50 protein-coding genes and 1 tRNA gene (2 of these 51 cut by a window edge) are annotated in these 57,419 nt (G+C 71.0%); 34 read left to right on the top strand and 17 right to left on the bottom strand.

What is annotated here, in order from left to right; all coding sequences use genetic code 11:
• Together ACGFNP_RS31395 and ACGFNP_RS31390 are read right to left on the bottom strand one after the other, a co-directional pair.
• Positions 1–531: the 5' portion of a glycoside hydrolase family 25 protein gene (locus tag ACGFNP_RS31395; protein ID WP_358325776.1), read on the bottom strand. 75 nt of this gene lie to the left of the window's left edge; 531 of the gene's 606 nt are visible here — the first part of the coding sequence; the start codon lies at positions 529–531; its stop codon lies off the left edge, out of view.
• Positions 532–581: 50 nt separating this feature from the next.
• A complete protein-coding gene (locus ACGFNP_RS31390) occupies positions 582–1,475 on the bottom strand; it encodes an LLM class F420-dependent oxidoreductase (protein WP_358325774.1) in 894 nt (297 codons plus the stop codon).
• Between the two features lie 76 nt (positions 1,476–1,551).
• On the opposite strand from ACGFNP_RS31390, the gene pgm reads away from it, so the two are divergent.
• Entirely contained in the window at positions 1,552–3,189 is a 1,638-nt protein-coding gene (pgm, locus tag ACGFNP_RS31385) for a phosphoglucomutase (alpha-D-glucose-1,6-bisphosphate-dependent) (protein ID WP_393324989.1), read from the top strand.
• Between the two features lie 19 nt (positions 3,190–3,208).
• On the opposite strand, the gene ACGFNP_RS31380 is transcribed toward pgm, so the two are convergent.
• Positions 3,209–3,892 (bottom strand): DUF2786 domain-containing protein, encoded by a 684-nt coding sequence (locus tag ACGFNP_RS31380; RefSeq protein ID WP_358325770.1) that lies wholly within the window; start codon positions 3,890–3,892, stop codon positions 3,209–3,211.
• Positions 3,893–3,912: 20 nt separating this feature from the next.
• Entirely contained in the window at positions 3,913–5,154 is a 1,242-nt protein-coding gene (locus ACGFNP_RS31375; protein WP_358325767.1) for a hypothetical protein, read from the bottom strand.
• A gap of 198 nt (positions 5,155–5,352) precedes the next feature.
• On the opposite strand from ACGFNP_RS31375, the gene ACGFNP_RS31370 reads away from it, so the two are divergent.
• The 4 genes from ACGFNP_RS31370 to ACGFNP_RS31355 all read left to right on the top strand — a co-directional run bounded on the left by ACGFNP_RS31370 (position 5,353) and on the right by ACGFNP_RS31355 (position 7,924).
• Positions 5,353–5,628, top strand: coding sequence for a hypothetical protein (locus ACGFNP_RS31370; RefSeq protein ID WP_358325764.1), 276 nt, complete (start codon positions 5,353–5,355; stop codon positions 5,626–5,628).
• A 91-nt stretch (positions 5,629–5,719) separates the two neighbouring features.
• Positions 5,720–6,892 carry a cytochrome P450 gene (locus tag ACGFNP_RS31365; protein WP_358325761.1) on the top strand — a complete coding sequence of 391 codons (1,173 nt, stop codon included), beginning with the start codon at positions 5,720–5,722 and terminating at the stop codon, positions 6,890–6,892.
• 19 nt (positions 6,893–6,911) lie between these two features.
• Entirely contained in the window at positions 6,912–7,664 is a 753-nt protein-coding gene (locus ACGFNP_RS31360; RefSeq protein ID WP_358325759.1) for an HAD family hydrolase, read from the top strand.
• Positions 7,661–7,924 carry a DUF4031 domain-containing protein gene (locus ACGFNP_RS31355; RefSeq protein WP_358325756.1) on the top strand — a complete coding sequence of 88 codons (264 nt, stop codon included), beginning with the start codon at positions 7,661–7,663 and terminating at the stop codon, positions 7,922–7,924. Before ACGFNP_RS31360 ends, ACGFNP_RS31355 begins: the two co-directional genes overlap by 4 nt.
• On the opposite strand, the gene ACGFNP_RS31350 is transcribed toward ACGFNP_RS31355, so the two are convergent.
• Positions 7,874–8,509: a metal-dependent phosphohydrolase gene (locus ACGFNP_RS31350; protein ID WP_358325753.1), complete on the bottom strand. Its 636-nt coding sequence runs from the start codon at positions 8,507–8,509 to the stop codon at positions 7,874–7,876. The two genes, ACGFNP_RS31355 and ACGFNP_RS31350, sit on opposite strands and share 51 nt — an antisense overlap.
• Before the next feature lie 337 nt (positions 8,510–8,846).
• Here ACGFNP_RS31350 and ACGFNP_RS31345 point away from each other — a divergent pair, with 337 nt between their 5' ends.
• Positions 8,847–10,073 carry an alpha-hydroxy acid oxidase gene (locus ACGFNP_RS31345; RefSeq protein WP_393324984.1) on the top strand — a complete coding sequence of 409 codons (1,227 nt, stop codon included), beginning with the start codon at positions 8,847–8,849 and terminating at the stop codon, positions 10,071–10,073.
• Between the two features lie 18 nt (positions 10,074–10,091).
• Here the strand turns inward: ACGFNP_RS31345 and ACGFNP_RS31340 are convergent, their stop codons facing one another.
• The gene (locus ACGFNP_RS31340) at positions 10,092–11,282 is read right to left on the bottom strand and encodes an ROK family protein (RefSeq protein WP_393324982.1); all 1,191 of its coding nucleotides are present in this window, start codon (positions 11,280–11,282) and stop codon (positions 10,092–10,094) included.
• Positions 11,283–11,421: 139 nt separating this feature from the next.
• On the opposite strand from ACGFNP_RS31340, the gene ACGFNP_RS31335 reads away from it, so the two are divergent.
• The 12 genes from ACGFNP_RS31335 (at position 11,422) to ACGFNP_RS31280 (ending at position 30,993) form a co-directional block, all read left to right on the top strand.
• Positions 11,422–12,630: an ABC transporter substrate-binding protein gene (locus tag ACGFNP_RS31335; protein WP_358325744.1), complete on the top strand. Its 1,209-nt coding sequence runs from the start codon at positions 11,422–11,424 to the stop codon at positions 12,628–12,630.
• Position 12,631: 1 nt separating this feature from the next.
• Positions 12,632–13,588, top strand: coding sequence for a sugar ABC transporter permease (locus ACGFNP_RS31330; protein ID WP_358325741.1), 957 nt, complete (start codon positions 12,632–12,634; stop codon positions 13,586–13,588).
• Complete coding sequence (locus tag ACGFNP_RS31325; protein WP_358325739.1) at positions 13,585–14,427, top strand: carbohydrate ABC transporter permease; 843 nt, start codon at positions 13,585–13,587, stop codon at positions 14,425–14,427. Before ACGFNP_RS31330 ends, ACGFNP_RS31325 begins: the two co-directional genes overlap by 4 nt.
• Before the next feature lie 11 nt (positions 14,428–14,438).
• Entirely contained in the window at positions 14,439–16,421 is a 1,983-nt protein-coding gene (locus ACGFNP_RS31320) for a beta-galactosidase (RefSeq protein WP_393324979.1), read from the top strand.
• A 156-nt stretch (positions 16,422–16,577) separates the two neighbouring features.
• Positions 16,578–18,260 (top strand): ABC transporter substrate-binding protein, encoded by a 1,683-nt coding sequence (locus tag ACGFNP_RS31315; protein WP_393324977.1) that lies wholly within the window; start codon positions 16,578–16,580, stop codon positions 18,258–18,260.
• Between the two features lie 6 nt (positions 18,261–18,266).
• Complete coding sequence (locus tag ACGFNP_RS31310) at positions 18,267–19,202, top strand: ABC transporter permease (protein ID WP_358325730.1); 936 nt, start codon at positions 18,267–18,269, stop codon at positions 19,200–19,202.
• On the top strand, positions 19,202–20,197 hold the full coding sequence (locus tag ACGFNP_RS31305; protein ID WP_358325727.1) for an ABC transporter permease: 996 nt from the start codon (positions 19,202–19,204) through the stop codon (positions 20,195–20,197). The genes ACGFNP_RS31310 and ACGFNP_RS31305 overlap by 1 nt, the downstream gene beginning before the upstream one ends.
• Complete coding sequence (locus ACGFNP_RS31300; RefSeq protein ID WP_393324974.1) at positions 20,194–21,018, top strand: ABC transporter ATP-binding protein; 825 nt, start codon at positions 20,194–20,196, stop codon at positions 21,016–21,018. The genes ACGFNP_RS31305 and ACGFNP_RS31300 overlap by 4 nt, the downstream gene beginning before the upstream one ends.
• Positions 21,015–21,839, top strand: a complete 825-nt coding sequence (locus ACGFNP_RS31295) for an ATP-binding cassette domain-containing protein (RefSeq protein ID WP_393324972.1) — start codon at positions 21,015–21,017, stop codon at positions 21,837–21,839. Before ACGFNP_RS31300 ends, ACGFNP_RS31295 begins: the two co-directional genes overlap by 4 nt.
• Positions 21,836–23,119, top strand: a complete 1,284-nt coding sequence (locus ACGFNP_RS31290) for an alpha/beta fold hydrolase (protein WP_393324970.1) — start codon at positions 21,836–21,838, stop codon at positions 23,117–23,119. The genes ACGFNP_RS31295 and ACGFNP_RS31290 overlap by 4 nt, the downstream gene beginning before the upstream one ends.
• A complete protein-coding gene (locus ACGFNP_RS31285) occupies positions 23,112–24,437 on the top strand; it encodes an aminopeptidase P family protein (protein WP_393324968.1) in 1,326 nt (441 codons plus the stop codon). The genes ACGFNP_RS31290 and ACGFNP_RS31285 overlap by 8 nt, the downstream gene beginning before the upstream one ends.
• Positions 24,438–24,525: 88 nt before the next feature.
• The gene (locus ACGFNP_RS31280) at positions 24,526–30,993 is read left to right on the top strand and encodes a hypothetical protein (protein ID WP_393324966.1); all 6,468 of its coding nucleotides are present in this window, start codon (positions 24,526–24,528) and stop codon (positions 30,991–30,993) included.
• 21 nt (positions 30,994–31,014) lie between these two features.
• Here ACGFNP_RS31280 and ACGFNP_RS31275 read toward each other — a convergent pair whose 3' ends face one another.
• From ACGFNP_RS31275 to ACGFNP_RS31260, 4 genes are read right to left on the bottom strand one after another with little or no spacing between them, the layout of a single operon-like run.
• On the bottom strand, positions 31,015–32,652 hold the full coding sequence (locus ACGFNP_RS31275; protein ID WP_358325710.1) for a RecQ family ATP-dependent DNA helicase: 1,638 nt from the start codon (positions 32,650–32,652) through the stop codon (positions 31,015–31,017).
• Between the two features lie 51 nt (positions 32,653–32,703).
• The gene (locus ACGFNP_RS31270; RefSeq protein WP_393324963.1) at positions 32,704–33,120 is read right to left on the bottom strand and encodes a DUF6221 family protein; all 417 of its coding nucleotides are present in this window, start codon (positions 33,118–33,120) and stop codon (positions 32,704–32,706) included.
• Entirely contained in the window at positions 33,117–33,527 is a 411-nt protein-coding gene (locus tag ACGFNP_RS31265; protein WP_393324961.1) for a YchJ family protein, read from the bottom strand. The genes ACGFNP_RS31270 and ACGFNP_RS31265 overlap by 4 nt, the downstream gene beginning before the upstream one ends.
• Before the next feature lie 21 nt (positions 33,528–33,548).
• Positions 33,549–34,238: a sulfotransferase family protein gene (locus ACGFNP_RS31260; protein WP_393324959.1), complete on the bottom strand. Its 690-nt coding sequence runs from the start codon at positions 34,236–34,238 to the stop codon at positions 33,549–33,551.
• A 112-nt stretch (positions 34,239–34,350) separates the two neighbouring features.
• Here ACGFNP_RS31260 and ACGFNP_RS31255 point away from each other — a divergent pair, with 112 nt between their 5' ends.
• From ACGFNP_RS31255 to ACGFNP_RS31225, 7 genes are all read left to right on the top strand, one after another.
• Positions 34,351–35,859, top strand: coding sequence for a class I adenylate-forming enzyme family protein (locus ACGFNP_RS31255; protein ID WP_393324957.1), 1,509 nt, complete (start codon positions 34,351–34,353; stop codon positions 35,857–35,859).
• 70 nt (positions 35,860–35,929) lie between these two features.
• Positions 35,930–37,498, top strand: coding sequence for an NAD(P)-binding domain-containing protein (locus ACGFNP_RS31250; RefSeq protein WP_358325697.1), 1,569 nt, complete (start codon positions 35,930–35,932; stop codon positions 37,496–37,498).
• Positions 37,498–38,535, top strand: coding sequence for an alpha-hydroxy acid oxidase (locus ACGFNP_RS31245; RefSeq protein WP_393325099.1), 1,038 nt, complete (start codon positions 37,498–37,500; stop codon positions 38,533–38,535). Before ACGFNP_RS31250 ends, ACGFNP_RS31245 begins: the two co-directional genes overlap by 1 nt.
• Positions 38,529–39,902 (top strand): cytochrome P450, encoded by a 1,374-nt coding sequence (locus tag ACGFNP_RS31240; RefSeq protein WP_393324955.1) that lies wholly within the window; start codon positions 38,529–38,531, stop codon positions 39,900–39,902. The genes ACGFNP_RS31245 and ACGFNP_RS31240 overlap by 7 nt, the downstream gene beginning before the upstream one ends.
• Before the next feature lie 28 nt (positions 39,903–39,930).
• Complete coding sequence (locus tag ACGFNP_RS31235; RefSeq protein ID WP_393324953.1) at positions 39,931–41,253, top strand: cation:proton antiporter; 1,323 nt, start codon at positions 39,931–39,933, stop codon at positions 41,251–41,253.
• A 72-nt stretch (positions 41,254–41,325) separates the two neighbouring features.
• A complete protein-coding gene (locus tag ACGFNP_RS31230) occupies positions 41,326–42,015 on the top strand; it encodes a response regulator transcription factor (RefSeq protein ID WP_393324951.1) in 690 nt (229 codons plus the stop codon).
• On the top strand, positions 42,012–43,298 hold the full coding sequence (locus ACGFNP_RS31225; RefSeq protein ID WP_393324949.1) for a sensor histidine kinase: 1,287 nt from the start codon (positions 42,012–42,014) through the stop codon (positions 43,296–43,298). Before ACGFNP_RS31230 ends, ACGFNP_RS31225 begins: the two co-directional genes overlap by 4 nt.
• A gap of 19 nt (positions 43,299–43,317) precedes the next feature.
• Here the strand turns inward: ACGFNP_RS31225 and ACGFNP_RS31220 are convergent, their stop codons facing one another.
• The 5 genes from ACGFNP_RS31220 to ACGFNP_RS31200 form a co-directional block, all read right to left on the bottom strand.
• A complete protein-coding gene (locus ACGFNP_RS31220) occupies positions 43,318–44,982 on the bottom strand; it encodes a TROVE domain-containing protein (protein WP_393324947.1) in 1,665 nt (554 codons plus the stop codon).
• Positions 44,983–45,323: 341 nt separating this feature from the next.
• Complete coding sequence (locus tag ACGFNP_RS31215) at positions 45,324–45,764, bottom strand: hypothetical protein (protein ID WP_358325680.1); 441 nt, start codon at positions 45,762–45,764, stop codon at positions 45,324–45,326.
• A gap of 97 nt (positions 45,765–45,861) precedes the next feature.
• Entirely contained in the window at positions 45,862–46,218 is a 357-nt protein-coding gene (locus ACGFNP_RS31210; RefSeq protein ID WP_358325677.1) for a DUF6221 family protein, read from the bottom strand.
• Positions 46,219–46,454: 236 nt separating this feature from the next.
• Entirely contained in the window at positions 46,455–46,922 is a 468-nt protein-coding gene (locus tag ACGFNP_RS31205) for an AAA family ATPase (RefSeq protein ID WP_393324944.1), read from the bottom strand.
• A 182-nt stretch (positions 46,923–47,104) separates the two neighbouring features.
• Positions 47,105–47,581 carry a MarR family winged helix-turn-helix transcriptional regulator gene (locus ACGFNP_RS31200; RefSeq protein ID WP_393324942.1) on the bottom strand — a complete coding sequence of 159 codons (477 nt, stop codon included), beginning with the start codon at positions 47,579–47,581 and terminating at the stop codon, positions 47,105–47,107.
• A gap of 97 nt (positions 47,582–47,678) precedes the next feature.
• Between ACGFNP_RS31200 and ACGFNP_RS31195 the strand changes: the two genes are divergently transcribed.
• The 6 genes from ACGFNP_RS31195 (at position 47,679) to urtE (ending at position 54,049) form a co-directional block, all read left to right on the top strand.
• Positions 47,679–48,803, top strand: coding sequence for a substrate-binding domain-containing protein (locus tag ACGFNP_RS31195; RefSeq protein ID WP_393324940.1), 1,125 nt, complete (start codon positions 47,679–47,681; stop codon positions 48,801–48,803).
• Between the two features lie 389 nt (positions 48,804–49,192).
• Positions 49,193–50,440 carry an urea ABC transporter substrate-binding protein gene (gene urtA, locus ACGFNP_RS31190; protein WP_393324938.1) on the top strand — a complete coding sequence of 416 codons (1,248 nt, stop codon included), beginning with the start codon at positions 49,193–49,195 and terminating at the stop codon, positions 50,438–50,440.
• A gap of 75 nt (positions 50,441–50,515) precedes the next feature.
• Positions 50,516–51,415 (top strand): urea ABC transporter permease subunit UrtB, encoded by a 900-nt coding sequence (gene urtB, locus ACGFNP_RS31185; protein WP_358325659.1) that lies wholly within the window; start codon positions 50,516–50,518, stop codon positions 51,413–51,415.
• Complete coding sequence (gene urtC, locus ACGFNP_RS31180; protein ID WP_358325656.1) at positions 51,412–52,590, top strand: urea ABC transporter permease subunit UrtC; 1,179 nt, start codon at positions 51,412–51,414, stop codon at positions 52,588–52,590. The genes urtB and urtC overlap by 4 nt, the downstream gene beginning before the upstream one ends.
• Entirely contained in the window at positions 52,587–53,357 is a 771-nt protein-coding gene (gene urtD / locus ACGFNP_RS31175) for an urea ABC transporter ATP-binding protein UrtD (protein ID WP_358325653.1), read from the top strand. The genes urtC and urtD overlap by 4 nt, the downstream gene beginning before the upstream one ends.
• On the top strand, positions 53,357–54,049 hold the full coding sequence (gene urtE, locus ACGFNP_RS31170; protein WP_393324935.1) for an urea ABC transporter ATP-binding subunit UrtE: 693 nt from the start codon (positions 53,357–53,359) through the stop codon (positions 54,047–54,049). Before urtD ends, urtE begins: the two co-directional genes overlap by 1 nt.
• Before the next feature lie 292 nt (positions 54,050–54,341).
• Here the strand turns inward: urtE and ACGFNP_RS31165 are convergent.
• A tRNA-Val gene (locus ACGFNP_RS31165) sits at positions 54,342–54,416 on the bottom strand.
• A 425-nt stretch (positions 54,417–54,841) separates the two neighbouring features.
• Here ACGFNP_RS31165 and ACGFNP_RS31160 point away from each other — a divergent pair.
• Both ACGFNP_RS31160 and ACGFNP_RS31155 read left to right on the top strand, forming a co-directional pair.
• Entirely contained in the window at positions 54,842–55,258 is a 417-nt protein-coding gene (locus ACGFNP_RS31160) for an SsgA family sporulation/cell division regulator (protein ID WP_020547189.1), read from the top strand.
• A gap of 263 nt (positions 55,259–55,521) precedes the next feature.
• Entirely contained in the window at positions 55,522–55,713 is a 192-nt protein-coding gene (locus tag ACGFNP_RS31155; RefSeq protein ID WP_358325647.1) for a hypothetical protein, read from the top strand.
• A gap of 109 nt (positions 55,714–55,822) precedes the next feature.
• On the opposite strand, the gene ACGFNP_RS31150 is transcribed toward ACGFNP_RS31155, so the two are convergent.
• Positions 55,823–56,482: a DUF305 domain-containing protein gene (locus ACGFNP_RS31150; protein WP_358325644.1), complete on the bottom strand. Its 660-nt coding sequence runs from the start codon at positions 56,480–56,482 to the stop codon at positions 55,823–55,825.
• A gap of 37 nt (positions 56,483–56,519) precedes the next feature.
• Between ACGFNP_RS31150 and ACGFNP_RS31145 the strand changes: the two genes are divergently transcribed.
• Positions 56,520–57,419 carry the 5' portion of a hypothetical protein gene (locus ACGFNP_RS31145; protein WP_358325642.1) on the top strand. The gene runs 465 nt beyond the window's last position, so only the first 900 of its 1,365 coding nucleotides appear in the window; it begins with the start codon at positions 56,520–56,522; its stop codon lies beyond the right edge, outside the window.

Genomic DNA, 57,419 nt, shown 5'->3' with positions numbered 1-57,419 from the left:
CGCATACTGATGAATCGTCCAGTCCCGCCAGGGGCTGGGCACCAGCGGCTCGCCGCGGGGTTTCTCCGGGCTGGCGATCCACAGTGGATAGTCGCCGAGGCCCGCGCAGTTGCCCGCGCGGGCGAACGACTGGAAGGTGTAGACGAACGGGCGCACACCGCCGTGCCGCTCCACGTAGTGACACCAGCGGCGGGCGTGGTGGGCGACCTGCTCGGGCCGGAGCCCGTCGTTGTTCTCCAGGTCGAGCGCGACCAGGTCGCCACGGCGCAGCCCGCCCGCCGCCGTGATCGCGCGCAGGAAGTGGCGCGCGTGCTCGGCCGCGTCGCCCTTCGGACGCGCGAAGTGGTAGGCGCCGCAGACGATCCAGCTCTCCCGCATGCCCTGCCAGTTGCGGGCGAAGTACTGGTCGGTGTAGTCGCCGCCCTCGGTGGCCTTGGCGAAGGCGAAGCTGACCCCCGCTCCCGCGTGGTCGGTCCAGTCGACGGAGCCCTGCCAGTTGGACACGTCTATGCCATGCAGCTCGCGCTTCACCTTGCGGGAGTTTATTCGGATGCCTCCCGGTCCCTGGGCCGACGCGCCGATCAGAGAAGCGTCTTGAGGAATGCCCTGGTACGTTCCCGCTTGGCGAACTCGGAGGCCACGAACTCCGTCACCCCGGCCTTGGCCAGCGCGTCGATCTGGGCGCCCACGCTGTCCTCGTCGCCGACGATCGCCACGTCGCCCGGTCCGGCCGCGCCTTCCCGGTCGAGCATGGCCCGGTAGGAGGGCAGTTGGCCGTAGATGGAGAAGACCTCGTTGGCGCGGGCCCTGGCGGCGTCGGCGTCGTCGGTCACGCAGATCGGCAGCGAGCAGACCACGCGCGGCGCGGGCCGCCCGGCCTCGCTCGCGGCGGCGGTGATGACGGGCGTGACGTGCTCGGCGACGGTCCTGGGGCCGGTCATCCAGAGCACGGTGCCGTCGGCGACGGTGCCGGCCAGCTTGAGCATGCGCGGGCCCAGGGCCGCGATCAGCACCCGCACCCCTGCTCCGGGCGTGGTGAGCCGGGCGTGACCCCTGAGGGTTTCGCCGTCGTAGTCGACCTGCTCGCCGCGGGTGGCCGGCATCAGGATGTTCAGGTACTCCTTCATGTGGCTGGCGGGCCGTTCGAAGCTGTAGCCGAACATGTTCTCGATGACGATCTGGTGCGACAGGCCGATGCCCAGCGACAGCCGCCCGCGGACCGCCGCGTTGACCGTCATGGCCTGCTGGGCGAGCGCGAGAGGGTGGCGCGGGTAGGTCGGCACCACGGCGGTGCCGAGCTCGATGCCGGGCACCTGGCTGCCCGCCACGGCCAGCGCGGTGAGGGCGTCGAGGCCGAAGATGTGCGACAGCCAGGCGGAGGCGAAGCCGTCGTCGGCCGCCTGGGCGAGGCTGTCGCGGAGCCCGCCCAGCGGGTCCGGGTCCTTGGATTCATTCAGGAGCAGCCCGATACGCATGGCAACAGAACTCCATTCTAGTGACTGACGCGAGTCTAGCCGACGGTCTCCCTACGGCCACTCGTAAAGTGGCCCCATGAGCCACGAACGCGCCGGACAACCCGCCCAGCCCGCCGACCTGGTCGACGTCGCCAAGCTGGTCACCGCCTACTACGCCCTCCACCCCGATCCCGATGAGGTGGCGCAACGGGTGGCGTTCGGCACCTCCGGGCATCGTGGCTCGTCGCTGAACACGGCGTTCAACGAGGATCACATCCTCGCCACCAGCCAGGCGATCTGCGAGTACCGCCACGCCCAGGGCACCGACGGGCCTTTGTTCCTCGGCATCGACTCCCACGCGCTGTCGGAGCCGGCGAGGGTGTCGGCGCTGGAGGTGTTCGCGGCCAACGGGGTGCGGGTGCTCATCGACAGCCGTGACGGCTACACGCCGACGCCCGCCGTCTCGCACGCGATCCTCACCCACAACCGGGGCCGGTCCACCGGGCTGGCGGACGGGGTGGTGATCACGCCGTCGCACAACCCGCCGGCCGACGGCGGCTTCAAGTACAACCCGCCGCACGGCGGTCCGGCCGACACCGACGCCACGACCTGGATCCAGGACCGGGCCAACCGCCTGCTGGCCGGAGGCATGAAGAACATCCTCCGCATCCCGTACACGAAGGCTCTGCGGGCGGACACGACCGGGCGTTACGACTTCGTCGGCGCGTACGTGGCCGACCTGCCCTCGGTCCTCGACCTCGACGCGATCAGGTCGGCGGGGGTACGGATCGGCGCGGACCCGCTCGGCGGGGCCAGCGTGGCCTACTGGGGGGAGATCGCCGAGCGGCACCGGCTCGACCTGACCGTGGTCAACCCGCTGGTGGACCCGACATGGCGGTTCATGACGCTCGACTGGGACGGGAAGATCCGGATGGACTGCTCGTCGCCGTACGCCATGGCCTCGCTGATCGCCAGTCGCGACAAGTACCAGATCTCCACCGGGAACGACGCCGACGCCGACCGGCACGGCGTCGTCACGCCCGACGGCGGGCTGATGAACCCCAACCACTACCTGGCCGTGGCGATCTCCTACCTCTACGCGCACCGCGACGGCTGGCCCGCGAGTGCCGGGGTGGGCAAGACGATGGTCAGCAGCGGGGTCATCGACCGCGTGGCGGACTCGCTCGGGCGGCGGCTGTACGAGGTGCCCGTGGGCTTCAAGTGGTTCGTGCCGGGGCTGCTGGACGGCTCACTCGGGTTCGGCGGCGAGGAGAGCGCGGGGGCGTCGTTCCTGCGCCGCGACGGGTCGGTGTGGACGACGGACAAGGACGGCGTGATCATGGCGCTGCTGGCGTCGGAGATCCTCGCGGTCACGGGGCGCTCGCCGAGCGAGCACTACCGGGACCTCACCGCCCGCTACGGCGAGCCGGCGTACGCCCGGGTGGACGCGCCTGCGACACGGGAGGAGAAGGCGGTGCTGGGCAAGCTGTCGGCCGACCAGGTCACGGCGACGTCGCTGGCCGGCGAGCCGATCACCTCGGTGCTGACGGCGGCGCCGGGCAACGGGGCGCCGCTGGGCGGGGTGAAGGTGTCGACGGAGAGCGCCTGGTTCGCCGCCCGGCCGTCGGGGACCGAGGACGTCTACAAGATCTACGCCGAGTCGTTCAAGGGGCCTGACCACCTGGCTGAGGTCCAGGAGGCGGCCCGCTCCCTGGTCTCCGCCACCCTGGGCTGAGGCCAGATGGCGGCCGGGGTCAGGTCAGTTCGCGGCCGGACTGGGCGTCCACGCGGGTGCGGCCCAGGTCGGCGCGGCGGCCCGCTTCGACGCCGGCGCGGTAGCCGGTGCCGCTGGTGCGCGGCACGGTGAGCCGGATGCGCGGGTAGTGCGCCGCCACCACCCGCTCCACCTCCGCCCGCCGGTCCGCCAGGACGAGCGCGGTGCTCGCGGCGGGCGCCCGCTCCTCGGCCCGCGTCTCGGCCTCGCGCAGCAGCCGGTACACCTCGTCGGTGAACCCGAGCAGCCACGACCGCCGGTAGGCGCGCATCGCGGTGTCGGGCGGCCGTACCCTGGCCAGGCCCGTGGCCATCTGCAGCAGCAGCGAGGTGGCCAGCACGTCGGCCCGCTCCAGGTCGGCGGCGAAGCCGAAGACGTGCACCCGCTGCCCGCCGTCGCCGCGCCCGATGAGCAGGGGGCGGCAGCGCAGGGCCTGCGCGACCAGGCTGACCAGCCGCGCCTTCTCCCTGGCCCAGGGGTTGGGCAGGGTGACGATCCGGTCGCCCGGCGTCTGGCGGGCGTCGGCGGGGTCGAGGGAGTCGATGCCGTACTTGGCCATGAGCGAGGCCGCCGCCGCCATGAATGTGGCCCGCTCGTGCTCGTTGTCGGTGCGTTCGGCCTTGGCCAGGAGCTTCCTGACCCGTTCGAGCGTGCGCTCCCTCAACCCGCTCCCCCGAACGTGCTCTAGAACTTCGTGGTCAGCATCCGCCCGTCGTCGGCGATGGCCGGGAAGGCGCCGGTGTCCACGATGCCATGCTGCTGGTACAGAGCCTCGATGAGCGCGTGCGCCTCGGGCTCCAGCTTCCACAGGGCACGATACTGGCGGGCGGCGGGCAGTGAGAGGCCGATCTCCTGCGCGATGTCGACCGTACGCGGCACGATGCCCTTGGCGATCTGCCGGTCCCAGTAGTCGCGGGCGGAGCGCATCAGCGCGGCCCGCTGGGCGGTGTCGACGACCTGCGGCGTGGTGTCGAAGACCTGGATGTCCTCGTCGTCGTCCTGTACGAGCTCGACCAGCGCGGGCGGCAGGGCGGGGCGGGCGGGGACGGGGTGGTGGTCGGCCTCGGGCTCCCAGGGCACCCGCGGGTCGGCGTCGATGAGGGCGGAGGTGTTGTACAGGGCGGCGATCTGGGCGAGCAGCGCCTCCTGGCGACCCTGGTCGACGGCCAGCCCGGTGTGCTCGACGGCCTGGTCCATGGCCTTGTCGAGCTTGGCCAGCGCGGCGCGCATCTTGCGCTCGGAGCCGCCGCTCTCGCGCAGCGCCTTGGCCCGCTTGGCGGCCAGCGCGACGCGGGTGAGCCTGCGGTGCGCGTCGACCTCGCTCGCGGTGCGGTCGCTCACCTCGGCCAGGCCCACCCTGACCAGCAGCCGTTCGGGGGTGAGCCGCCAGTTGATGCGGCCCGTGCCCCTGATGCGGTGGCGCTCGATGGCCATGCCGCGCTCCCACAGCCAGGCGGCGACCAGCGGCGCGGCGAGCCGGAAGACGGCCTCGGGCAGGCTGCGCGCGTCCATGCTGGACAGTACGGCGGTCAGGCAGGTCAGCGCCCACACCGCGATGCCGTCGATCCCGGCGGAGAAGTTCTCGCGCATGTTGCGGCGGGCCCGCACGGCCGAAGTGATGATCGCGACCTCGATGAACGCGAACAGCAGCAGCCGCAGCGGCCCGTCGAGGCCGAGCACGTCACCGGAGAAGCGCCACATGCCCTGGGCGGAGACACCGGTCGCGATGGACGCGGCCACGACGGTCAGGACGTCCTCGATGGGACGGGGGGCGATATAGCGCGAGACCAGCCAGGACAGGGCCCGCCAGGTGACCCTGAGTATCAGGTAGGCGAGCACCAGCCCAGCCAGGCCCAGCAGCGCGATGACCGCGGTGGCGAACGGCTTTTCGGCGACGAAGGCAGCAATTTCCTCGAATGTGGGCATCAGTCACTATCCGTGAGGCTCAAACTCCGCTTATAGCGAGATCATCGCAGAACACGGCGTACCTGTACGCCAAACGGCCTCTGCTGCCCCGCTTTGCCCACGTTTACCACAAACATCCCCCATCGCAGGAGATCTCGCGTTCCTGAAGGTGGTGACGCACAATGGAGCGGGTTGGCGAAGGAGGCCGAGGAGGGCTTCGTGAGCAAGCGATCCCGCAGACGCCGTGTTCTCCCCAGTGGGGCTCCGAGCTGGCTGCCCGGCTTCGGGCCGGGCGAGCCGCACGGCCCGGACGACGACGACTTTCCCTTCGACGAACCGGGCGGAGGGCGGGGCGGGGTTCGCGAGCCGCGCCGGCCCAAACCGGCGCCGCCGTCCCTGGTGGCGGAGGCCCCGCTGCCCGAGCCGCCGTTGTGGGCGCACGACCGGTCGGTCCCACCGCCGGACGAGGTCACCAGGGTGCTGGCGCTCGACTGACCCTGGCCAGATCGCGTCCTGCCAGATGGGACCATCTATGTAGGGATTTATCCCAACATCGTGTGATGTATCCCCAGCAGGACGGATTTCGATGTCAGACACAGACGACTTCCCCCTCGTCCAGTTCATGCGCGAGGGCTTCGATCCCGTCGCCGAGCTCGCCCGCATCCGTACGGAGCAGCCGGTGTTCCCGATGCGGATCCCGGGTGACCAGACGGTGTATCTGGTCACCCGGTACGAGGACGTGCGAAGCGTGCTGGCCGACCACGAACGGTTCAGCAACGACTTCGGCAACGTGATCGGTCTGGGCACCAGCCAGGAGGACCCGGGCGGCCTGGGCTTCCGGGATCCGCCCGAGCACACCAGGCTGCGCAAGTACCTGACGCCGGAGTTCACCATGCGCCGCCTGCGCAGGCTGGTGCCGCGCATCGAGGCCATGGTCGAGGAGTACCTGGACCGGATGGCGGCCAAGGGCTCGTCCGCCGATCTGGTGGAGTCGTTCGCGCTGCCGATCCCCTCTCTGGTCGTGTGCGAGCTGCTGGGTGTGCCGTACGAGGAACGGTCCGATTTCCTGAAGATCAGCACGAACCGCTTCGACCTCACCGCCGGCCCCGAGGCGTCGCTTCAGGCGGTCAACGACGCGATGGCGTACCTGACGGACCTGGTCGCCCGCGAGCGGCAGAACCCCGGCGACGGCCTGCTCGGGCAACTGCTGCGCGACCACGGTGACGACCTCGACGACCGGACGCTGGCCAGCATGGCCGACGGCCTGCTCACCGGCGGCCACGACACCAGCACGAGCATGCTCGCGCTCGGCACGCTCTGGCTGCTGGAGAACCCCGAGCAGGCCGCCCGGGTACGCGAGGACGACGACTACATCGAGCAGGTGGTCGAGGAGCTGCTGCGGTACATGACCGTGGTGCAGGTGGCCTTCCCCCGCTTCGCCCGCGAGGACCTGGACCTGCTCGGCCACCCGGTCAAGAAGGGCGAGATGGTGCTCTGCTCGCTCACGGCGGCCAACCGCGACCCCCACCTCGGCGAGGGGATCGAGCAGGTCCGGCCGGAGCGGGCGACGGCGGGCTCGCACCTGGCCTTCGGCCACGGCATCCACCGCTGCATCGGGGCGCCCCTGGCCCAGATGGAGATGCGCATCGCCTTCCCCGCGCTGCTGCGCCGCTTCCCGGGGCTCCACGTGGCGGGTGAGGTGCCGTTCAGAAAGCTTGCCATCGTCTATGGCGTGGAGAAGCTACCCGTAGCGTGGTAGAGCGGTTACGTTCACAGGTGTGAACGAGCCTGTCATCGACCTGACCGCGATCAGCGCCGTCGTCTTCGACACCGACGGCGTGGTCACCGACACCGCTCGGGGGCACGCGGCCGCCTGGAAGCATGTCTTCGACGCGTTCCTGCGCGGACGCTCGGCGCCCTTCGACATCCGTGACGACTACCTGCGGCACGTCGACGGCCGTCCGCGGCTCGACGGCGTCCGTACGTTCCTGGCCTCCCGCGGCATCACGCTGCCGGAGGGCGCCCCCGACGACGAGGCGGGGGCGCCCACCGTGCACGGGCTCGGCCTGGCCAAGGACCGGCTGTTCATGGCGCAGGTGGACAAGTACGGGGTGGCCGCCTTCCCCTCGACCGTGGCGCTGCTGCACGAGCTGCGCCGCAGGGGGGCGCGCACCGCGGCCGTCTCCGCCAGCCTGCACGGCCGCAAGCTGGTCGGCTCGGCGGGCGTGCTGCACCTGTTCGACCTGCTGGTCGACGGCAACGACGCGGCCCTGATGAACCTGCCGGGCAAGCCGGACCCCGCGCTGTTCCTGGAGGCGGTCCGCCGCCTGGACCTGCCCGCGGCCAAGGCGGGCCTGATCGAGGCGGCGCTGCCGGGGATCGAGGCGGGCCGCAAGGGCGGCTTCGGGCTCGTCATCGCGGTCGACCGGCACGGCGAGACCGCCGAGCTGAGCGCCCAGGGCGCCGACGTGGTGGTGAAGGACCTCGTGGAGCTGGCCGTGCGGGGCAGGGTCCTACCCTTGACCTCGTGACGGTGCTCATCGATCCCCCCGCCTGGCCGGGGCCGCGCGGCCTCATGTGGTCGCATCTGGTCAGCGACAGCTCCCTGGAAGAACTGCACGCCTTCGCGGTACGGCTCGGCGTGCCGGAGCGGGCGTTCGACCGCGATCACTACGACGTGCCGGAGACCGTGCACGCCCGGGCCGTGGAGCTGGGCGCGGAGGCGGTCAGCTCGCGCGAGCTACTGCGCCGCCTCATCGCCGGCGGGCTGCGCCGCCGCAAGCGCCGCTAGCTCTTGGCTCATGTTGGCCCGCGCGCGCTCCTCCCACAGCTGGTGCGCTTCGTCGGTCCGATAGAGCCTGGGTACGGCCAGGAGCCTGCGCAGCACCCCGGCCCGGCCCTGGCGGAACAGCTCGTCGGGCACGTGCGCGTACTCCTGGCGGATCTGGCCCGTGTAGCTCTCGTAGCCGGGACCGCCCAGGACCGCCAGGTCGGCGTCGCACAGGACGGCGCCGTCTCGGTCGTCCTCGGCCAGCGTGTCGTGCGCGGCTGTGAGCCGTACCAGCCTGGCCACCTCGGCGACCCTTTCGGCGGGCACGCCGCAGCGGGGCAGCCGCGCCTGGGCCAGCTGGGCGCTGCGCTCCTCGTCCCAGCCCGGCCGCCCGTCGTAGACGGCGTCGTGGAACCAGGCGGCCAGCCGCACCGCGACGGGGTCGTCGGCGGCGTCCGCCAGCCGGTCGATCGCGCCGAGCACGGCGGCGAGGTGGTCGAGCGTGTGATAGCGGCGGTGCGGCTCGGCCCACCGGGCGACCAGCTCGGCACCGGTGGCCCTGGCCGCCGGCGAGTCCGCCACCAGGGTGAGCCAGTCGTCGCGCATGAGACCCACGGTAGATCACCCCACCCACCGACTCACCAGCACGGGCGGCACGCGCAGCGCGGGCGGCGGGGCACCAGCGGCGCGGGAGACCCAGGCAGTGGGCGAACCCCTGGACGGTGGGGCCAACAGGCGCGACGCACCCCGCAGTGCAGCGCACGTCCCAAGCGCGTGGACGGGCGAAGCGGACACGGGCAGTGGACACGGCGGGCGCGGGCGGCGGGCGCGGTGAGCAGGCGCGCCGGACGGCGGGCGTATCCGGACGGCGGGCGTATCCGGACGGCGGGTGCGTGGGTGAGGGCTGTGTACCGAGATCTACCGCCTTGATAGCGTTCTGGGCATGGGGCCGAGCGCGAGGGATCCCCGGCGCATGCCGCGCTGGCGGGAGTTGCGTGCCGTGCTGCCGCCCAGGCCGCGGCCGTTCCCGTCGATGGAGCGGCGGCTCGCCGCGGCGGCTGATCTGGCGGACGTGCGGCGGCTGGCGTGGCGGCGGGCTCCGCGGGTGGTGTTCGACTACGTCGACGGTGCGGCCGAGGCGGAGCGGTCGCTGGACAGGTCGGTGGCGGCGTTCGCGCGGGCCGAGCTGCGGCCGCGGGTGCTGCGGGACGTGTCCGAGGCGCCCACGGCGGTGGAGGTGCTCGGCAAACGGATCGCGATGCCGGTCGTGCTCGCGCCCACCGGGTTCACCCGGATGATGCACCGCGACGGCGAGCGGGCCGTGGCCAGGGCGGCGGCCCGGGCGGCCGTGCCGTACACGCTGTCCACGATGGGGACCACGACGCCCGAGGACGTGGTGGCGGCGGCGCCGGACGGCTGGAACTGGTTCCAGCTCTATGTCGTGCGCGATCGCGGGCGCAGCCGCGAGACGCTCGACCGAGCCCGCGAGGCGGGCATGGAGGTGCTGGTCGTCACCGTGGACGTGCCGGTGGCGGGGGCGCGGCTGCGTGACGTGCGGCACGGCATGACGATGCCGCCCGCCCTGCGCTGGCGCGGCGTCCTGCAGGCGCTGGGCCGTCCGGCCTGGTGGTTCGACTTCCTCACCAGCGAGCCGCTCCGCTTCGCCACCGTAGACGGCGCGCCGGACGACCTGGCGGGGATCACGAACCTGATGTTCGATCCGACGGTGACGCTGCGCGACCTGGAGTGGATCCGGTCGGTCTGGCCGGGCCCGCTGCTGGTCAAGGGGGTGCAGCGGGTGGACGACGCCAAGGACCTGGCGGCGGTGGGGGTGGACGGGCTGGTCGTCTCCAACCACGGCGGGCGCCAGCTGGACCGCGCTCCGACCCCGCTGGAGCTGCTGCCCGAGGTGGTGGCCGCGGTCGGCGACCGCACGGAGGTGTTCCTGGACGGCGGGGTGCGCAGCGGCGCGGACATCGCGATCGCGGTGGCGCTGGGCGCGCGAGCCTGTTTCGTCGGCCGGGCCTACCTGTACGGGCTGATGGCGGGCGGTGAGGCGGGCGTGGACCGGGTGCTGGCCCTGCTCCGCGCCGAGCTGGTCCGCACGCTGCAACTGCTGGGTGTGGGCGGGGTGAAGGGGCTCGACCCCGACTGCGTACGCCTGCGGTAGAACGACTTTATTTAATACTTAGGCAATAGTCGTGACGGATTGCCGGAAGGCGGCCTCCCGGAAGAACGCCTCGATGACGAGTGTGGCGGCGCCCAGCGCCACGGCGTCAGCGCCGAGGCGACCGAGCACGATCGAGTCGCCGCTGAACGGCTGGGCCAGCGTGTTGGCGGCGGTCGCGGCGCGGATCTCCTCGAGCAGCCGCCCGCCGAGCATCAGGCCCGCCCAGCCGCCGATCACGATGCGTTCCGGGTTGAACAGGTGGACCAGGCTCGACAGGCCGGCCCCGAGCATCTCGACGGTCTCGCTGACCACCGGCGACCCCGACTCCAGCACCCCGGCCAGCGCCGACTCCTCGTCGGCCGAGTCGGCGACGACGCCCGCCCGCTCCAGGATGGCCTCGGCCCCCACGTACGCCTCCAGGCAGCCGCGCGCGCCGCAGCGGCAGGGCCGGCCGCCCGCGACGACCTTGAGGTGGCCGACCTCACCGGCGGCCTTTCCCGCGCCCCGGTAGATGCTCCCGTCCGCGACGATCATGCCGCCCACGCCGGAGCCCATCAGCACCATGATCGCGTCACGGGTGCCACGTCCCGAGCCGAACCAGAGCTCGGCCTGGCCCATCGTCTTGGCGCCGTTGTCCACATACAGCGGCAGCGAGGTGCCCGCCCGCAGCAGCGCGCCGAGCGGCACGGCCTCCCAGCCGAACGTCTTGGCGCGCACCAGCGCGTCGGGGCCCGGCTCGACGATGCCCGGCACCCCGACGCCGACGCCCAGCACCTGGCCGGCGGGGATCCCGCCCTCGGCGATCACCGCGTCGACGCCGGTGAGGATGTGGCGGGCGACCAGCTCGGGGTCGTGCCTGGCCGAGCGCACCGCGTAGTGCGCCCTGGCGCGTTCCTTCATCTCCAGGTCGAACAGCTCGACCCGGACCTGCGTCTCCCCCACGTCCACGCCGATCGCGTAGCCGTAGACGGGGTTGACGCGGAGCAGCACGCGGGGGCGGCCACCGTCGGAGTCGACCTGACCCGCCTCGACCACGACGTTGTCGGCGAGCAGGTCGCCCGTCATGGTGCTGACCGTCGCCGCGCTCAGCCCGGTCACCCCGCACAGGTCGTTGCGGCTGGCCGGGCCGCCGAAGTACAGCGCCCGCAGCAGCATCGCGCGGTTTCCCCTGCGGAGGTCCCGCACCGTCCTGCGCTGTGGCGTGCCCATCGTCCCGTCCTCTCCCGAGTGCCCCGTCATGTTAGTTCAAAGCGCGAAGCCTGGTGTTACCGAAGTGTTTCTTCGGTGCTCCTGACTTTATTCAAGACTTAGATTATGGTCTGCCCATCCCCCCGATGAGGAGTAGACAATGAGCCGAGCAGTCGTCCGAGGAGCCGCGGTGGCGGTACTCGTGGCCGGGCTCGCCGCCTGTGGCGGCGGCCAGGGGTCGGGCAATGAGAAGACACTCACCTTCTGGATGTACCAGGACCGCACACCGCAGGCCGGTCAGGTCATCGAGAAGGTCCGCAAGGACTTCGAGAAGGCCAATCCCGGCGTCACGGTCAAACTCGTCAAGATCCCCAAGGACGACTACAACACCAAGCTGGGCGGCGCCGTGGCCGGCAAGAGCGCGCCCGACGCCGGGATACTCGACCAGCCCCTGGTCTCCAAGTACGCGCTGGACGGCACGATCAAGGAGGTGCCCGCCGGGCTGATCGACGAGAGCGCCTTCTACAAGGGCGCGCTCGACACCAACCGGGCCGGCGGCAAGCTCTACGGCCTGCCCGCCGACCAGACCTGCGTGGCGCTGTTCTACAACAAGAAGCTGGTCCCGACGCCGCCCAAGACCTGGGACGAGATGAAGGCGACGGCCGCCCGGGTGCACCAGGCCGACGCGAACGTCGCCGGGATGAACGTGCCCAAGGGCGACGGCTACGGCGCCTGGATGTTCCCCGGCGTCGTGCACGGCGCGGGCGGCCAGATGGTCGACGACGCGGGCAAGAAGGTGCTGTTCGACCAGCCGCCGGCGGTCGAGGCGCTGCAGCTCTGGGTGGATCTGCTGAAGTCGTCGCCGCGCAAGATCACCGACTCGGACAAACCCTTCGAGAACGGCCTGGCCGCCATGACGATCTCCGGGCCGTGGGACGTGCCGACGATCCACGAGCAGTTCCCCGACCTGGACTTCGGCGTGGCGCCCCTGCCGTACAAGAGCGAGCCGGCGGGCAACATCGGCGGCGAGGACTCCGTGGTCTTCTCCACCAGCAAGAACGCCGACCTGGCCTGGAAGTGGCTGGCGTTCCTGACCGACGCCCAGAACAACGGCGTCATCGCCGACGCGTTCGGCGGCTTCCCGGTCAACCTCAAGGCGCAGGTCGTCGCCGCCGGGCCCGAGCAGGCGGCGTTCCTGGAGCAGCTCAAGGTGGCGCACGCCAGACCGGCCGTGCCGCAGTGGATCCAGGTCAACGACGAGATCATCGCCCCGGCCCTGGAGTCGGCGCTGACCGGCAAGGCCACCGCCCAGCAGGCGCTGACGGACGCGGCGGGCAAGACCCGGTCCCTCCTGGGCTGGACCGGCTGAGGTGACGGCACCCGTACTGGAGGGCCGGAAGGAGGTGGCGGCCCATCCCAGGAGGCGTCCGCGCGGCCGCTCCAACGACCGTCTGGTGGGGTGGCTCCTGGTCACCCCCGCGGTCGGCTACTTCGTGGTCTTCCTGCTGTATCCGGCCCTGTCGGCGCTGTACTACAGCTTCACGGACTGGAACCTGCGCTCGGCGGCCTCCTGGGTGGGGCTCGCCAACTACGCGGACCTGATGTTCGACGACGTCAAGTACCCGCACTTCTGGAAGTCCGTGCAGGTCACCCTGCAGTACACGCTGATCGCCGTGCCGCTGACGATGGTGGCGGCGCTGGTGCAGGCGCTGCTGGTGAACGCGATCCGGCGCGGGGCGAACCTGTTCCGGCTGCTGCTGTTCCTGCCGGTGGTGACGGCCGAGGCCGCGGTGGGCGCGATCTGGCGCTGGCTGTACGACCCGCAGTACGGCCTGATCAACTCGGTGCTCGGCCTGGTCGGCATCCCCGGCCAGAACTGGCTGAACACCCCCGAGCTGGTCATCCCCGCCCTGGCGTTCATCTCCGCCTGGCAGTGCGGCATCTCGATGATCATCTATCTGGCGGGGCTGAAGGGCATTCCGGGGACCATCCGCGAGGCGGCGATCATCGACGGGGCGGGGCCGTGGCAGCGGTTCTGGCGGGTGATCGTGCCCATGCTCCGCCCGACCACGTTCTACCTGCTGGTGACGGGCGTGATCGCGGCGCTGCAGGTGTTCGGGCTGGTGTACGTGATCTTCTCCGGGTCGGGGCGGAGCGTCACCGGCGGGCCCGAGCAGTCAGGGCTCAGCTACGTGCTCCATCTGTACCTCTTCGCCTTCCGGTACGACGCCATGGGCGCCGCCTGCGCGATGTCGTTCATCCTGCTCGCCTTCATCATGATCATCACCGCTCTGCAGTTCAGGTTCGTCAAGCAGGAGGCGTCATGACCAGGGCCCGCAAGGCGTCGATCTATGTCGCCCTCGTGCTGCTGGCGGCCGTGTCGGTGGTGCCGTTCCTGTGGATGCTGGCCACCTCCTTCAAGCACGGGCACGACATCTACACCAAGGTGCCGAACCTGCTGCCCGTGGACCGCAAGACCGGCGAGTGGGCGGCGACGCTGGAGAACTACGACTACGTCCTGAACGTCGGCGGCCTCGGCCGGGCCTTCGTCAACAGCGTGTGGGTGTGCCTGGTCCTGGTGCCCGCCAAGCTGCTCATCGACGCGCTGGCCGCCTACTCCTTCGCCAGGATCCCGTTCCCGGGCCGCGACAAGCTGTTCGTGGTGCTGCTCGGCGGCATGATGGTGCCGACGATCACGCTGCTGGTGCCACGGCTCCACGTCACCCAGGCGCTCGGCATGTTCGACTCCGGGTGGGGGCTCATCGTGCCCAACATCGCCTCGGTGCTCGACATCTTCCTGCTGCGGCAGTTCTTCCTGTCGCTCCCGTCCGAGCTGGAGGAGGCGGCGCTGATCGACGGCGCGAGCCGGATGCAGATCTTCTGGCGGATCGTGCTGCCGCTGTCGAAGCCGGTGCTGGCCGTCGTGACGATCACCAGCTTCCTGTTCCACTGGAACGACCTGGTCTGGCCGCTCGTCGTGCTCAACGACCCGGACCTCTACACGCTGCCGCTGGCGTTGCAGCAGCTCGTGGCCAGCCCCGACGGCGGCCGGGCGTACTACATCATGGCGGGCGCCACGCTCGCCGTCATCCCGGTGATCGGGGTGCTGCTGGTCTTCCAGCGCCGCATTCTGCAGGGCATCGCCTTCACCGGGCTCAAGGCATGAGGAGTGTGAACGTGTCCATCGAGTTCCGTGACGGGGTCGCCGTGGTCGACGGCGAGCCGCGGGTGCTCCTCACCGCCGACTACCCCTACTACCGCGACGACCCCGCCGTCTGGGTGGACCGGCTGCGGGCCGTACGCGACGAACTGGGCATCGAGGTGATCACCTGTTACCTGCCCTGGCGCCACCACCAGCCCGAGCCGGGCACGGCGCCCGACTTCACCGGCGCGACCCATCCGTCCAGGGACGTCATCGGCTTCCTGGCGCTCTGCCGGGACCTCGGGCTGAAGGTGGTGGCCAAGCCTGGCCCGTTCATCCACGCCGAGGTCACCTACGGCGGGCTGCCCGACTGGGTCTGCCCCGACGCGGACCCGGCGATCGAGGCGCTGCTCGACGCGTCGGGCGCCCCCTCCCGCTGGTCGGACTCCCCCGCGCACCGCCCCGGGCGCCCGCTGCCCGCGCCGCTGGGCGCCGCCTTCCTGGCCAGGGCCGGCGAGTGGCTGTCGGCGGTGGGCAAGGAGGTGATCGTGGACGGCGGCCCGGTCGTCGCGCTGCAGATCGCGAACGAAGGCATCTACACCAACGGCGCGCTGCCGCTGACCGCCTACGACTACAGCCCGTCCGGGCTGGCCTTCTTCCGTGACCGGCTACGTGCCTGGTACGGCACGCTCGATGCGTACAACCAAGCCCATCAGACGTCGTTCGGCGGGTGGACGGAGATCGAGCCACCGCGTCCGGAAGGGTCCGGTGCGCGGGCGAAGGCCGACTGGGGCCGCTGCCACGCCGAATACCTGGCGGCGGTCTACCAGGTCTCGGTGCGGGCAGTCGGCTCGGAACTGCCCGTGGTGGTCAACCTCAACCCGCCGACCGTGGCGGAGCTGGACGACTGGCTGGCCCGCGTCCGCCCCGAGCTGTGGGGCGGCATCTCCTACGGCTTCACCAACTGGATGGGCGTCGTCTCGGCCGACCCCGACGCGCAGGCCCGTTACGTGATCGCGGCCAAGCGCGCCCCCGGCCCCAACATGGAGGAGAACTGGGGCTTCTCCCAGCTCTACGACCCCGCCTACGTCGACGCGGCGACCAGCTTCCACCAGAGTCTGCTCGCCCTGGCCGCCGGGGCCACCGGCGTCAACCTCTACACCGGTGTGTCCACCTCCGGCTGGCTGCCCGACCTGGACTCCGCCCACACCGGCAGCTATCCCGACTGCGCGCCGATCGCGGCGGACGGCTCGCCCTCGGAGAAGGCGCCCGTGGTCCACGCGCTGGCGGGCTTCTTCGCCCGCCACGGGGCCGAGTTCCTGGAGTGCGTCCCGGTGACGTCGGAGGCCTTCGGGCTGTACCTGCCCTATGCCGGGATCGCCGCCCTGTCGGGCGCCGACGGCCCGCAGTGCGGCCGGACGCTGCGCGCCTTCCACGACCGGATGCGGGCGCGGTGCCGCGACTACGCGCTGCTCGACCTGGAGACGGTCACGCCGGACCGGCTGGCCGCCTTCGCGACGGTGACCGTGCCCGGCGGGCCCTTCATGCACCGCCACGTGCAGCGACTGCTGGCCGGCCATCTCGCCCGCGGCGGCCGGGTGCTGGTGGACGGCCCGGTGCCCACCCTCGACGAGAACATGGAGCCCTGCTCGCTCTTCCGCCCCTCCGAGCCGCTGCCCGCCACACCCGGCCCACTGTCCATCCTGAACGGCCGGGCGGACGCGTTCCTGCGCAGCCATCCGGACCGGGACGTCCACTACCTCACCGTGCTCGTCCAGGATGACAACGACGGCCCGGTCGGCGTACGGACCCCGCTCGGGGACGTCGAGGTCGTGGCCGCGCGGGGCGGGGCTGCGGTGCTCCGCCTGGCCGACGGCGAGCTCGGCGACCTGCTGGTGAAGGGCGTCAACGGGTGGCTGGACTCGGCGGTGGTGGCGCGCGCCACGTTCGCGGGCCGCACGGTCGCCGCGCCGCATCCCGCGGACCTGGTACGGATCGCCGGCCACCTCTTGGGTTGACCGTTTCCCGGTTTACGGTCTTGTTACGGTCAATGATTTCCTCGCCGTAACCCTTGGCAGTCAACCCAGCAGACACCTATGGTTCAGTGCAATGCCACACATTACTGACGAATCCATGGTGGCTGGGCGTCGAGGGATCTTCAGAAAGAAGGCGACATGAGGAGATCGGCTGCGCTTTCGAGCGTCGCGGTGACCGCCGTGCTGGCGCTCGCGGCCTGTGGCGGAGGCGGCGGCGCCGCGACCACCCCGGGGTCCGGGTCGTCGGCGAAGGCGGCCGCCACGGGCGGCACCGTGCACTTCCTGGTCAAGGCGGACTTCTCCCACCTGGACCCCGCGCGCGGCTGGGACGGCGGCGTCAACAACTTCTTCCGGCTCATCTACCGGGGTCTGACCACGTTCGGCGCGGGCCCCGGCGCGGAGAGCACGAAGATCGTGCCCGATCTCGCCACCGACACGGGCAAGCCGTCCGACGGCGCCAAGACCTGGACCTTCACCCTCAAGGACGACCTGTTCTTCGAGGACGGCACGCCGATCAACAGCGAGGCGGTGAAGTTCGGCGCATCGCGCGGCTTCGACCCCGAGGCCGGGATCGGCTCCCCGTACGCCAAGCTGCTCCTGGACGCGCCCAAGGACTACAAGGGGCCGTACCTGTCCGGCGACCTCGACACGATCGAGACCCCGGACGCCAAGACGATCGTCTTCCACCTCAAGAAGCCCTTCGCCGACTTCCCCAGCGCGCTGGCCATGGCCAACTTCACCCCCTTCCCCAAGGGGACCGGCGCGGCGGCCGCGTTCGACACCAAGCCGATCGCGTCGGGGCCGTACAAGCTGGCGAGCTACCAGCGCGGCTCCTCGCTCAAGCTGGTGCGCAACCCGCAGTGGAAGGCCGCCACCGACAATGTCAGGGCGGCCAAGCCGGACGCCTGGGAGTGGACGTTCGGGCTGGACCCGGCCACCATCGACGAGCGCATGCTGGCCGGGCAGGGCGCCGACGCCGACGCCGTCGCGGGCACGATCCAGGCGGCGACCGTGGCGCGGGTGCAGACTCCGCAGCTCAAGTCGCGCACGCTGAGCGGGCTCAACGGCTGCACCACCTACATGGGCCTGAACACCACCAAGAAGCCGCTGGACGACGTACGGGTGCGCCAGGCGATCAACTACGCCATCAACAAGGACACCGTGGTGGCCGGGATGGGCGGTACGAACCTGGCGGCCAAGGGCACCTCCATCCAGCCGCCGACGGTCGCCGGCCGGGTGGAGTACGACCCCTATCCCACCGACGTCGAAGCCGCCCGCAAGCTGCTCGCCGAGGCGGGCCAGGCGAACGGCTTCACCCTCACCCTCGACACCCGTCCGGACCCGAAGATGTCGGCGGTCGCCGTGGCCATCCAGGAGGCGCTCAAGGCGGTGAAGATCGACGTCAAGATCAACAACATCGACACCTCCACCTACTACGAGGTGATCGGCACACCCGCGCAGCAGCACGACGCCGCCGTCACCGGCTGGTGCCCCGACTGGGCGTCCGGCGCGACGTTCCTGCCGCCGCTGTTCGACGGCCGGAACATCACCGCCAAGGGCAACGCGAACCTCGCCCAGATCAACGACAAGGCGGTCAACGCGCGCATCGACGAGATCGCCGCGATGCCCGACGTCACGGCCGCGAACGCCGCCTACGGCGAGCTGGACAAGCAGATCATGAAGCTGGCGCCGATCGTGCCCCTTGCCTACGAGAAGTACGTCATCGTCGCGGGCGCCAACATCGCCGGCGCGTACCAGTCCGCGGCGTTCTCCGGCGGCATCGATCTGGTCTCCGTCGGACTGGCCAAGCCGAGCAAGTAGCCGACCATGACCACCACCACTCTCCCCCCGGCGGGCGCCCCCGTGGCGCCCGCCACCTCGGGCCGGCGGGTCGCGGGCGCGCTGCTGCACGACTGGGCCGCCGTGCTCTCCAGCGCCTTCCTCGTGCTGATCCTGCTGATGGCGATCTGCGCGCCGCTGATCTCCGCGATCACCGGTCACGGGCCGAACGACTTCGACAGCGCGGCCATCGACACCGACCTCGGCGGGCTGCCGCGCGGCTCGCTGGGCGGGATCAGCGCCGGCCACCCGCTCGGCGTCGAGCCGCAGAACGGCCGCGACATCCTGGCCCGCATCGCCTACGGCGCGCGCGTCTCGCTGCTGATCGCGGCCGCGGCCACCGTGCTCACCACCCTGCTCGGGGTGGTGCTGGGCATGCTGGCCGGCTTCTACCAGGGCTGGGTCGACCAGGTGATCTGCCGGATCATGGACTTCCTGATGGCCTTCCCCGCGCTGATCTTCATGATCGCGATCCTGTCCTCGCTGCCGTCGGGGAACCGCCCGGTGCTGCTGGTCGTGGTGATCAGCGTCTTCGGCTGGCCCTACCTGGCCCGGGTGGTGCGCGGACAGACGCTGACGCTGGTGAACAGGGAGTTCGTCGAGGCCGCCAGGGCCTCGGGCGCCTCCACGGGGGCCCTGGTGTTCAAGGAGATCCTGCCGAACCTGCGCAGCTCGCTGATCGTGATGACGACGCTGTCCGTGCCCGGCTACGTCGGCACCGAGGCGGGGCTGTCGTTCCTGGGCGTCGGCGTCACCCCGCCGACCCCGTCATGGGGGCAGATGATCTCCAGCTCGGTGGGCTGGTACGCCGTGGACCCGATGTACTTCGCGGTGCCCGGCGCCTTCCTGTTCTGCACCGTGCTGTCCCTGACCGTGCTCGGGGACCGCCTGCGTGCCGCCTTCGACGCCGGGGAGGCCTCCTGATGGCCCGTTATCTGGCCGGGCGGGTCGCCGGGATCGTGCTGATCCTGTTCCTGGTCTGCCTGTTCACCTTCGTCATCTTCTTCACGCTGCAGCCGGATCCGGCGGTGATGATCTGCGGGAAGACGTGCACGCCCGAGCGGATCGACCAGATCCACGAGGTGCTCGGGCTCGACCGGCCGTTCTTCGCCCAGTTCTGGACGTTCCTGATAGGCATCTTCGCCGGGCGGGACTACGGCTCGGGAGCCAACCTCGTCCACTGCGCGGCCCCCTGCCTGGGCTACAGCTTCCAGACCAATCAGTCGGTCTGGGAGATGGTCGTGGACCGGCTGCCGGTCAGCGCCACCGTCGCGATCGGCGCCGCGGTGCTCTGGCTGCTGGTCGGCATCGTGGCCGGGCTGGTCAGCGCGGTCAAGGAGGGCACCTGGTGGGATCGCGCCGCGATGGGGCTGGCGCTCGGCGGGTCGAGCATCCCCAACTACGTGCTGGCGCTGGCGCTGCAGTACGTGCTGGTGGTGTGGCTGCAGATCCTGCCCTTCCCGTCGGCGGTCGCCTTCTCCGACGGCCCGCTGCTCTGGTTCCAGTCGTATCTGATGCCGTGGGTCGTGCTGGCCACCGGCTACGCCTGTCTGTACGCCCGGCTGACCAGGGCCAACGTGATCGACACGCTGGCCGAGAACTTCATGCGCACGGCGCGGGCCAAGGGGCTGTCCCCCGCGCTCACCCTGCGGCGGCACGCGCTGCGGCCCGCGCTCACCCCGATCGCCACCATCTTCGGCATGGACTTCGCCGCCCTGCTGGGCGGCGCCCTCATCACCGAGACGGTCTTCGGCCTCAACGGGGTCGGCAAGATGGCCGCCGACTCGATCGCCAAGAACGACCAGCCGGTGATCATGGCGGTGACGCTGCTCGCCGCGTTCTTCGTGGTGGTGGGCAACGTGGTGGTGGATCTCGTTTACACCAGACTGGACCCGAGAGTGAGGATCACCGCGAAATGAGCGACCTGCTTGTCGTGGAGGACCTCACCGTCACCTTCCCCACCACGCGGGGACCGGTGGACGTGGTCAAGGACGTCTCCTTCACCGTCGCCGACGACGAGACCGTCGGCATCGTCGGCGAGTCCGGCTCCGGCAAGTCGATGACCAGCCTCGCGATCATGGGGCTGCTGCCCCGGGGCGCCGTGACCCGGGGCAGCATCCGGCTGGACGGCACCGAACTGCTCGGCCGGGCCGACAGGGACATGCGCCGGATCAGGGGTGACCGGGTCTCGATGGTCTTCCAGGACCCCCTGTCGTCGCTGAACCCGTACTACACCGTGGGCCTCCAGATCGAGGAGGTCTACCGGGCCCACCGGGGGCGCTCGCGCAAGGCGGCGCGCAAGATCGCGATCGAGGCGCTGGAGCAGGTGGGCCTGCCCGATCCGGAGCGGCGGGTGGACTACTACCCGCACCAGTTCTCCGGCGGGCAGCGGCAGCGCGTCATGATCGCGATGGCGCTGGTCTGCTCCCCCGCCCTGCTCATCGCCGACGAGCCGACCACCGCGCTCGACGTGACCGTACAGGCGCAGATCCTGCGCCTGCTCGCCGATCTGCGGCGGCGGAGCGGCACGGGGATGGTGTTCATCACGCACGACCTCGCGGTGATCAGCTCGATCGCCACCCGCGTCCTGGTGATGCGCCGGGGCGAGCAGGTCGAGTACGGCACCGCCGAGCAGGTCTTCGCAGAGCCGCGGCACACGTACACGCGCATGCTGCTGGAAAGCGTCCCCCGCATCGACGACTCCCCCATCGACTCCCCCAACGACGAGGTGATGTCATGAGTGAGCCCTTGCTGAGGGCGAGCGAGCTGACCAAGCGGTTCGTCACCCGCGGGCCGCTGGGCCGCAGGACCGCCTTCACCGCGGTCGACCGGGTCAGCTTCGACGTCCGGCTCGGCGAGACGCTGGCCGTGGTGGGCGAGTCGGGCAGCGGCAAGTCGACGACCGCCCGCATGGTGGCCCGGCTGATGGAGCCGAGCGCGGGCACCCTTACGTTCGAGGGCGAGGACATCACCGCCGCCAAGGGGCCCGCGCTGGCCCGCTACCGCGCCAACGTGCAGGTCGTCTTCCAGGACCCTTACTCCTCGCTGAACCCCCGCCACACGGTCGAGCGCATTCTGATGGCGCCGCTGGTCTACCAGGGGATCCCGCCGACCGGCGGGAAGCGGGCGCACGCCCGTGAGCTGATGGAGCGGGTCGGGCTCGACCCGGACCACTCGCAGCGCTACCCCGCGCAGTTCTCCGGCGGTCAGGCCCAGCGGATCGGCATCGCCCGCGCGCTGGCCGTGAACCCCAAGCTGGTGATCTGCGACGAGGCGGTGTCCGCCCTGGACGTCTCCGTGCAGGCCCAGGTCATCGAGCTGCTGCGGCGGCTGCAGGCGGAGAGCGGCTTCAGCTATGTCTTCATCGCCCACGACCTGGCGGTCGTCCGGCAGATCGCGCACCGGGTGGCGGTCATGAGCGAGGGCAGGATCGTCGAGCAGGGCCCGTCCGCCCAGGTGTTCGGCGACCCTCAGGACCCGTACACCCGCACGCTGCTGGCCGCCATCCCCCGCATCAATCCCGAATGGGACCGCAGGCGCCGTGAAGGGAGCCTCCGTTGACCACGTACACGATCCCCGGGATGCGCGTGCGCGACCACGTGGTGCCGGTGCCCCTCGACTGGTCGGACCCCGATGGGGACACGATCACGGTCTTCGCCCGGGAGCTGGCCGATCCGGTGCGGGCCGCCGAGGACCTGCCGTGCCTGCTGTACCTGCAGGGCGGTCCCGGCGGTAAGGGCCCGCGCCCGATCGGCACGAACGGCTGGCTCGGCCAGGCCCTCAAGACGCACCGGGTGATCCTGCTCGACCAGCGCGGCACCGGCCGCAGCTCCAGGATCGACGGGCGGGTCATCAGCGCGTTCGAGAGCGCGTGGGAGGCCGCCCTGTATCTCGCCCATTTCCGGGCCGACTCGATCGTCGCCGACGCCGAGCACCTGCGGACGACCCTCTTCGGCGGCCGTCGCTGGGAGACGCTGGGCCAGAGCTACGGCGGGTTCATCACGCTGACCTACCTGTCGCGGGCGCCGCAGGGGCTGAGCGCCTGCTACGTCACCGGCGGCCTGCCCGCCCTGGAGCCGGACGCCGCCGAGGTCTACCGGCGCACCTATCCCCGCGTCGCGGCCAAGAACGCCGAGTTCTACCGCCGCTACCCGCACCACCGCGAGACCGTGGCCCGCCTCGCCGACCGGCTGTCGGCCGAGGACGTCCTGCTGCCGGACGGCGACGTGCTCACGGTGCGGCGGCTGCAGTCGCTCGGCATCGACTTCGGCATGAAGCCGGGGTACGAGCGCATGCACTGGCTGCTCGACGAGGCGCTCGACGGCGAGCACCCGACGGAGACCTTCCTGCACCAGGTGCTGGCCCGCTCCTCCTACAGCGACAACCCGCTGTTCGCCGCGCTCCAGGAGAGCATCTACGGCTCGGCCCGGGGCGCCACCGGCTGGGCCGCCGAGCGCGAGCGCGCCCGCCGCCCCGCCTTCGCGGAGTCGGCTAGACCACTGCTGTTCACCGGGGAGATGATGTACCCCTGGATGTTCGAGGAGATCCGCGCGCTGCGCCCGTTCCGCGCGGCCGTGGAGCTGCTGGCCTCGCGGACGGACTGGCCGCCGCTCTATGACCCGGTACGACTGGCCGCCAACGAGGTGCCGCTGTCCGCCGCCGTCTACTACGACGACATGTACGTGGATTCCGGCCTGCAACTGGACACCGCCGCCCGGATCGGCAACGCCCAGGCGTGGGTCACCAACGAGTACGAACACGACGGCCTGGGCGAGGACCGCGTCTTCGCCCGGCTGACCGGACTGGTGCGGGACCTCGGAGGAGGCATCACAGGTGACTGACGACCATAAGCCGCCGAAACTTATCGATATCCCGGCGTTCACCGACTACATCGGCAAGGGCTGGGACATCCCCGACCGCACCCCGACCGTCGTCCCCGGTGCCGCCGAGGCCGCCGCCGCCCACCGGTTACGGCTCGCCGCCGCGCTCCCCGGCCGGACCGTCGTGGTGGCCGCGGGCCGGGCCCCGGTACGCAGCAACGACACCTCCTACGACTTCCGCCCCGGCAGCGACTTCTACTGGCTCACCGGCTGCGTGGCCGAGGAGGCTGTGGCGGTGGTCAGGGACGGCGACGCGGTCGTGTACCTGCCCGTCCCCGCCTATCCCGGCGAGACGGGGTTCTTCGCCGACGCCGCCCGCGGCGAGCTGTGGGTGGGCGCGGCCCCCGGTCTGGGCGAGTGGTCGGCGGCGCTGGGCGTCCAGGTCAGGCCGCTGGCGGACTTCGACGGCACGGTCTCCACCGATGAGGACGTCGCCAGGACGCTGGCCGAGCTGCGCATGATCAAGGACGACTGGGAGATCGGCCAGCTCCGGGAGGCCGTGGACAGGACGGTCGAGGGCTTCGCCGCCGTGCTCGCCGAGATCCCGGCCGCGATCGCCGGGGCGGGCGAGCGCTGGTTGCAGGGCACGTTCGACCGGTACGCCAGGGCGTACGGCAACGGCCCCGGCTACGCGACGATCGTGGGCAGCGGCCCGCACGCCCCGACCCTGCACTGGGTGCGCTGCGACGGCCCGGTGCTGCCGGAGGAGCTGCTGCTGCTGGACATGGGCGTGGAGGTACGCAGCCACTACACCGCGGACGTCACCCGCACCTTCCCCGCCTCCGGCACCTTCTCCCCCGCCCAGCGCCAGGTGCACGACCTGGTCGAACGGGCACACCGGGCGGGACTCGCGCAGGCCGGCCCCGGCCACCGGTTCACCGACTTCCACCACGCCGCCATGGAGGTCATCGCCCACGGGCTGGACGACTGGGGCATGCTGCCCGTCTCGGTGGACGAGGCGCTGTCTGAGCACGGCCAGCACCACCGCCGCTACCTCATCTGCGGCATCGGCCATCATCTCGGGCTGGACGTGCACGACTGCGCCAAGGCCGCGCCCGAGGCGTACCACGGGGCGCTCATCGAGCCGGGCATGGTGTTCACCGTCGAGCCCGGCCTGTACTTCCACGCCCACGATCAGACCGTGCCGCCCGAGCTGCGCGGGATCGGCGTGCGCATCGAGGACGACCTGCTGGTGACGGCGGACGGCATCGAGGTGCTCTCCGCCGCGCTGCCCCTGTCCGCGAGTGGCCTGGAGAACTGGCCAAAAAACGGCGAATGATACGAAACCACAGAAACTCCGGAGTCTGATCGTGTACGTTCCATCGTTTGCACGGCAGTGATCACATTCCGGCAGTAGGGGTTAAAGCATGTCTTCGTGGCCCGAGCGGCTCGAAACGGCGATCGGCATGTGGCGGCAGGGTGACCTGGACGGCGCGGCGGCGGTGGTGCGGGAGGTCGTGGTCTCCGGCGACGCGACCGTCGCCCTTGAGGCCTCACATCTGCTCGGCCGCCTCCTGCAGGACAGAGGTGATCTGGAAGGCGCGGGGGCGGCGCACCGTTCGGTGATCGCCTCGGGGCATCCGGTGTTCGCGCAGCGCTCCGCGATCTCCCTCGGCCTCATGCTGGTCGACGCCGAGCAGTGGGCGCTGGCCTGCCGCCCGTTGCGGCTCGCCGCCTCGGGTGCCGACGCCGACCTCTCGGTGATGGCCGACGTCGCCCTCGTACGTGTGCTGCAGCGGCTCGGCGACCTGGACGGCGCCGCGGAGGCGCTGGCGCGGGCCAGACGCGGCGACCACCCCGGGGTCGCCGAGCTCACGGAGGGCCTGGAGGACACGCGGTGGCCGGACGACGGCGGCGAGCGTGAGCGCGAGGCCTGGGACGCGTTCGAGGCCATCACCGGGCTGCTCGACGAGGACGACGGCTCGAACGACGAGATCATCCTGACCGGCCTGAACCGCATGCTCGCCCACGGGATGCCCGAGCTCTGCTCCCAGGCGGCGTTCCGGCTGTACTCGATCTACGCCGACCGGGCGGAGTTCGAGGACTGCCGCCGCGTCATGGAGCACGCGATCGCGGTCGGCGATCCGGCCGAGCGCGGCCTGGCCGAGAAGCTGCTCGGCGCGGTCCTGTTCGACCTGGGCGAGCTCGTCGAGGCCCGGGACGCCTACCGGCGCGCGGCCGAGGATCACCGGCCGGAGATCCGGCTCGACGCGCTCATCCAGGAGTCGAAGTTCACCCGCGAGCTCGGCGACGAGGAAGGCGCCCGGGCCGTCCTGTGGCGGGTGGTCGAGTCGGGGCACCCGCGGTTCGCGCTGGAGGCGCGGGCCTGCCTGGGCCAGGTGTACTCCGAGGCCGGGGAGGTGGACGAGGCGCTCGCCTGCTGGCGGGTGGTGCTCGGCGGCGACTCGGACTTCCACCAGGGCGCCGTGGCTTGCCTGGGCCTGCTGCTGCACGGGCTGGCCGGGGACGACCCGCGGCGGGCGGAGGTCGTCGCGCTGCTCGGGCAGGCGGCCGAGCTCGACGACGCCGACGTGGCCTTCCAGGCGCGGATGACGCTCGCGTACGCCGAGGGCGCCGTACGCGGCCCGGACGAGGCGCTGGAGCAGGCCGTCGACGACTGCGACGCCGCGCTGGAACTGATCCGCGCGGACGACCTCGCCCAGGCCCGCGTGCTGCTGCGCCGGGTGATCGACGCCGATGTCCCGCTCCAGTCCGCGCGTGCCTGCGCCATGCTGGCCACCCTGGAGTACGGCGAGGGCGACGTGGAGCAGGCGTACGAGCTGCTCGAGTACGTCGCGGACGGCGACGACTACGTCAACGGCTTCGCCGCCGCCGTGAACCGTCACCTCATCGCCGAGATCGGCGGGGCGCATCCGTCGCTCACCACCGAGAGCGGCGCGCCAGACTCGGCGCTCACCACCGAGAGCGGCGCGCCACGCCCGACGTCCGCCACCGGCGGCGGGGCGCCGCATCCGATGCTCGCCGCCCTGGTCGGCTACCAGCGGCTCGGCCGTGAGGCGGGGATCGCGGCCTATCAGGAGTGCGCCGGGCATCCCGACCCGGCCGTGTCCGCGCTGGCCAAGAGCATGCTCGCGCAGGTGTACGTGTCGCTCGGGGTGCCGCGTTCGCAGGGGATCGAGTTGCTCGGCGAAGCCGCCGCGGCCGGCGATCCGCTGGCGCTCTCGCACGCCGCCGTCATCTCCTCGATCATCCGCGAGGGCGACGAGGACGAAGAGCTCGTCGAGCTGCTGCGCCGCGCCCACGCGCACGGCCATCCGGCGCTGGCGCCGTGGGTGGCCCACGCGCTGGGCACGGCGCTCGAAGGTCAGGACGACGCCGACGGAGCCCTGGCCGCCTACGCGTCCGTCCGCGAGCATCCGGGCCTGGGCGCCGAGGCCGAGGCGAAGCTGCTGCACATCCTGGAGACCCGTCGCGACCTGCCCGGCGTGGCGGCCGTACACGAGCGGATCATGGCCCGCGGCGACCGGCTCCGGGCGCCGCGCAGCGCCTGGCTGCTCGGGTTCACCCGGGTCCGCATGGACGACTTCGAGGCCGCGCGCCACGCGTTCGACCAGGTCGGCGCGGACCATCCGGAGCTCGGCGAGGACGGCGTGTTCGCGCGCGGGCTGCTCGGCCACGACTTCGCGGGCGCCTCGGCCGTGCTGGCCGCCATCGGGGAGCGCGGTGACGACCACCGCTCGTTCATGAACACCTGGCTCGCGCTGGAGGCCGCCCACGCCTGGCAGCGCGCCGGGGACGTGGCGGCCGCCGACGCCGCGCTGTCCCTGGCGATCGCCTGCGGCCACCCGGAGCGCGTCCAGGAGGCCGCGCTGTATCTCGGCGCGCTGCGCAACGACGGGGGCGACCTCGCCGGCGCCGCCGCGGCGTGGACCGTCGCCGCCGACGGGGACAACGAGCACCAGGCGATGGTGGGCGCGAAGAGCCTCGGTGAGGCGCTGGCCTCACTCGGCGACCTGGTCGGCGCCGCCACGGCCTACCGGCGGGCCCTGGACGCCCTGGACCCGGACGACGACGACTACGTCCGGCTCCTGGACGTCCTGACCGGGGTACTCGTGGCCGCGGGCCAGGTGGCCGAGGCCCGGGACCTCCAGGTGTCCGCGACCGGCGACGGGCCGCACGTGCATCTGGTCATCGGCGCCGCGCTCGAAGAGGCCGGCGAGCTCGACGCGGCCGCCGCACAGTACCGGCAGGCGATCGACGGCGAGCCCGGCTCTGAGCCGGACACCGAGGTCGCCGCCACGGCGGGGGTCATGCTGGCCAGGCTGCTCGGCCGCCGGGGCGAGGCGGGGCGGGCCGCCGAGGCCGCCGCACGTGCCATCGCCTCCTTCGAACGGCTCGCCGCGGCGGGTGACGCGTCCTCCGGGGAGAACATCCCGCTCATCGCGTACGAACTCGGCGGCTACCTGACCGAAGCCGGAGACGCGGAGGGCGCGCGTACGGCGTACGAGCGGGCCGCCACCGCGGACGACCCCTCCATCCGGCTGCCCGCCAAGGAGCGCCTCGGCACCGCGAGCCCGGACGAACTGGCCATGCTCCGGCTGCACGAGAACGACCGGGCGGGAGCGCTGGAGCTCTTCACCCAGGCGTACGGCTCACCGGCGATCGCCGAGCTGCGCATCACCCTGTACGAAGGCGACCTCGCGGAGGTCCGGCCCCTGCTGGAGCGCGCGACGACCGCTGAGCGGGCAGAGGCGGCCGACCTCGTCCTCGGCGCCGCGCTGAAGCGGCTGCGCGCCGACGCGGACGGCGCACGCGAGCTGTACGAGCTGGTGCTGGAGTTCGGTACGCCCGAGCAGGTGGCCATCGCCTGCGACAACTTCGGCCTCGCCTACGACCTGGCCGGAGACACCGACGCCGCCGCCGAGACGCTCACGCTGGGCGCGGCCGTCGATCATCCGGCCGCGCTGACCTGCCTGCGCCGCCTGCTCGGCGTCCTGGCGCTGCGCGGGGACGTCGACGTCCTGGAGGCGGCCGCGCGGCGCGCGGTCGGCAGCGGCGACGCCGAGACGGTCACGCTGGGCGTCTGGACGCTGGGCGACGTGGCCAAGGCCCGCGGCGACCTCGCGGGGGCAGCGGCGGGCTATCGCGAGGCGATCGAGGGCGCCGACCCGGACACCGTCCCCTACATCCGGGTCGAACTCGGCCAGACACTCCACCAGCTCGGCGACACGACGGCCGCCCACCGCGAGATGGAAGCGGTGCTGACCTGCGACAACCCCGGCCAAGTACTGCTCGCGGGCATCCACCTGGGCGCCTGGCTGGCCGAGGACGGGCGGCTGGCCGGCGCTGCCGAGGCGTTCGGCGCCGCCGCGGCCGCCGGTCTCCGCCATCCAGCCCCGGGAGAACACGACCGCGAGTACCACGGGATGGCCCTGAACAACCTGGCCGCCGTCGCCTACGAGGCCGCCGAGGCGGGCGACCACACCGTGGCCGTCCGCGCACTGCACCTGGGGGCCGCGGGCGGGGCGCACGGCGACGCCGTGGAGCTGGCCAAGGAGCACGCGTCGGCCGCCGCCGAGCGGGGCGACCTGGACGCCGTCCGCACGTACTACAAGGGCGCCGCCGCCTTCCCCCCGGACGGCGACCCGCGCCTGCTGATCAAGCTCGCCGAACTCCTCACCGAGCACGGCTCCCCGGCCGAGGCCCGCGCGCTGCTGGAGCCCCTCACCACCGCGGACGACCCGCGCGTACGGCTGGCGGCGACCACGCAACTGCTGCCCCTGCTCAAGGAGATGGGCGAGGAGTACCTGGCCCTGGAACTCGCCGCCCGCGCCGCCGGCCACCCAACCCCCCAGCCCCCACTGGACGAACAGGACATCGTCGTCCCCGCCGGACTGCCCGGCAGCACGGAAGAGGACGAGGATGACGAAGGGGACGAGCGCCGGCGGGCCGAGCTGTTCTCCATCCTTGAGGCGTACGGCGACGAGGAAGGCCCGGGCACGCTCGACTCCCTGAGCTGGCTGATGCGCAACCAGTCCGGCACCCCCACCGCGGGCGCCGCGGGACGGCAGGTCATCCGGGCCGCCCGCGAGAGCGTCGCGGACGACTCCGCCGAGGCGCGCGCGATGCTGGAGCTGGTCGTCGAGTACGGCGATCCGGAAGAGGTGGCCACCGCCTACGACGACCTCGGCGACATCGCCTGGTATCACGACGACGACATGGAAGCCGCCGTCGCCGCCTACCGGAAGGGCTCCGAGGTCGATCATCCGGCCGCGCTGACCCCGCTGCGCAGCCTGATGCTGGCGCAGTTGCAGGTGAAGGACTTCGACGGCGTCGCGGCGACCGCCCAGCGCGCGGTGACCAGCGGCGACATGGAGACGATGGCCGCCGGTTACTGGATGTGGGGCGACGCCCGCCGGCACCGCGGCGACACCGACGCCGCCGTACGGCTGTACCGGCAGGCCGTCAACCTGGGGTCCGCGGAGCTCACTCCGCGTATCCGCGTCGACCTGGCCCGTACGCTGCGCGACCGTGGCGAGGGTGAGGCGGCCCGCGCCGAGCTCGGCGGCGCGGCTGACAGCGGCGACACGGATGTACGCGCGCAGGCGGGCAACCTGCTCGGCAAGTGGGCGTTCGAGGACGGCGACCTGGCGGCCTCGGCGGAGGCGTTCGGCCGGGTGGCCGCCATCGAGGTGGGCCCGGACGACCCCGACCTGCTGTCGGAGCTGGTCGAGATGGCCGCCGACAATGTGATCGTGGTCGCCAACCGGGCCTTCACCGAGGGCGACCACCAGGTGGCGGTCCGCGCGCTGGCGCTGGCCGCCCGGGCGGGCGAGGCGCAGGAGGCGCTCAAGGTGGCCGGGAAGCGCGCCACCGAGCTGGCCGAGGCGGGCGACCGCGCGAGCGCGGTGCTGTACATCGAGAGCGCCGTGGGCTTCCTGCCCGATCCCGACCCCGACCTGGAGATCCAGCTGGCCGATCTGTACGCCGCCGCCGGCGAGATCGCCGAGGCGCGGGCCAGGTACGAGCGGCTGGCCGACCACCCCGACGCCCACGTACGGCTGGTCGCCAGTGGCCGGCTGGTCCCGTTGCTGCGCGTGGCGGGAGACGCCGCCGGCTTGGCGGACGTCACCCAGCGCCTGACGGACGACGCCGCCGAAACCGACCTGGACCCGGGCGCGCAGGCCCTGCTGGCGAGCGTGCTGGGCCTGATGCAGAACGAGCACGGCGACAGTGAGGGCGCGCTGCGCACGTTGCGCCAGGCCGCGGCGAGCGGCGAACCAGCCGCCCTGGTCACGCTGGGGCAAGCGCTGGTGGACGCGGGTGAGGTGGCGGAGGCCCGAGAGGTGCTGGGCCGCGTCTCCGAAGCGGACAGCAGGCTCGGCCGCCGCGCCCTGGTCCTGCTCGGCCAGACCTATCACGACGAGGACGCGGGCCGGGCCCGCGAGCTGTACCAGCGCGTCGTGGAGATGGCGGGTGAGGCCGGCGGGTTGGCGACGGTGGTCGCCAAGATGTACCTGGGATCGCTGGCCAAGCGGGAGCGTGACTGGCCCGAGGCGCTGCGCTGGTACCAGCAGGTGATCGACTCGGGTGACGAGAACCAGGCGCCCCTGGCGGCCGCGCACCTGGGCGAGCTGGCGTACTGGCTGGGCGACCGCGGCTCGGCGGTGCGCTACTACGAGCTCACCCTGGCCACCGACACGCGGCAGCCCGACCTGGTGGGCGAGGCCGCCTACCGGCTGGGCGAGATCAAGCACGGCGACGGCGACCTGGACCTGGCCAGAAAGCATCTGCGGCGAGCGGTCGAATCGGGCGACGAAGGCTTCGCCGCCCAGGCCCAGACCCTGCTCGCCAAGCTCGGCGAGGGAGCCTGACAGCGAGGGAGCCTGACGCGGCTAGGCCAGGCGCAGGACGCCCTCCACCGCGGCCAGGGAGAGCGTCTTGTAGCCCACCGAGTCGAACAGGACCGTGATCCGGTCCGGCTCGCGGCGCATGACCGTCCCGCGCCCCCACGCGTTGTGCTCGACCTTCGCGTGCAGCGGGAACGGCCCGTCCCCGGTCGCGAGGGGCTCCGCGCCGTCCTGGCAGGTGTCGCAGGTGCCGCAGGCCGCGTCGTACGGTTCGCCGAAGTACTCCAGCAGGAAGCGGCGGCGGCACCCGGTCGTCTCCGCGTAGCCGCGCATCATGTCGATCCGCGAGTCGTCGACGCGATGGCGGATGTCGTCGAGCTCCACCGCCCGCGCGGCGGCCCGCTGCGGCGGCGGGCCGCCGCGCGCGTAACGCAGGTCGCCGGAGTCTGTGACCGTCACCGCCTCGGCCTGTTCCAGCAGGTTGACCAGGCTCGTCAGCTGCGAGGCGCTCACTCCCAGCAGGGCGCGCAGCTCGGTGGCGGGTACGGTGCCGCCGTGCTCCTTCACCAGGGTCGCCACCCGGGACAACGCCTCCGCGTCGGCCCGGCCGCTGGCGAAGAAGCGGCGCAGGCCGAGATCCTCCGAGCGGTAGAACAGCACGGCTGAAGCGGGCTTGCCGTCCCGGCCCGCCCGGCCGATCTCCTGGTAGTAGGCGTCGGGCGACTCGGGCGGCGACGCGTGCAGCACGTAGCGGACATCGGGCCGGTCGATGCCCATCCCGAACGCCGACGTGGCCACCACGGTGTCCACCGCGCCCGCCGTGAAGAGCCCGTGGACGCGGGTCCGCTCGGCCGTCCGCATCCCGGCGTGGTACGGCTCGGCGTGGCGGCCCAGCCCGGTCAGCAGCGCGGCGTACTCCTCGGCCTCGCGCCGGGTGGCGACGTAGACCAGGCCGAGCCCGTCGAGGGACGCGGCGTGCTCGGCCAGGGCCTGGCTCTTGTCGTCGTCGGTGACGAACCGGCGCACCTCCAGCCGGATGTTGGGCCGGTCGAACCCCCGCACGATCTGCACCGGGTCCTTCAGGCCGAGGGAGCGGACGATCTCCTCCCGGACGTTCGGCGCCGCCGTGGCGGTCATCGCCACCACCGGCGGGTGCCCCAGGCGCTCGATGACCTTGCCCAGCCGCAGGTAGTCGGGGCGGAAGTCATGCCCCCACGAGGAGACGCAGTGCGCCTCGTCGACCGCGATGAGCGACGGCTTCGCCTTGGCGAGCTGGGCGACGACGTCGGGCTTGGCGAGCTGCTCGGGAGACAGGAACACGAACTCCGCCTCCCCCGCCGTGACCTTCTCCAGCCCCGCCTTGACCGAGGAGGTGGAGTTGACCGCCACGGCGCCGCCCGCGTCGGCCTTCTGCAGGCCCATCACCTGGTCCCGCTGCAGCGCGATGAGCGGCGAGACGACCACGGTCGGGCCGTCGCGCAGTTGCGCGGGCACCTGGTAGACCGCCGACTTGCCGGCGCCGGTCGGCATGACCAGCAGCACGTCACGTCCGTCGAGCAGGTGTTCCATCGCCTCCTGCTGGCCCGGCCGCAGGTCCTGCCAGTCGAACGTCTGCCGGGCCGTCGCCCGCAGCCGCCGTCCCCGCCGCCCGAACCTGCTGTTGAGCCTCGCCAGTAATCCCATGCACCCCTCCTGGTTGTGCGCGGCCAGTACCCGCAGGCGCGCCCGCCGAACTCAGCGCGGCGCCCATTCGGGCAGCCAGCCGGGCCGGTGGCGGTAGCCGTACGCGAGGAGCCGGAGAACGTCGCAGGCCGGCCCCCTGTCACAGCTCTCGCCATGGCCGTGCTCGGCGAGCAGCCGCAGCTCGGCCTCACAGCGGGCCAGCACGTCACGGGGATCGTGGCGGGCGATGTGCACGGCGTCCCTCATGGACGGGCCGTCACCGGCGTCGCCGGTGATGCAGACCGCGCCGCGGAAGGCCGACGGGTCGCCGAAGCCGACGAACTCCTGCCCGTTGGTCATGGTGACGAAGTCCTCGCCGTCGTACCACTCCCTGACGGGGTCGTAGGACCACGGGCCGGGAGTCGCCGCCCCGGCGGTCGTGCTGTCGGCCTCGATCGTGGCGCGGAGCCAGGACAACAGATCGGTCAACGCTCGGCCCCGGTGTAGGTCCAGCCACCCTCGTGCCGGACGAAGCGGCTGTGCTCTTCCATGCTTCCCGGCTCGCCGGCGTCGGTGTAGTGGGCACGGAAGCGGACGGTGCCCTCGGTGTGGAAGACGGTGCCCCCGGTGGTCGCAAGTATCTCCAGGCGGGTCCAGCGCGTCGCCCGGTCCAGGTCGAGGCGCGGCGGGCGGGCCGCCGGATGCCAGGTGCGCAGGAGATATCCGGCATCGCCGACGCTGAAGGCGCTGAAGCGTGACCGCATGAGCGCCTCGGCCGTGGGCGCGGCGGTCAGGCCGCGGTGCAGCCGCCCGCAGCACTCCTGGTAGGTCGCCGGCAGCCCGCACGGGCACGGGGCGGAGGCGGGTTTCGCGTCACGTCGGGGCACGCCTCTCATTCTGCCTGCTCCCGAGGACCTTCAGCGCCCGCGGAATATCAGCTGGAACTGCCGGCGCGGCCACTTGCGGCGGAACGCCACCCGCTCGTTGACCTGGGGAAAGGGCTCGTCCGGCACGGGGACCCCGAGGAAGGCGCACAGCGGCCCCCAGCCCTCCCGGACGTCGAAGACCAGCAGCCGCCCGGCCGGGATCGCCGCCCGCACCTCCGCGACGTGCCGTTCGAAGACCTCCACGACGTACGCCGGATCGTCGATGCGGCCGTCGAAGATCCGGTCCATGACGGTCGCCCTGGCCATGCGCGGGTAGAGGGCGAAGTCCGGCACCCGGCGCGCCACCAGCCACCGGATGATCCGGCGGCGCACCGGCAGCGGGCGGCGTTCGGCCAGGGCGCTGGCGAAGATGGTGTCGCTGACGCTGTCGTACCACCGCCGCGGGTCGCGGACGGTGAGGATGACCTTCGCCTCGGGAAAGTGCTCGGCCAGCTCCCGCCAGTAGGAGGCGGCGGGCCAGTCCACGGCCGACTGGAAGCCGGCGAACATCTCGTCCCAGTCGTGGGCACGGCCCTCGCCGACGTCGAGCCACTGGCGGACCCGGAACGGCTCCGCGATGACCACGGACATGTGGTAACAGGGGCCGTAGCCCAGCATGTCCAGCGCCGCCTTCAGCGACGCCGTGCCCGTCCTGCCGAAACCCGCACCGATCACCTTCACATCGCGCTCCCCTCTCTGATCGGTCTCTGATGTGCGTTGCCTAACGTCTCGGTGGGACGACAAGCCGGTTATATGACCAATAAACGATCACTGCAAGGGTGAGGAGCCGATCATGTTGTTCCCGCATCCTCTGCTCGACGCGCTGCGGGACTCGCCCGGGAGCACGGCCTTCGAGCACGGTTCCCGGACCGTGTCACGCGGTGAGCTGCTGGAGCTGATCCGGCGGCTGGCGGGCGCGCTGGCCGCGGCCGGGCTGGGGCCCGGCCGGGGCGTCGCCGTCCGGACCGGTGTCTCGCCGGAGGCGTTCGCCGCGCACCTGGCCGCGCACGCGCTCGGCTGCCGTGTCGTGGGGGTCCGGCCCGGGTACCCGGCCGGGCAGCTCGCCCACGTGCTCGGCATGGAGATCGACGCCCTCCTGGTCGACGGGTCGACCGCGACACCCGGGCTGCTCACGGCCGCCGGGCCGCTTCCCGTGCTGCCGTTGGCGGAGTTGCTGGCCCGCCCCGACGACGGCCGGCCCCTCACCGTCACGGCCCGCCCGGACGACGTGGCCGCCCTGACCTTCACCAGCGGCAGCACCGGGCGGCCCAAGGGCTGTGCGATCACCTACCGCGCGCTGAGCGGGCACTGGGCGTGGCAGCCCCGCGTCTGGGGCCCGGTCGCGGCCGAACTCGCCGCCGCCTTCGAGCGCTACCTGCTGTTCGGCACGCTGGCCAGCATGGTCGTCCTGGAGTTCCTGGCGCCGTGCCTGCTGGGCGGCGGCACTGCGGTGATCCCCGAGGACGACGGGCGGCCCGTCTTCCCGTACGCGATCGAGCGCTACCGGATCACCGGCTCCATCATCACCGTGCCCCGGCTGTACCAGATGCTCGGCCTGCTGCGCGATGAGGCGGTGGACGTCGGCAGCCTGCGCGCGCTGATGGTCTCCGGGTCGCCGATCAGCCCGTCCCGGCTGGCGGCCGCGGCGAAGCGGCTCGGTCCCGTGATCTACCAGGGGTACGGCCAGACCGAGGCGGGCAACATCGCGATGCTCACACCCGATGACATCGCCCACGGCCCGGCCCGCCTGCTGGCCTCGGTCGGCCGGCCGCATCCGGGGGTCGAGATCAGCGTCCGGGACGAGGCGGACCGGGAGGTGGCCGCGGGCGGGACCGGCGAGATCTTCGTACGCAGCCCGTACCTGATGTCCGGCTACTGGGGGCAGCCGGAGGAGACCCGCGACACGCTGCGGGACGGCTGGCTGCGCACCCGCGACCTCGGCCACGTGGACGAGGAGGGCTACCTGTACCTGGTCGGCCGGACCCGCGATGTGATCATGGTCAACGCGATGGTGGTGTACGCGGGGCCGATCGAGCAGGTGCTGACCGGTCATCCCGACGTGGAGGAGGCGTACGTGGCCGGGGCTCCGGACGAGCTGACCGGGGAGGCCGTCCACGCGTTCGTGGTGCCGGCCGCCGGGCGGGACCCGGACCACGACGCGCTGACCGCCCTGGTACGCGCCGAGCTCGGCGCGGACAGCGTCCCCCGGACGATCACGGTGGTGTCCGCCGTCCCGGTCGCCGCGAGCGGCAAACCGGACAAGCGTGCCCTGCTGGACCGGCACGGCGGGCGGATGTTCTGAGCATTTTCTGAGAATTGCCAGCCAACACTGCTGTTGTCCGTTCAACCACATCGCTGTGACGGAGGCATCCGTGCCGGACAACGCCCTCGACTATCTGGTGATCGGCGCCGGCCCGGCTGGGCTGCAGCTGGGATATTTCCTGGAGAAGGCGGGGCGGTCGTACCTGATCCTCGAAGCCGGTCCCACGCCGGGCATGTTCTTCCGGACCTTCCCCCGCCATCGCACGCTCATCTCGATCAACAAGAAGCACACCGGATCCTCCGACCCGGAGCTCAACCTCCGGATGGACTGGAACTCCCTGCTGTCGGATGACCAGGATCTGCTCTTCACCCGCTACAGCGACCGGTACTTCCCCGCCGCTGACGACATGGTCCGCTACCTCGCCGACTTCGCCGCCGCCTGGGGCCTGCGGATCGTCTACGACGCCCGCGCCGCCCACATCACCCGCGCGCCCGGCGAGGGGCCCTTCCAGGTGAGCGACGAGCGCGGTCGGACGTACGAGGCGAAGCGCCTGATCGTCGCGGCGGGGGTCACCCGGCCCAACATCCCGGAGATACCGGGCATCGAGACGGCCGAGCCCTACGGCATCGCCGCCACCGACCCGTCCGGCTACGTCAACCAGCGGGTGCTCGTCATCGGCAAGGGCAACTCGGCCTTCGAGACGGCCGACAACCTGGTGGAGACCGCCGCGGTGATCCACGTCGCGGGGCCGAACTCCGTACGGATGGCGTGGCGCACCCACTTCGTCGGGCACCTGCGCGCGGTCAACAACAACTTCCTCGACACCTACCAGCTCAAGTCCCAGAACGCGGTGCTGGACGGCTCGGTCAGGCGGATCGAGCAGCAGGCCGACGGCTCGTACCTGGTGACGGTGAGCTTCGCCCGCGCCGACGAGGTCACCAAGGACATCCCGTACGACCGGGTGATCGTCTGCACCGGCTTCCGGTTCGACGCCTCGATCTTCGATGACGGGTGCCGCCCGGAGCTGATGATCCAGGACAGGTTCCCGGCGCTCACCCCCGCCTACGAGTCGGTCAGCGTGCCCGGCCTCCACTTCGCCGGGACGCTGACGCAGTCCCGCGACTTCAAGCGCGGCACCAGCGGCTTCATCCACGGCTTCCGCTACGGCACGCGCTCGCTGCACCGCATCCTGGAGAACAGGTACCACGGCGTCCCGTGGCCGGCCCGCGAGCTCGCGGCCACCCCGGAGGCCATGGCGGCGGCGGTGCTCGAACGGGTCAACCGCTCCTCGGCGCTGTGGCAGCAGTTCGGCCTGATGGCCGACGTCATCGTCCCCGACGGCCGGGGCGGGGCGCGCTACCTGGAGGAGCTGCCGGTGGATCTGGAGGGCCCGCCGATCGGCGACGGCGGCCACTACGCGATCACGCTGGAGTACGGCCCGGAACACGACAAGGTGGACCCCTTCGACATCGCGGTCGGCCGGATCCGGCAGAGCGACTCCGCCCGCGCCCACGAGGGCCACTACCTGCACCCGGTGGTGCGGCATCACCGGCCCGGCACGCCGCCCGCCGTCCACCACATCACCGAGAACCTGGAGAACGAGTGGACCTCCCCCGAGGTGCACCTGGAGCCGCTCCGGGCCTTCTTCGCCCGCCAGGTCGCCTCGGTACCGGCGTGATGGAGACCTTGGGCGAGTTCGAGGCCGCGGCCCGCTCTCGCCTCGATCCCGCGTACTACGACTACTTCGCCGGCGGGGCCGGTGACGAGGTCACGCTGCGGGCCAACGAGGCGGCCTTCGACCGGCTCGCGCTGCTGCCGCGGGTGCTGCGCGGCGCCGGGAAGCTCCAGCTCGACGTCACCCTGCTGGGCAGCCACGCGGCCATGCCCGTGCTGGTGGCGCCGACCGCCTTCCACCGGCTCGCCGACCCCGAGGGCGAGCGGGCCACGGCGCGGGCGGCCGGGACCGCCGAGACGATCATGATCGTCAGCATGGCGTCCACGGTCGCCGTCGAGGACGTGGCCGCGGCGGCGCCCGGGGCCGAGCTCTGGTTCCAGCTCTACCTCCAGCCGGACGCGGCCTTCACCGAGACGCTCGTCCGGCGGGCCGAGGCGGCCGGCTGCAAGGCGCTGGTCGTCACGGTGGACTCCCCCACCCTGGGGGCGCGGGCCCGGGACCGGCGCAACGGCTTCCACGACCTGCCCGAGGGCATGTGCTGCGAGAATCTGCGCGACGGCGCGCGAGTACGGCCGATCGTCATGTCACCGGAGCTCTCCTGGACGCACATCGACCAGCTCAGGGAGATGACGCGGCTGCCGATCGCGCTCAAGGGCGTCGCGCATCCCGCCGACGCGCGCCTGGCGCTCGACCACGGCGTCTCCGCGCTGCTGGTCTCCAACCACGGCGGCCGGCAGCTCGACACGGTCCCGGCGGCCATCGACCTGCTGCCGGACATCGTGAGCGCCGTCGGCGGAGCCATCCCCGTGCTGCTGGACGGCGGTGTCCGGCGGGGCACCGACGTGCTGAAAGCGCTGGCGCTGGGCGCAGCGGCGGTCGCGGTCGGCCGTCCGGTGATCTGGGGCCTGGCGGCGGACGGCGAGCGGGGCGCGGGCCGCGTGCTCAGCCTGCTGCGCTCGGAGGTGGAGCGGGCACTCACCCTGTGCGGCTGCGCGTCGATCGACGAGCTCGAACCGGGGATGGTGCTACGCGCATGCTGACCGTGGTGACTGGCGCGGTGGCCGCGGCGCTGGCCGTCATCGCCGTGCTGAGCCTGCCGTGGTGGCTGCCCGGCCGGGTCGTGGCGCTGCGGGTACGCGTCTTCAACCGGGTCAACGGGGACGAGGGCATCCCCGTGCCCGGCGACCTGGTCGGCGTCGAGCGGTTCAGGGAGGTCTACTCCCACCCGGCGGCCGGTGGCCGGAGCAAGGGCGCCGCCCTGTCGGACCTGTTCTGGTACTGGCTGGCGCCCGGCCCCGAGATGCACCAGGAGCACCTGGAGGCGGGGGAACGGTATGACGCCGTCGCCCGGGCCACGCGCGGCTTTATGTCCGTACCGCGTACGGAAGCGGAGGAGCTGACCCGCCGCTGCGTCGCGCGGACGCTGCGGGACGCGCGCGGGCTGGTCCGGCTGCGCGACCTGATGATGCCGCTCTGGGCGGAGTTCTCCTACGAGCTCGTCTTCGGCAGGCGGTGCCCGCGGGTGGCCCGCGACCTGATCATCGGCAACGCGAACGACGTCGTCACCGCGCTCAAGGGCTGCGGGCTGCGGCACATGGACCGGCGTGACCGGCTCACCGCGTATCTGGTGGACCAGTTGCCGCGGGTGCGGCACCCGCTTCCCGAGGGCTTGTCGGCCAGGGAGCAGGCGCTGTACCTGCAGGGAGCCTTCTTCAACACGGCGGTCGTCCAGTTGTCGGAGGCCATGGCCCACCTGCTGATGGTCCTCGCCCAGCACCCGGACGTACAGGCCAGGGCGCTGGCGAGCGGCCCCCGCTACCTCGACCAGGTGATCTCGGAGACGCTCCGGCTCTACCCGCTCTTCGGCGTCGCCCACCGCGTCACCACCGGCGAGATCCCGCTCGACGAGCAAACGGCGATCCCGGCCGGCTCGGTGCTGTGCTTCAACTACCCCGAGTTCCACCGCGCGGGCTTCACCGACCCCGGCCGCTTCGACCCGGGCCGATTCGACCATGAACGCAGCCATCCCGACCACGCCTCGGCCCGGGAGCTCAACCACATCCCGTTCGGCATCGCCGCCAACCGGCCCTGCCCGGCCTGGCGGCTGGCGCCGATCGCCATGCGGGTCGCGGCGGAGGAGATCCTGCGCCTGTACGCCCTGGACTCCACCGCCGCCCACACCCGGTCCCTGCCCAACCGGGGCCCGTGCCTGCTCACCCCGCGGTACGCCCCCAGGAGTGCCGCCCACCGGCCGCTGCTGCTGTTCGTACGGTTCCGCGACCGGTGGGAGGACGTCTGGCGCAGCCTCGTCCAGCTCGTCCTCGGCAGCTACATGGTCTGGGACGCGCGCAGGCAGCGGCTGTGCGAGCGCTATTTCGCGGATGACGGCCAGCCGGTCTCTCACTGATCGTCCGGATTACGAGCGGAGAAATGGTATGCCCACGATGGCCCTGGTCGCCGCCGGTGACCCGAACCTCGAACTGATCCTCAAGGTGCTGCCCGCCCTGGTCGTCATCCTGCTGGTCGCCGGCCTCTGCGGCCGGCTGGCGCTGATGGTGATGCAGCCGCGGGTGCTCGGCGAGATGGTGGCCGGCGTCCTGCTCGGCCCGACGCTGTTCGGCTGGCTGTTCCCGGAGGCCCAGGCCGCCCTGTTCCCCAAGGAGGTCAGGCCGGTCCTGTACGTGCTGAGCACCATCGGCCTGACCCTGTACATGTTCCTGGTCGGCGCCGGGCTGGACCACAGCGCGCGATCACCCGGCGAGGTCCGCCGGGGTTCGGTCCTGGCCGGCTCGGGCATCATCCCCTCCCTGGCCCTGGGCTTCTGCAGCGGCCTGGTCCTGTACGACCTGCTCTCCCGCCCGGACGTCAACCGGTGGGAGTTCGCCCTGTTCCTCGGCGGCGCGCTGTCGCTGACCGCCTTCCCCATGCTGGCCAGGATCCTGTACGAGCGGAGGCTGGAGAACTCCCCGCTCGGCCGGCTCACGCTGATCGCGGCCGCCATCGACGACGCCCTGGCCTGGTGCATCCTCGCGCTGCTGTCGGCGATCCACCTCGGCTCGGGCTCCGGCGGCGCGCTGCGCACCATCGGCCTGGCCGCGCTGTTCGCGGTGGTGATGCTGGCGGTGGTCCGCCCGCTGCTGCGGCCCCTGGGCACGAGCTTCGTGCGAACCGGCCGGCTCGGCCCCGGCGCCATGTACGTCGTCATCCTCGTGCCGCTCACCGCCGGCTGGCTCACCGACTGGATCGGCGTGTACGCCGTCTTCGGCGGCTTCGTCGCCGGGCTGACCATGCCCCGCGATCCGGCCTTCCGCAAGGTGCTGCACGGCCGCATGATGGACGTCGTCTCGACGCTGCTGCTGCCGGTGTTCTTCACCTTCTCGGGGCTGAACACCCATCTCAACGGCATCGCCGGTGGCGCCATGCTGCTGGCGTTCGCGCTGATCCTGGCGGCCGGCTTCAGCGGGAAGTACTTCGGCTGCTCGCTGGCGATGAAAGGAATGGGATTCGGCTGGCGCGAGTCGTACGCGGTGGGCGCGCTCATGAACGCGCGGGGGCTGATGATCCTCATCTTCATCAACATCGGCCTGGCACAGGGCATGATCACGCAGGAGCTGTTCGCCATGCTGGTGCTCGTGGCCGTGATCACGACCGCGGGGGCTCTGCCGCTGTACAAGCTGGCGCTGCCGGAACGCCTCGAACAGGCCAGGAGAACCGAACCCGAAGAGCCCCGCCCCTTGGAGGAGGCAACCTCGGCTTGATCTTCATTTCACGAAATGTCAATGCCTGTCGGGACCCTGGTAATTCCGCGGCAGTGATGCCACGGTGGGTCCGTGGCTGGGACATCGGGTACAGCCGGCTCACCCTCCCGTCGGCTGTTACTCGTCGAAGACGACCGTGAGCTCGGGGGCATGTTGGTAGACCTGTTCACCGACGAGGGATACACGGTCGACCTGGCTCTGGAGGGGCAGCGCGGCCTGCACCTGGGGCTGAGCCGCGCCTACGACGCCATGATCGTCGACCGGGGCCTGCCGGTGGTCGACGGCATCGACCTGCTGCGGCGGCTGCGCCGGCAGGCCGTCACCGTGCCGGTGCTCCTGCTGACCGCCTTCGGCACGGTCGCCGACCGGGTCGCCGGGCTGGACGCGGGCGCCGAGGACTACCTGGTCAAGCCGTTCGAGATCGACGAGCTGCTGGCCAGGGTGCGGGCGCTGCATCGCAGGAACCTGGACCAGGCCGGGCTGCTGCCCGTCGGCGCGGGCCGGCTGGATCCGGCGGCGCACACCGTACGGCTGCCGACCGGCGAGGAGGTCACGCTGTCCGGCCAGGAGTGCCGGCTGCTGCACGCGCTGGCGACCCGGCCGCGGCAGGTGCACACGCGGGCCTCGCTGCGGCAGCGGGTGTTCGACGGCGCCAGCACCGACGCGATCGTGGACACCTACGTCTACTATCTGCGCGGCAAGCTGGGACCGGGCATCGTCAGCACCGTACGGGGTGTGGGCTACCGCCTGGGTGAGCTGTGAGGGGGCGGGAGGCGGCCGATCCGGAGCGGCGGCTGCTGACCGGGGCCCGCCGCCGGATCACCGTACAGGTGGCGGGCGCGATCTCGTTGGTGCTCGCCCTCTTCGGAGCGGTGGTCTACGGCGTCACCCTGAACGACCAGCACGACTCCGCGCGGCGTGACCTGGCCGCCGCGACGAGCCACGGCTCCGTCACCCACCCTCCCCCCTGCGTCTGGCTGTTCGAGCTGCGCGACGGCACCCTGCGGAGCTCTCCAGGGGCACCGGAGGCGCTGCCCCTGGACGGCGCCCTGTACCTGGCCGCAGGCAGCGCGCCGCAGGTCGACCAGGTCGAGCTGGCCGGGCAGAGCTATCTCGTGCGCACCGAGCGGCACGGTGACGTGGCGACCCAGGCGGTGATGGACCTTCGCTACCAGGCCGCCGAACGGCATCGGCTGCTCCGCACGCTCGGCGCCGCCGAACTCGCCGCGCTGCTGGCCGCGCTGCTGATCGGCCAGGTCCTCGCCCGCCGGGCGATCGCGCCGCTGGGCGAGGCCCTGGCCCGCCAGCGCAGGTTCGCCGCCGACGTCAGCCACGAGCTGCGCACCCCGCTGACCCGCCTGCACACCCGCGCCCAGCTCGTCGCCCGCCAGCTGCGGCGCGGAACCGACCAGATCCTGGTCATCGACGAGGTCGACCAGCTGGTCACCGGCTCCCGGCAGCTGGGCGAGGTGGTCGAGGATCTGCTGGTGTCGGCCCAGTTCAAGCAGCTGCGCCGGCCGTTCGTCCCGGTCGACCTGGCCGCGCTGGCCGAGGAACAGGCCGTGGCCGAGGCGGCGCGCGCCGCGGCGCACGGCGTGACGATCGAGGTACGCCGCCAGGGGCTCGACGACCACCTCGTGCGCGGGGCCCAGTCGGCGCTGCGCCGGGTGATCGCCGCGCTCCTCGACAACGCGCTCGGCCATACGAGCATGGGGGGTCATATCTGGGTGACGGTCTCCGGCGGCTCGGAGGTGGTGGAGCTCAAGGTGCGCGACGACGGCGTGGGCCTGGATCCGGACGACTCCGAGCGGCTGTTCGCCCGGTTCGTGGGCCGGGGCTTCGGGCTGGGGCTGGCCCTCGTACGGGAAGTGGTGGACGGGCACGGCGGGACGATCACGGCGGACGGGCGGCCGGGCGCCGGAGCGGTGTTCACCGTCCGCCTGCCGGCGGACCCCGCCGCCTCGCACTGCCCGCCGCCACCGCCCAGAAGCGAACCCACCGACCACTCGGACCGCTCGGACCGCGAGCCGGAGCGGCGCTTCTGATCTCATCGTCGGGATCCGGTCAGCGCACGAACCCGTTGACGATCAGCGGGAGAGAGGCGTCCAACCCGACGACGTTGAGCACACCCGCGTCTTTCGGGTCCGCGATCGAGTAGCCGGCGGCGGTCATCGCCGCGACCACCACGCGGGCGTCCCGGTTGACCCGCCTGCGGTAACCGTCGAGCGCCTGGCTCGCGTGGGAGCGGCCGGCCCACGTCTCGTTGTCGGTCAGGACGACGATCCCGTCCACGGTCATCCGCTCCTTGGCCGCCCAGGTGAACGGCAGCGACAGGTCCGTGCCCCCGCCCGAAGGCTCCCACGAGGCGATCTCCCGCAGGTTGGTACGCGGCGTCACCTTGGAGGCGTGCACGGCGGTGTCCACGTCGATGACGTGCACGTTCTCCTCGATGCGGGCGAGCATGACGGCCATGGCGCAGCCGACCTCGTACGGACTGCCGACCGGCGAGCCACCCACCCTGACACCGTCAGACCACTGGCCGCTCATCGACCCGGACGAATCCACGGCGACGAGTAACCGCTTCCCGGTCGGCTCGACATTGCCGAAGGACAACTCGTACGTCTCCTCCAACGCGTCCAGGATCGCCGGGACCGGCGCCCACGTGTGGGCGTCGGCGCGCGGGTTCGGCTGGGCCCGGCCGGAGGCGTAGACACGCAGCGCGAGCCAGGCGTCCATCGGATGGACGCGGGCACGCAGCAGCGCGTCCCGATCGGTCAGCCGGGCCACGGCGCGCCGGGTGGCGTCGCCGAGCGGCGTCAGTGTGCCGAGCCGGGTCATGCGGGCCAGGTTGCGGATGAGCGCGGTCATGCCGACCGTGTCGACCAGGGCGTCCCACACCTTCGGCTCGCGCAGCATCGCGTCCGGGAAGAACTCCCAGGGCACCCGCGACTCGTTCACGACCCGGATCGCCACGTCGACGCCGGTGACCGCCTTCGCCGTGAGGAACCTGTCCACGGCGGGCAGCACCTCGCGGGCCCGCTCGTCCGTGACGTTCCCGGCGATCCAGCCGAACAGTGTCCTGCGCTGCTCGTCGTCGGCGACCGGATGGGCGACCCGCAGCACGTCCCGCAGGCTGAACGCCTCGCCCTGCGGCGTCCTGCGCTGAGCGGCCTTGCATGCCTTGAACGCGACGTCGTCCGCGCTCCCGGTGAGGAACCAGGAGCCGAGCGCGGTCCGCAGCGACCGGCCCACCACGGGCGAGGTCCCGCGACCGGTCACCTTGCCGCCCAGGTTCTTGTGGTAGCCGAAGAACTGGGCCAGCTGATCGGTCGTGCGCGCGACCTTCGCCAGCGCCACCTTCGCCGCCTGCCTGGTGCCGGCGTCGCCCTTGGCGTAAGCGGCGGCCAGAGCGAACAGGGCAGGCCGCTGCTTCGGAGCACGCGGCGGCCGAGCCGTCGAGATCGCGGTGAGCAGGGCGACGACGCGCGGGCCGTCCTCGGCGATCGCCTGGAACAGCACGTCGGCGTTCTCCGCCGTCAGCTTGTCCTCGCTCACGTAGTAGGTGCCGCCCGTGGTGCCGAGGATGAGGAAATCCTCCAGCTTGTTCCACAGGTCCTTGTCGAAGACGTAGCCGCCGGCGGCGTTCTGCACCTGGTCGGTGCGGCCGGGAACCCGCTGCGTCTGCGGAGTGGCGATCGCGGAGACCGCGGCGAGGGGATCACGTGCCATGGTGCGCTCCTTCCGTTCGACCCGCCCGAGAGCGGATATGCGAAAGGGGAGCGGATGTGGTGATGACCACCCGCTCCCCTTGCTCGTCAGGCCTGGAACCGGCACGGATGTGGGGATGCCCACCGGCGTTCGGTGCTCTGGCCAGCTGAGCTACACAGACCGAAGCCTGTGACGGGATTCGAACCCGCGACAACCCCATTGGAAGTGGATAACCGACGGGCTTCGACCCGTGCCGGCACCAGACCCGATGAACTGGTTCCCACGTTACTGATCAACGCGACGCGCCACACCTGATTATCGGGACTCTCCCGGAGCCCGCGTTCAGGGGACTGCCGGCGACCTCAAGCCTCGCCGGCCGCGGCAGCGGCGTTCCCCACCACGCCGAGCAGGACCCCCCATCCAGCGGTTCCGAGGAACTGCGCCGTCTGCCGAAGCCTGCCGCGCTTCTCCTCGTCAGGCTCCCCCTCGGCGGCGGCTTCGAGACCGGCGATGATCTGCCTGGCGAGCAGTTCGGCCGGCCCCCCTCCTACGACCCGCCGGGCCTCACCGGTCGGGCTGTGGATGCCGTCGATCTCCCGCCCGGCCGAATCGGCGCCCGTGACATCGGTGAACCGGAAGAACGGCGGCCGTTCACCGGCGAGAGCGGCGAGCGCCCGCCGCACCTGCTCCGGGTCCATGCGGAGCCGTTCGACGATCTGGTGCGGCTGGATCAGCGCCGCGCCCTCATCCGCCATCTGGACGATCGCCGTGAGTACGGGTAAGTCGTGGTCTTTCCAGGTCATGTTCGCTCCAGAAGTACATCGGTTCGTCCGTCGCAGTCTCCTCCAGGCTTGGTCCCCGTGGGGCGCACATGTTGACGCGGGGTGCCGGGAACTCTGCTCACGGCCGCCACTTCTCCAGGTATGCCGCGTGGCCGGCGTACGGGAGGGCGAGGAGGCGAACGACCCCGACCGCCATCGCCTTGGTCGTGTTGCCCTCATCCACGGGCAGGAACTCGGCCTCGGCGACGAACCCCACCAGCTCATCCAGGATCCGCCGTTTGGCCTCGATCTCCTGCAGCACGCGGGCCGGAGCGTAGCGGGCCAGATAGGCGGCAGTGGCGCGCGCCTGATCGCCGCTCGAAGCTGCGCCCTCGTCCTCTTCGGCGTTCGACGGCCACGACACCGGCGATGCGGCACGCGCTCCCCGCTCGTCCTCGTGGAGCCTGGCGCGGAGAAAGGCGATCAGCTCGTTCATTTCAGGCTCTCCATGATCGGGGCTGTCGTCTGCGCCATCGTAGAGCCGAAGTGCGACGCCGCCCCTCGGCAGATCGGAGATCCGTCGCCCGAGCGCCGCATGAACGTCGGTGCGATCCTGCTGGAGGCCTCCATGTCCGGGCCTGCTCAACTGTTCGCCAAGCTGCGGGCAGGCCGAACGATCACGGAGATCCGGCGTCCAGCGTTCGGCGGCGGCTTCGAACACTCGCAAGTAGCTCAGGACATTCCATGCAGGTTGCGTTCGCTCGAACCGACCCACATGTCCAGGACGTCGGGCAGCGAGACCGTGTAGAAGCCGGCCCCCAGTTCCCCGGCGATGGCGCGCGCGAGAAAGGTCTTGCCGCATCCCGGAGGTCCGTACAGCAGGAGGCCACCAGGAAGGCTACGGCCGTAAAGACGACGCATTTCTGGATTACGCATAGGGACGAGGAAGGACGCCTCCAGGCGCCGTTTCACTTCCTCCAGCCCGCCGACATCCGACAAGGTCACGTCAGGACGCTCGCCCCCGTCATCCGGACGCAGACGATCCGCCGCCCGGGAAAGGACGGCAAGCGCCTCGGCGTTGCCGGGATCACGTTCCAGAGCGGCGGAGCAGTGCGCGAGCGCGGCCGCCGAATCCCCCTGATCGACGAGCAGGTCCGCGACATGAATGCGGAGAGGCACGTCGTCTGGGCGGTCCTCCACCGCCGCGAGAAGACTCCGTAAGACAGCAGGAAACCCGCCATTCTCTATGACATCCCCCAGAGGAACCGAAAACGCCGAGCTGCGCACATGCAACGGCCCGCCACAAATCCGGATTAGAGAACATCGCTCGACTTCGAGGAGGTCATGAATTCCGTCGACGCGCTAACGCCCGGCCAATGAGGTCATATACGGCCGTCAACCGCGGCGGATTCCGATCGGGCGGCCGGCGGATGGGCAAGGGAGTCGACAAGGCGCGCCAGCAGGTCCCTGAGCAGGTCCTGTTCGGCGCTCGCAGCGAGTAGCCGGGGCACGCCGGCCTCCACCTGCCTGCTGAGCTGCCGGTGGAGTCTGCGGCCACGCGGGGTGAGGTAGGCACGAATGCGACGCCGGTCGATGTCGTCGACCCGGCGATAGACCAGACCGTCGTCGACGAGCTGGTCCATGAGCTTGGTGAGGGTGCCCGGCGGGAGGAAGGCGTGCTCGGCGACCTCGGTCATGTGGTGGCCGGTGCCGTCGGCGAGCAGGGTGATCACCCGCCAGGCGTCCAGCGAGTAGCCCTCGGCGTTGAGGATGACGGCGAGGCGCCGGCCGAGTAGCCGTTCGGCTCGCGTCAGCAGGTGGATCAGATCCGGCGGCTGATGCGTACCCGGAACAGCCATGACCCTCCTTGATCGGGGAAGGTGTCTCATGCTACAGACCGGTTGCAGCTTCCGGAATGGTGTGGAAATCATGCCCTTGACCAGGAAGCATGGCGTCATGCCGCGGTTTGACAGGCAGTTCCCTGGATCGCCGGACCCGTCGCCGCGTGGTCTCGCCGATGGCGTCGACCTGAGCGGCGAGACGGTGAACGTGGCGCTGGTGGTGCCGATGCGGGGCCCCTCCGGGATGTTCGGGCCGGCCTGCGAACTGTGCGCGGAGTTGGCCACCGACGAGGTGAACCGGGCCGGGGGCGTACTGGGGCGCGAGCTCCGTCTGGTGCCGGTGGACGGGGGCGCCCCGCCGGACCGGGTGGCGGCCGAGGTGGAGGCGCTGGTGTCGCTGGGCGCGGTGCAGGGGGTCACCGGCTGGCACATCTCCTCGGTACGCCAGGCCCTCGCCCCGCGCGTCGCCCACCGGGTGCCGTACGTCTACACGGCTCTGTACGAAGGCGGCGAGCGTACCGACGGCGTGTTCATGACCAGCGAGACCCCGCTCGACCAGTTGTCCCCGGCCATGCGGCTGCTGGGACGGGAACGGGGGCTGCGGCGCTGGTTCGTGGTGGGCAACGACTACGTCTGGCCGCGCGGTACCGCGCGGGCCGCCCGCCGGTACGCGGCGGAGTGCGGGGCGGTCATCTGCGGCGAGTCCTACCTGCCGCTGGGCACCCAGGATTTCGGCGAGGTCCTGCGGCACATCGAGCGGAGCGAGGGCGACGCGGTGCTGATGCTGCTGGTCGGCAGCGACGCGGTGCGTTTCAACCGGGCGTTCGCCCGCAGCGGGCTGGACCAGCGGTGCCTGCGGCTGAGCACGCTGATGGACGAGAGCATGCTGCTGGCCAGCGGCCCCTCGGCGACCAACGGGCTGTACAGCACCGCCGGCTTCTTCGCCTCCCTGACGACTTCGGAGAATCTCGATTTCCACGGGCGGTACGCGCGCAGGTTCGGGGTGGACGCGCCGCCGCTGGGCAGTCTCGGCGAGTCCTGCTACGAAGGAGTACTCCTGCTGGCGGCGCTCATCGAGCAGGCCGGAACGCTGGACGTGCGGACGATCGTGGGCCACGCCGACACGGTCTCCTACGAAGGCCCGCGCGGGTTGCTGCGAATGCGGCGCCGACACATGCGCCAGCGCATCTACCTGGCCGAGGCACAAGGGCTGGAGTTCGATGTGGTGGCCCAGTTATAGGCAGGGCTTGACAGCGTACGCGCCGCACCTCCAAAATTCTTCCTACAGGAAGGATCTGCGAGGGACTCGCAGGTCGGACGGCTGCGAGCGTCACGCGACGAGCCCGGGCGGGAGCCTTCGGCGCGGCCCGCGCAGCCACCTTGCGACAATTCTCGAAAAGCCGGCGCACACGACTTGTGCGGCGGCTTTTTCTGTTTCGGGTAAGCGCCCTTTCACATCAGCTAGAAACAGCTACTTAAGGGCTGCGAAACATCTCCGTAATGGCTTTAGCTGACGCTGACTATGCCAATCGATCGCATTCCTTTTTAGCGAGACGGCGAATCAGCAATGCGTGGCTTCGTCATCGAATTCCACGGTTCACGCTCCCTGGCGGAGCGGAGGAGGTTTCCATGTACCGGGTTCGCGGACGCCGCGCGGCGGCGGGTGCGGCGATTCTCGTCGCCGCGCTGACGCTTGGCGCGTGTGGCAGCAGGACCGACCAGACCCCCACTGCCCCGGCTGCGGCCGACACGTCGGGCTCGACCGTCAAAGTTGGACTGCTCAACTCGCTGTCCGGCACCATGGCCATCAGCGAGGTGACCGTCAAGAACTCCCTCATGCTCGCCGTGGACGAGATCAACGCCGCCGGCGGTGTGCTCGGCAAGAAGATCGAGCCGATCAGCGAGGACGGCGCCTCGGACTGGCCCACCTTCGCCGAGAAGTCGCAGAAGCTCATCAGCCAGGACCATGTCGCCGCGGTGTTCGGGTGCTGGACCTCGGCCAGCCGCAAGGCCGTCAAGCCGGTGTACGAGAAGAACCAGGCGCTGCTGTTCTACCCCGTCCAGTACGAGGGCCTGGAGCAGTCGCCGTACATCTACTACACCGGCGCGACCACCAACCAGCAGATCGTGCCCGCGCTGGACTACCTGAAGGCTCAGGGCAAGACCTCGCTCTACCTGGTGGGCAGCGACTACGTCTTCCCGCGCACCGCCAACAAGATCATCAAGGCGTACGCCGCGGCCAACGGCATGAAGGTGCTCGGCGAGGACTACGCGCCACTGGGCTCCACCGAATTCTCCACCATCACCAACAAGGTGAAGGCCGCGGGCGCCGACGCGGTGTTCAACACCCTCAACGGCGACAGCAATGTGGCCTTCTTCAAGGAGTACAAGTCCGCCGGCCTGACCGCCGACAAGATGCCGGTGCTCTCGGTGTCCATCGCCGAGGAAGAGGTCAAGAGCATCGGCACCCAGTACCTGGCCGACCAGTTGACGGCGTGGAACTACTACCAGACCACTCCGGGCGCGGCCAACGAGAAGTTCGTCAAGGCCTACAAGGCCAAGTACGGCGCGGACAAGCCGACCAGCGACCCGATGGAGGCCGCCTACGTGTCGGTCTACCTGTGGAAGGCGATGGTGGAGAAGGCCGGCTCCTTCGAGGTCGCGAAGGTCAAGGCGGCCAGCGCCGGGGGCGGCATCACCTTCGACGCGCCGGAGGGCAAGGTCACGGTCGACGGCCCGACACAGCACGTCTTCAAGACCGCCCGCATCGGCAAGATCGGCTCTGACGGCCTGATCACGGAGGTGTGGAACTCCGGCCAGCCGGTCAAGCCCGATCCGTTCCTGAAGGGCTACAGCTGGGCCGGCGGCCTGACCTGACAGCCGACCGGGTGAGCCGGTCCGACCGGCTCACCCGCCCACAGTCCACCCCCTCACGATCCGGAGGTCCGACCTGTGACGCTGGTCTTCAGCCAACTGTTCACCGGCATCAGCATCGGCGCGGTGCTGCTGCTCATCGCGCTGGGCCTGTCGCTCACCTTCGGCCAGATGAACGTCATCAACATGGCCCACGGCGAGTTCATCATGGCCGGCGCGTACACCGTGTACGTCCTGCAGCAGATCATCACCAGCGCCGGAGCGTCGTTGCTGGTCGCCCTGCCGGTGGCGTTCCTCGTCGCCGGGACGATGGGCGTCGTGCTGGAGTTCCTGCTCATTCGCCGGCTTTACACCCGGCCGCTGGACACCCTGCTGGTCACCTGGGGTGTCTCACTCATCCTGCAGCAGCTGGCCAGGGACATCTTCGGCGCCCCCAACGTGCAGACGCACGCGCCGGAGCTCCTCAGCGGCAGCACGAAGATCTTCTCGACCGGCACCGGCGATCTGGTGCTGGCCAACAGCCGCCTGTTCATCCTCGCCCTGGCCCTGCTGGCCGTCGCCGCGCTGACCCTCCTGCTGCGCACGACCCCCCTGGGCCGTCGCATCCGCGCCGTCGTGCAGAACCGCGATCTGGCCGCGGCCTCCGGGATACCCACCGGCCGGGTGGACCGGTTGACCTTCTTCATCGGCTCCGGGCTCGCCGGCATCGCCGGGGTCGCGCTGACCCTGGTCGGCCCGATCGGGCCGACGATGGGCACCAACATCATCATCGACGCCTTCCTCGTCGTCGTGGTCGGCGGCATCGGGCAGCTGAAGGGCACGGTGATCGTGGCCTTCGCCCTCGGCCTGATGCAGTCGCTGGTGGAGTACTCCACCACGCTCAGCGTGGCCAAGGTGCTGGTGTTCCTCACCATCGTGGCGTTCCTGCAATGGCGGCCACGGGGCCTGTTCACCCTGCGCACCCGGAGCCTGGCATGAGCGCCGACGGCTTGGCACGCTGGGGCGGCCGGTTCGCCGCGGGCGCTCCGGCGCGTACGAGGGCCGGGTTCGCCCTCGCCGCGCTCGCGCTCTTCGCGGTGGCACCGCTGGTCCTGGGCGACTTCCGGCTGAGCCTGCTGGCCAAGTACCTGTGCATGGCGATCGTGGCCGTCGGCGTCGGCCTGGCCTGGGGCCGGGGCGGGATGCTCGCCCTGGGCCAGGGCGTGTTCTTCGGGCTCGGCGGATACGCGATGGCGATGCACCTCAAGCTCGCCGACGCCGGTCCCGGGAATCTGCCAGACTTCATGCAGCTCTACGGCCAGGTGGAGAGCCTGCCCTGGTGGTGGGAGCCGTTCGCCGACCCGTTCTTCGCGATGGCGGCCGTCGTGCTGCTGCCCATGTTCCTGGCGTTCCTGCTCGGCTCGCTGGTCTTCCGCCGGCGGGTGCGCGGCGCCTACTTCGCGATCCTGTCCCAGGCACTGGCCGCCGCGATGGCGATCTTCCTGATCGGTGAGCAGGGAACCACCGGGGGCACCAACGGCTTGACCGACATCCAGGGCTTCTTCGGCTACAACCTCGACGACCCTGTCAACCAGCGCATGGTCTACTTCATCATCGCCGGCTGCCTGTTGCTGATGCTGGCGGCGGCGCGGCAGCTCATGCACAGCCGCTATGGCGAGCTGCTGGTCGCGACCCGGGATGCCGAGGAACGGGTCCGCTTCCTCGGCTACGACCCCGCCAACGTCAAGCTGGTGGCCTATGTCGTGGCCGCGGGCATGGCCGGCCTGGCCGGCGCCTTGTTCGTGCCCGCGGTGGGCATCATCTCCCCCGCGCTGATCGGTGTCGTGCCCTCCATCGAGTTCGTCGTCGGAGTGGCCGTCGGCGGCCGGGCGACCCTGCTCGGACCGGTTCTCGGCGCGATCGGCGTGGCCTGGGCGAAGACCGCGTTGTCGGAGCAGTTCCCGGCCGCGTGGACGTATTTCGAAGGGTTGCTGTTCGTGCTCCTGGTCGCTTTCCTACCGGGTGGTATCGCATCCGTGTCCGGCCTCATCCGGCGTCGCCGTGCCGCCGACGGCACCGCCCGGAGGGCGGCACCCGCCGGCGAAACCGCACCGCCCATCGCTACCCCTATCCCCGCCTCTGCCCCTGCGGACACGAGAGAGGTCGCCCAGTGAGCACCGAAAGCGCCGCCGGGCTGCGGATCCGTGACCTGAGGGTGGTCTTCGACGGCTTCGCCGCCGTGGACGGCGTGGACATCGACGTCCCACCCGGCGACGTGCGTTTCATCATCGGGCCCAACGGCGCCGGGAAGACCACCCTCGTGGACGCGGTCACCGGCCTGGTGAAGGCCTCCGGCTCGGCCTCGTTCGGCGGTCAGGAGCTGCTCGGCCGGAAGGTCCACCACATCAACCGGCTGGGCATCGGCCGCACCTTCCAAACCGCGACCGTGTTCGAGGAACTCACCGTGCTGCAGAACCTCGACATCGCCGCGGGAACCGGCCGCGGCCCGCTGACCATGCTGCGCAGGCGCAAGAGCGTGCCGGACGGCGTGGCCCAGGCGATGGAGGCGATCGGGCTGGCCACGGCGCGGAACAACCTCGCCGGCACCCTCGCCCATGGTCAGAAGCAGTGGCTGGAGATCGGCATGCTGCTGGTGCAGGACGCCAAGCTGCTGCTGCTCGACGAACCGGTGGCCGGCATGAGCCACGATGAACGCGAGGCCACCGGCGAACTCCTCGGGCTGCTCAGCGAGGAGCGCACCGTCGTGGTCATCGAGCACGACATGGACTTCCTGCGGCGCTTCGCCCGTACCGTCACCGTCATGCACGCGGGCCGGAAGCTGAGCGAGGGCACCGTCGCCCAGGTGCAGGCGGACCCGAAGGTGCAGGAGGTCTACCTGGGACACGCCGGCGCGACCGCCGCGGCTGCAGGGGAGGCATGATGCTGGAGTTCGACGGGATCGATCTGGGATACGGCCGAAGCATCGTCCTGCGCGCGTTGTCCTTGACCGTTCAGGACGACGGGGTGACGGCGGTGCTGGGCCACAACGGCGCCGGCAAGAGCACGCTGCTACGGGCCGCCATCGGCCTGCTCAAGCCCCGCACGGGCACGATCCGGCTGGGCGGGCAGGACATCACCGGGCTGGCCCCGCACCAGCGGGTGGCCCGGGGAATGGCCTACGTCCCGCAGGGACAGCAGTGCTTCCCGCACCTGACCACCGCGGAGAACCTCCAGCTCATCGCCGATGGCCGCCGTAACGGGAAGGCCGCCACAGCGGAGGCTCTGGACCTGTTCCCCGCGCTGGCCGGCCTGATGAACCGCCGAGCGGGCCTGCTCTCCGGCGGGCAGCGCCAGCAGTTGGCCATAGCCCGGGCACTGATCACCGAGCCGAGGCTCCTGCTGCTGGACGAGCCGACCGAGGGCATCCAGCCGTCGGTCGTCACCGAGATCGAACAGACGATCCTGGCGCTGGCCGGCCGCGGCGGGATGTCGGTGTTGCTGGTCGAACAGCACGTGGGGTTCGCGGTGAAGGCGGCGCAGCGGTACTACGTCCTGGAAGCCGGGCGGGTGACGTCGTCGGGCCGGGGTGGTGAGGAGGCCGAGTCCGCCGTCCGCCAGGCGCTGACCGTGTGAGGAGACCCCGACCCGAAACGAGCAGACCCTGGCCGGGCGCCACGCACTCCATCGGGCCTTCCCGATACGAGCAGATCCTGTCGGGGCTTTCTGCCCGCCCGCCGGAACCCGGCTTGCGGCGAGGTGCTCGACGGCATCTCCCTAACGGGTAAAAAGTGCGAGCCCCAGCGGAGTGCCCGGCTGATGCCGACAGCGGCGCGCCCGGGTGTCTGGGAGGCGCTCTCAACGGGTGACAGACCACCGCGAAAAGATCAAGAAGGCCGCTTACCTGATCGGGAAGCGGCCTTTGAGCTGGTGGGCGATACTGGGATCGAACCAGTGACCTCTTCGGTGTGAACGAAGCGCTCTCCCGCTGAGCTAATCGCCCGCCCTGCGGCCCCTTGCGGCGCCGACGGGAAAACCATACCGCACTCCGGGACTGGTCGCGAAGCGGCGGGAGGCGCAGGTGAGGATTCGGGGAAAGGGTGCGGTTGCCCATCGGTGCGACGGCTCGTTGGCATACCATCGTCGTGTTCCGGTAGGTGCCGATCGTGATCTTTTCTCAAGGAACGTTCTTGGTGGGCCCGTCGGAACAGGCTCCACGAAGCGCAAAACCCTTGTAAATACGACCCGATTCATGCCGTTTAGCCAGGTAGATGCCTAAATGTCCAGCTGTGATGTGCGTTACAGAAGGGCCTAGGAGCGGAATCTTTCCTACAGGTTTCTTCGTTCCGCGTGATAGCTCAGGACGAAGTCCGTCAGAGCAGTGATAGCCCCGAAGAGGGGACCTTCGACGAAAAGGTTTGGCTGACGATGAACAGCACCACCGTCTCCGCCGAGCTTGGCCTTCGGCTTGTGGTCCCCGACCGTACTACCGTCCCCCTGCTCGCCGGACTGAGCTACACAGCCGACGACCCGTACGCCATCCGCATGGCCTTCCACGTAGGGAACGACGAACCGGTCGAGTGGATCTTTGCCCGAGAGTTGCTGACAGTCGGCATCGTGAGACGCGTCGGCGACGGCGACGTGCAGGTATGGCCCGCACGCGCCGACGGCGAACGCACCCTGCACATCAGCCTGACGTCACCGTTCGGGCAGGCACTGTTCGAAGTGCCGCTGGCGCCGTTGACCGAGTTCCTCCACCGCACCTACGAGAAGGTGCCGGCCGGCCGCGAGACCGACTTCATGGATCTCGACGCCGAGCTCACGAACATGCTCTGGCCGTCCTGACACCCCACAAACCCCTTTTTGATCTTTTACGGCTCAGCACGGTGGGCCCCAACCGCCGTACGGGGTTGAGGCCTGTCCAGGGGCACGCTTCTCCGGTGGAGCGGGTTTCGCGCCGTGACGTGCGCGTTCTTGGCCCCGGTCCGGGGATTGGGCCGGCCTTTGTGATCTAGGCCGCGCCTCACCGGGTTCCCGCCGCCGCCCTGTGGGGGCGCATTCGCCCGACCGAGGGATGGACCAGTCCGGTCTGGGACCTCCAAAGCGGCGTGTTCACCGCCGACCGCGGCACGCTCGACGTCCATTACCTGACGACCGCTCCCGGCAACACGCAGAACATCTCGTACTGGCCTGCGAGCGGGGAAGCGTGGCTGGTCAACGAATTCCGCGGCGACCATGACGGCGTATACGCGAGCGATCGCCTGGTGCCGGCGTTGAGCTGCCCGAACCTCAGCTGCTGACGCCAAGAACGGCACGCCCTCTGACTCTCCGTCGCGGGCCTGGTGCGGCCCGCCGTGGCGGCGGGCCACGATGCAGAGGGTATGTCGGGTTTCTGGAGGTTTGCTGGGACTATTGGGGTATCGAGGCCAGCGCCGCTTTCATTCTCGTAATCTCGATGTTCTGGCCCGAGTAGACGTCTTTCGCCACGCGTCGCATCTGCTGGTCCGTGCCGGTGGAGCGTTCTTCGTCGGCCATCTTCAGGGCGCCGCCGTGGTGTCTGATCATGAGTTGCAGGAACAGGCGGTCGAAGGCGGCCGCGCGGGCCGTGCGCAGGGCGTTCATCTCCTCCAGGGTGGCCATGCCGTAGCCCTCGGGGCCGTGGGCGTGGTCGGCGGGGACCGGGCGGCCGAGGGAGGCGAGCCAGGAGGACATGGCGATGATCTCGGGACGCTGGGCGCTGGCGATCTGGTCGGCGAAGCGGCGTACGGACGGTGTCGTCGTACGGTCCTTGACCAGGCCGGTCATCTCCAAAGCCTGCCGGTGGTGCGGGATCATGCCTTCGGCGAAGCGGACGTCGGCGGCGGCCGGGGCGGGCGGCGGCTGCCCGAGGCGTTCGCCCGGCGTGGCCGTGCGCGCGGGGGTGCCCGGGCCCTGTGGGACGATCACCGGAGCGTCGGTGCCGATCGCGGACGGCTGTTCCGGCTCCCGGGCGCACGCCGACAGCGCGGGCAGCACGAGTGCCGTCGAGACTGTGACGATGAGCGCACGCGACCGGGACATCACTGACATAGCTTCCATACTGAGCCACGAACGAGAGGGATAGCGCGTGATCTTCGGAAAGGTACGGGGGGCGGTGGTGTGCGCGGCGGTGTTGCTGGTGGCCGCGTGCAGCGCCGGGCCGCAGGCGGGTCCGCGAGGGGAGGATCCCTCCGGAGACGCGGGCGAGCCCGTCAACACCTCCCAGCCGACCGGTGACGCGAAGACGAGCCCGAACGTCAAAAGGGTCGCGCACATGCCCCGCACGGCGCCGCTCGACGGCGCCATGGACTGGAACACCGACCTGGCCTTCCAGGGCGACTACGCGTACGTGGGCAACTTCGGCGGGTTCTCGATCTACGACATCAGCGACCCGGCCAAGCCGAAGACGGTCAGCCAGGTCGACTGCCCGGCGGAGCAGAACGACGTCTCGATCTACGGCGACCTGCTGATCCTGTCGATCGACGAGCCGCGCAGCGACGAGAGCTGCGCCTCCACGACGAAGAGCCACCACTGGGAAGGGCTGCGGATCTTCGACGTCAGCGACAAGAAGAACCCGAAGTACGTCTCGGCCGTCGCGACCGACTGCGGGTCGCACACGCACACGATGATCCCCGACGGGGAGACGCTGTACGTGTACGTGTCCTCGCCCGGCCCCGAGCCGGAGTCGGAGACCTGCCCGCCGCCGCACGAGCTCCTCCAGGTGGTGGAGATCCCCACCAAGGACCCCAAGGCCGCCAAGGTCGTGGCCAGGCCGAACTTCTTCCCGGACCGCGAGGAGACGGGTGCCGGGTGCCACGACATCACGGCGTACCCGGAGAAGAAGCTGGCGGCGGCCGCGTGCTTCGGCGACGGCGTGCTGCTCGACATCTCCGACCCGGTCAACCCCAAGGTGCTGCAGCAGATACGCGACGAGGAGAACTTCCAGCTCTGGCATTCGGCGACGTTCAACAACGATGCGACCAAGGTC

Origin of the sequence: Nonomuraea sp. NPDC049269, assembly GCF_043197155.1 — a bacterium.
In the GTDB taxonomy this organism is placed as follows: Bacteria; Actinomycetota; Actinomycetes; order Streptosporangiales; family Streptosporangiaceae; genus Nonomuraea.
The sequence above is the reverse complement of the archived record's forward strand: the minus strand, read 5'-3'. Positions and strand labels throughout refer to the sequence as shown.

Coding starts and splice junctions, on each gene's coding strand:
- ACGFNP_RS31210 (WP_358325677.1), bottom strand. CDS start 46,218: ATGAACGAGCTGATCGCCTTTCTCCGCGCCAGGCTCCACGAGGACGAG.
- ACGFNP_RS31350 (WP_358325753.1), bottom strand. CDS start 8,509: ATGCGCGACGACTGGCTCACCCTGGTGGCGGACTCGCCGGCGGCCAGG.
- ACGFNP_RS31295 (WP_393324972.1), top strand. CDS start 21,015: ATGAGTGAGCCCTTGCTGAGGGCGAGCGAGCTGACCAAGCGGTTCGTC.
- ACGFNP_RS31245 (WP_393325099.1), top strand. CDS start 37,498: ATGGAGACCTTGGGCGAGTTCGAGGCCGCGGCCCGCTCTCGCCTCGAT.
- ACGFNP_RS31195 (WP_393324940.1), top strand. CDS start 47,679: ATGCCGCGGTTTGACAGGCAGTTCCCTGGATCGCCGGACCCGTCGCCG.
- ACGFNP_RS31255 (WP_393324957.1), top strand. CDS start 34,351: ATGTTGTTCCCGCATCCTCTGCTCGACGCGCTGCGGGACTCGCCCGGG.
- urtE (WP_393324935.1), top strand. CDS start 53,357: ATGCTGGAGTTCGACGGGATCGATCTGGGATACGGCCGAAGCATCGTC.
- pgm (WP_393324989.1), top strand. CDS start 1,552: ATGAGCCACGAACGCGCCGGACAACCCGCCCAGCCCGCCGACCTGGTC.
- ACGFNP_RS31365 (WP_358325761.1), top strand. CDS start 5,720: ATGTCAGACACAGACGACTTCCCCCTCGTCCAGTTCATGCGCGAGGGC.
- urtA (WP_393324938.1), top strand. CDS start 49,193: ATGTACCGGGTTCGCGGACGCCGCGCGGCGGCGGGTGCGGCGATTCTC.
- ACGFNP_RS31335 (WP_358325744.1), top strand. CDS start 11,422: ATGAGCCGAGCAGTCGTCCGAGGAGCCGCGGTGGCGGTACTCGTGGCC.
- ACGFNP_RS31215 (WP_358325680.1), bottom strand. CDS start 45,764: ATGACCTGGAAAGACCACGACTTACCCGTACTCACGGCGATCGTCCAG.
- urtC (WP_358325656.1), top strand. CDS start 51,412: ATGAGCGCCGACGGCTTGGCACGCTGGGGCGGCCGGTTCGCCGCGGGC.
- ACGFNP_RS31220 (WP_393324947.1), bottom strand. CDS start 44,982: ATGGCACGTGATCCCCTCGCCGCGGTCTCCGCGATCGCCACTCCGCAG.
- ACGFNP_RS31340 (WP_393324982.1), bottom strand. CDS start 11,282: ATGGGCACGCCACAGCGCAGGACGGTGCGGGACCTCCGCAGGGGAAAC.
- ACGFNP_RS31375 (WP_358325767.1), bottom strand. CDS start 5,154: ATGCCCACATTCGAGGAAATTGCTGCCTTCGTCGCCGAAAAGCCGTTC.
- ACGFNP_RS31345 (WP_393324984.1), top strand. CDS start 8,847: ATGGGGCCGAGCGCGAGGGATCCCCGGCGCATGCCGCGCTGGCGGGAG.
- ACGFNP_RS31200 (WP_393324942.1), bottom strand. CDS start 47,581: ATGGCTGTTCCGGGTACGCATCAGCCGCCGGATCTGATCCACCTGCTG.
- ACGFNP_RS31280 (WP_393324966.1), top strand. CDS start 24,526: ATGTCTTCGTGGCCCGAGCGGCTCGAAACGGCGATCGGCATGTGGCGG.
- ACGFNP_RS31305 (WP_358325727.1), top strand. CDS start 19,202: ATGGCCCGTTATCTGGCCGGGCGGGTCGCCGGGATCGTGCTGATCCTG.
- ACGFNP_RS31325 (WP_358325739.1), top strand. CDS start 13,585: ATGACCAGGGCCCGCAAGGCGTCGATCTATGTCGCCCTCGTGCTGCTG.
- ACGFNP_RS31160 (WP_020547189.1), top strand. CDS start 54,842: ATGAACAGCACCACCGTCTCCGCCGAGCTTGGCCTTCGGCTTGTGGTC.
- ACGFNP_RS31310 (WP_358325730.1), top strand. CDS start 18,267: ATGACCACCACCACTCTCCCCCCGGCGGGCGCCCCCGTGGCGCCCGCC.
- ACGFNP_RS31300 (WP_393324974.1), top strand. CDS start 20,194: ATGAGCGACCTGCTTGTCGTGGAGGACCTCACCGTCACCTTCCCCACC.
- ACGFNP_RS31265 (WP_393324961.1), bottom strand. CDS start 33,527: ATGAGAGGCGTGCCCCGACGTGACGCGAAACCCGCCTCCGCCCCGTGC.
- ACGFNP_RS31275 (WP_358325710.1), bottom strand. CDS start 32,652: ATGGGATTACTGGCGAGGCTCAACAGCAGGTTCGGGCGGCGGGGACGG.
- ACGFNP_RS31150 (WP_358325644.1), bottom strand. CDS start 56,482: ATGTCAGTGATGTCCCGGTCGCGTGCGCTCATCGTCACAGTCTCGACG.
- ACGFNP_RS31315 (WP_393324977.1), top strand. CDS start 16,578: ATGAGGAGATCGGCTGCGCTTTCGAGCGTCGCGGTGACCGCCGTGCTG.
- ACGFNP_RS31390 (WP_358325774.1), bottom strand. CDS start 1,475: ATGCGTATCGGGCTGCTCCTGAATGAATCCAAGGACCCGGACCCGCTG.
- ACGFNP_RS31235 (WP_393324953.1), top strand. CDS start 39,931: ATGCCCACGATGGCCCTGGTCGCCGCCGGTGACCCGAACCTCGAACTG.
- ACGFNP_RS31240 (WP_393324955.1), top strand. CDS start 38,529: ATGCTGACCGTGGTGACTGGCGCGGTGGCCGCGGCGCTGGCCGTCATC.